The sequence below is a fragment of the Mesorhizobium sp. M0478 genome (assembly GCF_040321305.1).
Lineage (GTDB): Bacteria > Pseudomonadota > Alphaproteobacteria > Rhizobiales > Rhizobiaceae > Mesorhizobium.
The window spans coordinates 57,672-113,358 of sequence record NZ_JAMYRH010000017.1 but is presented as its reverse complement, the minus strand read 5'-3'; the positions used below and the strand labels follow the sequence as shown (position 1 = coordinate 113,358).

45 protein-coding genes, 8 pseudogenes and 1 other annotated feature (1 of these 54 running past the window's edge) are annotated in these 55,687 nt (G+C 60.0%); of the genes and pseudogenes, 34 read left to right on the top strand and 19 right to left on the bottom strand.

Annotated features, from left to right (window positions below; translation table 11 throughout):
* Together NKI64_RS28925 and NKI64_RS32235 are read right to left on the bottom strand one after the other, a co-directional pair.
* A partial coding sequence (locus NKI64_RS28925) for a KUP/HAK/KT family potassium transporter (protein WP_352671541.1) occupies nt 1-1,012 on the bottom strand: 1,012 nt, incomplete at its 3' end.
* Between the two features lie 59 nt (nt 1,013-1,071).
* A pseudogene (locus tag NKI64_RS32235) lies at nt 1,072-1,230 on the bottom strand (IS6 family transposase); the annotation flags it as partial.
* A 283-nt stretch (nt 1,231-1,513) separates the two neighbouring features.
* Between NKI64_RS32235 and NKI64_RS28920 the strand changes: the two are divergent.
* Nucleotides 1,514-2,413: pseudogene (locus NKI64_RS28920) on the top strand (IS3 family transposase); the annotation flags it as partial.
* Nucleotides 1,765-1,881 (top strand) — a sequence feature (AL1L pseudoknot). It overlaps the preceding pseudogene by 117 nt.
* Here the strand turns inward: NKI64_RS28920 and NKI64_RS28915 are convergent.
* Nucleotides 2,392-3,818: pseudogene (locus NKI64_RS28915) on the bottom strand (IS30 family transposase). The pseudogenes NKI64_RS28920 and NKI64_RS28915 sit on opposite strands and share 22 nt — an antisense overlap.
* A gap of 30 nt (nt 3,819-3,848) precedes the next feature.
* Between NKI64_RS28915 and NKI64_RS28910 the strand changes: the two are divergent.
* From NKI64_RS28910 to virD4, 3 genes and pseudogenes are all read left to right on the top strand, one after another.
* A pseudogene (locus tag NKI64_RS28910) lies at nt 3,849-4,151 on the top strand (transposase domain-containing protein); the annotation flags it as partial.
* Nucleotides 4,152-4,686: 535 nt separating this feature from the next.
* Nucleotides 4,687-5,229 carry a hypothetical protein gene (locus tag NKI64_RS28905; protein WP_352671538.1) on the top strand — a complete coding sequence of 181 codons (543 nt, stop codon included), beginning with the start codon at nt 4,687-4,689 and terminating at the stop codon, nt 5,227-5,229.
* Nucleotides 5,230-5,458: 229 nt separating this feature from the next.
* Entirely contained in the window at nt 5,459-7,204 is a 1,746-nt protein-coding gene (virD4, locus tag NKI64_RS28900) for a type IV secretion system ATPase VirD4 (protein ID WP_352463798.1), read from the top strand.
* Nucleotides 7,205-7,825: 621 nt separating this feature from the next.
* Here the strand turns inward: virD4 and virG are convergent.
* A complete protein-coding gene (gene virG, locus NKI64_RS28895; protein ID WP_023685159.1) occupies nt 7,826-8,551 on the bottom strand; it encodes a two-component system response regulator VirG in 726 nt (241 codons plus the stop codon).
* Between the two features lie 1,291 nt (nt 8,552-9,842).
* Here virG and NKI64_RS28890 point away from each other — a divergent pair.
* The 14 genes and pseudogenes from NKI64_RS28890 to NKI64_RS28825 form a co-directional block, all read left to right on the top strand.
* Nucleotides 9,843-10,628 carry a type IV secretion system lytic transglycosylase VirB1 gene (locus NKI64_RS28890; RefSeq protein ID WP_023673708.1) on the top strand — a complete coding sequence of 262 codons (786 nt, stop codon included), beginning with the start codon at nt 9,843-9,845 and terminating at the stop codon, nt 10,626-10,628.
* A 74-nt stretch (nt 10,629-10,702) separates the two neighbouring features.
* Nucleotides 10,703-11,008 carry a pilin major subunit VirB2 gene (gene virB2 / locus NKI64_RS28885; RefSeq protein ID WP_023673707.1) on the top strand — a complete coding sequence of 102 codons (306 nt, stop codon included), beginning with the start codon at nt 10,703-10,705 and terminating at the stop codon, nt 11,006-11,008.
* Nucleotides 11,008-11,334: a type IV secretion system protein VirB3 gene (locus tag NKI64_RS28880; RefSeq protein WP_023673706.1), complete on the top strand. Its 327-nt coding sequence runs from the start codon at nt 11,008-11,010 to the stop codon at nt 11,332-11,334. Before virB2 ends, NKI64_RS28880 begins: the two co-directional genes overlap by 1 nt.
* Nucleotides 11,334-13,703 carry a type IV secretion/conjugal transfer ATPase VirB4 gene (gene virB4, locus NKI64_RS28875; RefSeq protein WP_023685155.1) on the top strand — a complete coding sequence of 790 codons (2,370 nt, stop codon included), beginning with the start codon at nt 11,334-11,336 and terminating at the stop codon, nt 13,701-13,703. Before NKI64_RS28880 ends, virB4 begins: the two co-directional genes overlap by 1 nt.
* Before the next feature lie 13 nt (nt 13,704-13,716).
* Entirely contained in the window at nt 13,717-14,400 is a 684-nt protein-coding gene (locus tag NKI64_RS28870; protein WP_023673704.1) for a TrbJ/VirB5 family protein, read from the top strand.
* A 58-nt stretch (nt 14,401-14,458) separates the two neighbouring features.
* Nucleotides 14,459-15,346, top strand: coding sequence for a type IV secretion system protein (locus tag NKI64_RS28865; RefSeq protein WP_023673703.1), 888 nt, complete (start codon nt 14,459-14,461; stop codon nt 15,344-15,346).
* A 27-nt stretch (nt 15,347-15,373) separates the two neighbouring features.
* Nucleotides 15,374-15,532, top strand: coding sequence for a type IV secretion system lipoprotein VirB7 (locus NKI64_RS28860; RefSeq protein ID WP_081726271.1), 159 nt, complete (start codon nt 15,374-15,376; stop codon nt 15,530-15,532).
* Nucleotides 15,529-16,242 (top strand): type IV secretion system protein VirB8, encoded by a 714-nt coding sequence (locus NKI64_RS28855; RefSeq protein ID WP_023707035.1) that lies wholly within the window; start codon nt 15,529-15,531, stop codon nt 16,240-16,242. Before NKI64_RS28860 ends, NKI64_RS28855 begins: the two co-directional genes overlap by 4 nt.
* Nucleotides 16,239-17,123, top strand: coding sequence for a TrbG/VirB9 family P-type conjugative transfer protein (locus NKI64_RS28850; RefSeq protein WP_023690639.1), 885 nt, complete (start codon nt 16,239-16,241; stop codon nt 17,121-17,123). Before NKI64_RS28855 ends, NKI64_RS28850 begins: the two co-directional genes overlap by 4 nt.
* Nucleotides 17,116-18,255, top strand: coding sequence for a type IV secretion system protein VirB10 (gene virB10 / locus NKI64_RS28845; protein WP_352671534.1), 1,140 nt, complete (start codon nt 17,116-17,118; stop codon nt 18,253-18,255). The genes NKI64_RS28850 and virB10 overlap by 8 nt, the downstream gene beginning before the upstream one ends.
* Nucleotides 18,239-19,279 carry a P-type DNA transfer ATPase VirB11 gene (virB11, locus tag NKI64_RS28840; RefSeq protein ID WP_352671531.1) on the top strand — a complete coding sequence of 347 codons (1,041 nt, stop codon included), beginning with the start codon at nt 18,239-18,241 and terminating at the stop codon, nt 19,277-19,279. Before virB10 ends, virB11 begins: the two co-directional genes overlap by 17 nt.
* A gap of 717 nt (nt 19,280-19,996) precedes the next feature.
* The gene (locus NKI64_RS28835; protein ID WP_023679590.1) at nt 19,997-20,683 is read left to right on the top strand and encodes a response regulator; all 687 of its coding nucleotides are present in this window, start codon (nt 19,997-19,999) and stop codon (nt 20,681-20,683) included.
* A 306-nt stretch (nt 20,684-20,989) separates the two neighbouring features.
* A complete protein-coding gene (locus NKI64_RS28830) occupies nt 20,990-21,526 on the top strand; it encodes a DDE-type integrase/transposase/recombinase (RefSeq protein ID WP_198025870.1) in 537 nt (178 codons plus the stop codon).
* A gap of 172 nt (nt 21,527-21,698) precedes the next feature.
* Nucleotides 21,699-21,857: pseudogene (locus NKI64_RS28825) on the top strand (ATP-binding protein); the annotation flags it as partial.
* An 844-nt stretch (nt 21,858-22,701) separates the two neighbouring features.
* On the opposite strand, the gene groL reads toward NKI64_RS28825, so the two are convergent.
* The 11 genes from groL to NKI64_RS28765 all read right to left on the bottom strand — a co-directional run bounded on the left by groL (nt 22,702) and on the right by NKI64_RS28765 (nt 34,683).
* Nucleotides 22,702-24,357, bottom strand: coding sequence for a chaperonin GroEL (groL, locus tag NKI64_RS28815; RefSeq protein WP_352539073.1), 1,656 nt, complete (start codon nt 24,355-24,357; stop codon nt 22,702-22,704).
* Nucleotides 24,358-24,420: 63 nt separating this feature from the next.
* Nucleotides 24,421-24,717 (bottom strand): co-chaperone GroES, encoded by a 297-nt coding sequence (groES, locus tag NKI64_RS28810; protein WP_019863563.1) that lies wholly within the window; start codon nt 24,715-24,717, stop codon nt 24,421-24,423.
* Nucleotides 24,718-25,149: 432 nt separating this feature from the next.
* On the bottom strand, nt 25,150-26,133 hold the full coding sequence (gene bioZ, locus NKI64_RS28805; protein ID WP_352671526.1) for a 3-oxopimeloyl-[acyl-carrier-protein] synthase BioZ: 984 nt from the start codon (nt 26,131-26,133) through the stop codon (nt 25,150-25,152).
* Nucleotides 26,130-27,395, bottom strand: a complete 1,266-nt coding sequence (locus tag NKI64_RS28800; protein ID WP_023673641.1) for an adenosylmethionine--8-amino-7-oxononanoate transaminase — start codon at nt 27,393-27,395, stop codon at nt 26,130-26,132. The genes bioZ and NKI64_RS28800 overlap by 4 nt, the downstream gene beginning before the upstream one ends.
* The gene (gene bioD, locus NKI64_RS28795) at nt 27,395-28,030 is read right to left on the bottom strand and encodes a dethiobiotin synthase (RefSeq protein WP_023673640.1); all 636 of its coding nucleotides are present in this window, start codon (nt 28,028-28,030) and stop codon (nt 27,395-27,397) included. The genes NKI64_RS28800 and bioD overlap by 1 nt, the downstream gene beginning before the upstream one ends.
* Nucleotides 28,027-29,178 carry an 8-amino-7-oxononanoate synthase gene (locus NKI64_RS28790; RefSeq protein WP_023673639.1) on the bottom strand — a complete coding sequence of 384 codons (1,152 nt, stop codon included), beginning with the start codon at nt 29,176-29,178 and terminating at the stop codon, nt 28,027-28,029. Before NKI64_RS28790 ends, bioD begins: the two co-directional genes overlap by 4 nt.
* The gene (bioB, locus tag NKI64_RS28785; protein WP_031203143.1) at nt 29,175-30,188 is read right to left on the bottom strand and encodes a biotin synthase BioB; all 1,014 of its coding nucleotides are present in this window, start codon (nt 30,186-30,188) and stop codon (nt 29,175-29,177) included. The genes NKI64_RS28790 and bioB overlap by 4 nt, the downstream gene beginning before the upstream one ends.
* A gap of 92 nt (nt 30,189-30,280) precedes the next feature.
* Entirely contained in the window at nt 30,281-31,135 is an 855-nt protein-coding gene (gene nadC / locus NKI64_RS28780; protein WP_023673637.1) for a carboxylating nicotinate-nucleotide diphosphorylase, read from the bottom strand.
* The gene (locus NKI64_RS28775) at nt 31,132-32,676 is read right to left on the bottom strand and encodes an L-aspartate oxidase (RefSeq protein ID WP_023673636.1); all 1,545 of its coding nucleotides are present in this window, start codon (nt 32,674-32,676) and stop codon (nt 31,132-31,134) included. The genes nadC and NKI64_RS28775 overlap by 4 nt, the downstream gene beginning before the upstream one ends.
* The gene (gene nadA, locus NKI64_RS28770) at nt 32,673-33,647 is read right to left on the bottom strand and encodes a quinolinate synthase NadA (protein WP_023673635.1); all 975 of its coding nucleotides are present in this window, start codon (nt 33,645-33,647) and stop codon (nt 32,673-32,675) included. The genes NKI64_RS28775 and nadA overlap by 4 nt, the downstream gene beginning before the upstream one ends.
* A gap of 67 nt (nt 33,648-33,714) precedes the next feature.
* Complete coding sequence (locus NKI64_RS28765) at nt 33,715-34,683, bottom strand: NUDIX hydrolase (protein WP_023673634.1); 969 nt, start codon at nt 34,681-34,683, stop codon at nt 33,715-33,717.
* Between the two features lie 162 nt (nt 34,684-34,845).
* Here NKI64_RS28765 and panB point away from each other — a divergent pair, with 162 nt between their 5' ends.
* The 7 genes from panB to NKI64_RS28730 all read left to right on the top strand — a co-directional run bounded on the left by panB (nt 34,846) and on the right by NKI64_RS28730 (nt 40,121).
* Nucleotides 34,846-35,706, top strand: coding sequence for a 3-methyl-2-oxobutanoate hydroxymethyltransferase (gene panB, locus NKI64_RS28760; protein WP_023707031.1), 861 nt, complete (start codon nt 34,846-34,848; stop codon nt 35,704-35,706).
* On the top strand, nt 35,703-36,566 hold the full coding sequence (gene panC / locus NKI64_RS28755) for a pantoate--beta-alanine ligase (protein ID WP_023673632.1): 864 nt from the start codon (nt 35,703-35,705) through the stop codon (nt 36,564-36,566). The genes panB and panC overlap by 4 nt, the downstream gene beginning before the upstream one ends.
* 93 nt (nt 36,567-36,659) lie before the next feature.
* The gene (locus NKI64_RS28750) at nt 36,660-37,385 is read left to right on the top strand and encodes a LuxR family transcriptional regulator (RefSeq protein WP_023673631.1); all 726 of its coding nucleotides are present in this window, start codon (nt 36,660-36,662) and stop codon (nt 37,383-37,385) included.
* A 92-nt stretch (nt 37,386-37,477) separates the two neighbouring features.
* Nucleotides 37,478-38,110: an acyl-homoserine-lactone synthase gene (locus NKI64_RS28745; protein ID WP_023707030.1), complete on the top strand. Its 633-nt coding sequence runs from the start codon at nt 37,478-37,480 to the stop codon at nt 38,108-38,110.
* A gap of 22 nt (nt 38,111-38,132) precedes the next feature.
* Nucleotides 38,133-38,507, top strand: a complete 375-nt coding sequence (locus NKI64_RS28740; protein ID WP_352461172.1) for a transcriptional regulator domain-containing protein — start codon at nt 38,133-38,135, stop codon at nt 38,505-38,507.
* A gap of 58 nt (nt 38,508-38,565) precedes the next feature.
* Nucleotides 38,566-38,976 carry a DUF2285 domain-containing protein gene (locus NKI64_RS28735; protein ID WP_023673629.1) on the top strand — a complete coding sequence of 137 codons (411 nt, stop codon included), beginning with the start codon at nt 38,566-38,568 and terminating at the stop codon, nt 38,974-38,976.
* A 179-nt stretch (nt 38,977-39,155) separates the two neighbouring features.
* Nucleotides 39,156-40,121 (top strand): hypothetical protein, encoded by a 966-nt coding sequence (locus tag NKI64_RS28730; RefSeq protein ID WP_023820363.1) that lies wholly within the window; start codon nt 39,156-39,158, stop codon nt 40,119-40,121.
* A 538-nt stretch (nt 40,122-40,659) separates the two neighbouring features.
* Here NKI64_RS28730 and NKI64_RS28725 read toward each other — a convergent pair.
* Nucleotides 40,660-41,415, bottom strand: coding sequence for a Crp/Fnr family transcriptional regulator (locus NKI64_RS28725; protein ID WP_023731597.1), 756 nt, complete (start codon nt 41,413-41,415; stop codon nt 40,660-40,662).
* Nucleotides 41,416-43,873: 2,458 nt separating this feature from the next.
* Between NKI64_RS28725 and bluB the strand changes: the two genes are divergently transcribed.
* From bluB to NKI64_RS28705, 4 genes and pseudogenes are all read left to right on the top strand, one after another.
* Nucleotides 43,874-44,509: a 5,6-dimethylbenzimidazole synthase gene (bluB, locus tag NKI64_RS28720; protein ID WP_023713007.1), complete on the top strand. Its 636-nt coding sequence runs from the start codon at nt 43,874-43,876 to the stop codon at nt 44,507-44,509.
* Between the two features lie 881 nt (nt 44,510-45,390).
* Nucleotides 45,391-47,211 (top strand): glutamine--fructose-6-phosphate transaminase (isomerizing), encoded by a 1,821-nt coding sequence (gene glmS, locus NKI64_RS28715; RefSeq protein WP_352671519.1) that lies wholly within the window; start codon nt 45,391-45,393, stop codon nt 47,209-47,211.
* A 452-nt stretch (nt 47,212-47,663) separates the two neighbouring features.
* Entirely contained in the window at nt 47,664-47,918 is a 255-nt protein-coding gene (locus NKI64_RS28710; protein WP_031197535.1) for a helix-turn-helix domain-containing protein, read from the top strand.
* A gap of 701 nt (nt 47,919-48,619) precedes the next feature.
* Nucleotides 48,620-49,494, top strand: a pseudogene (locus NKI64_RS28705) (IS1380 family transposase); the annotation flags it as partial.
* Between the two features lie 318 nt (nt 49,495-49,812).
* Here the strand turns inward: NKI64_RS28705 and NKI64_RS28700 are convergent.
* Both NKI64_RS28700 and NKI64_RS28695 read right to left on the bottom strand, forming a co-directional pair.
* The gene (locus NKI64_RS28700) at nt 49,813-51,018 is read right to left on the bottom strand and encodes a beta-ketoacyl-[acyl-carrier-protein] synthase family protein (protein ID WP_352671516.1); all 1,206 of its coding nucleotides are present in this window, start codon (nt 51,016-51,018) and stop codon (nt 49,813-49,815) included.
* The gene (locus NKI64_RS28695) at nt 51,019-51,294 is read right to left on the bottom strand and encodes an acyl carrier protein (RefSeq protein ID WP_023673543.1); all 276 of its coding nucleotides are present in this window, start codon (nt 51,292-51,294) and stop codon (nt 51,019-51,021) included.
* A 562-nt stretch (nt 51,295-51,856) separates the two neighbouring features.
* Here NKI64_RS28695 and NKI64_RS28690 point away from each other — a divergent pair.
* Together NKI64_RS28690 and NKI64_RS28685 are read left to right on the top strand one after the other, a co-directional pair.
* Nucleotides 51,857-51,970, top strand: a pseudogene (locus tag NKI64_RS28690) (LysR family transcriptional regulator); the annotation flags it as partial.
* Between the two features lie 96 nt (nt 51,971-52,066).
* Nucleotides 52,067-53,019 (top strand): annotated as a pseudogene (locus NKI64_RS28685) (IS1380 family transposase); the annotation flags it as partial.
* 407 nt (nt 53,020-53,426) lie between these two features.
* On the opposite strand, the gene NKI64_RS28680 reads toward NKI64_RS28685, so the two are convergent.
* Nucleotides 53,427-53,816: a hypothetical protein gene (locus NKI64_RS28680; protein WP_023673549.1), complete on the bottom strand. Its 390-nt coding sequence runs from the start codon at nt 53,814-53,816 to the stop codon at nt 53,427-53,429.
* A gap of 561 nt (nt 53,817-54,377) precedes the next feature.
* Between NKI64_RS28680 and queC the strand changes: the two genes are divergently transcribed.
* The 3 genes in view from queC to queE are tightly spaced (each overlapping or abutting the next) and all read left to right on the top strand, a layout consistent with a single transcriptional unit that may run on beyond the window.
* Entirely contained in the window at nt 54,378-55,076 is a 699-nt protein-coding gene (queC, locus tag NKI64_RS28675) for a 7-cyano-7-deazaguanine synthase QueC (protein ID WP_023708066.1), read from the top strand.
* The gene (gene queD / locus NKI64_RS28670) at nt 55,076-55,432 is read left to right on the top strand and encodes a 6-carboxytetrahydropterin synthase QueD (RefSeq protein ID WP_023673552.1); all 357 of its coding nucleotides are present in this window, start codon (nt 55,076-55,078) and stop codon (nt 55,430-55,432) included. Before queC ends, queD begins: the two co-directional genes overlap by 1 nt.
* A protein-coding gene (gene queE, locus NKI64_RS28665; protein WP_023708064.1) for a 7-carboxy-7-deazaguanine synthase QueE crosses the window boundary here: on the top strand, nt 55,429-55,687 show its 5' portion. 476 nt of this gene lie beyond the right edge of the window; 259 of the gene's 735 nt are visible here — the first part of the coding sequence; it begins with the start codon at nt 55,429-55,431; its stop codon lies beyond the right edge, outside the window. Before queD ends, queE begins: the two co-directional genes overlap by 4 nt.

Below are 55,687 nucleotides of genomic sequence, written 5' to 3'. Positions count from 1 at the left end.
GCATATTGAGCTGCACCGCCTGCCGGGTCAGCGAGAAGGCGCCGGAGATGACCGCCTGGCTGGCGATAACCGTCGCCGCGGTTGCCAATACCACCATCGGGATTAGCGTCCAGCCTTCGTTCATCTCGAAGAATGGATGGCCGACGACGCCGTTCTTGGCCAGCACGAAGGCGCCTTGCCCGGCATAATTGAGCAGCAGGCAAGGAAACACGATCGCCAGCCAGGCCAGCACGATCGGCTTGCAGCCGAAATGGCCGAGATCGGCATAGAGTGCTTCGGCGCCGGTGACGGCGAGGAAGATGGCGCCGATGGTCACGAAAGCGACGTCGGGCGAATTGATCAGGAAGGCGACGATGTAGTGCGGGCTCACCGCCCACAGGATTTCTGGATCGGCGATGATGTGGTTGAGACCGGAAAGGCCAATTGCCAGGAACCATACGGCGGTCACCGGGCCGAACACCAATCCCACCCCGCCGGTGCCAAAGCGCTGCACCGCGAACACCATGGCCAGGATGACCAGTGTCAGCGGCACCACATAGGGCTGGAAGGTCGGCGTGACGACGTTCATACCCTCGACCGCCGACAGCACCGAAATCGCGGGCGTGATGACCGCGTCGCCGAAAAACAGCGAGGCGCCGACGATGCCGATGCCCAGGATCACCGCCGACCGCTTGGGGAAACTGCCGCGCGCTAGCGCCATCAGCGACAGCACGCCGCCCTCGCCGCCGTTATCGGCGCGCAGCACGAACATGATGTACTTGATGGTGACGATGATAGTCAGCGACCAGATGATCAGCGACAGCACGCCGAGGATATCGCCGCGCTCGGCGACATTGCCGCCCGACGACGCCACCAGCGCCTCACGGAACGCGTAGATCGGGCTGGTGCCAATATCGCCATAGACAACGCCGAGCGCGCCTAGCATCAGCACCTTGGTGCTGTCCTGTTCGATTTCGGGATGGCTCGATTGTTCGACGGGTTCTGCCTCGCTACCAGCATTGGTAAGGGCCATGGACGACACTCCGATAAGGGGCCGCCCTCTACCTTTGCTGCACTGCAATATCAAGTGCCGCGACGTAATGGCTCCGTATGCGGACCGCATTTGTTGCCGCACCGGCGGATTGTCTCATACGAAACCACGATCCCGCTCCCGGGCCATTTCCTCGACGAGACACAGGCTCAAGGGGACCTGAAGCAGGGCCAGACCGGATGGGCGATGATCTGCGGCAGGAAACGATGGCGCTGCTTGTAGCTGACGGCATATCTTTCTCCTTTGTGTGTCTGCCAGACGAGCGGGCGGGCACGGAAGTGGTCGCGCTCTGGCTGCCAGACATACTCGTCCAACCTGATGAAAACCTGACTTGTACACCCAGCCCAAACAGGTGCGAGGGGTCGGTCTATTACCAAAGGCTCTGAGGTGATTCTCTAGGGTTCCCGCCCAGATTGATCCGTGACCCTTGTTGTGTGCCGCCCCGGGTTGATCGGAGGCTCCAACTCCTGAGAAGGTGGAACCATGACAAGCAAGGCGACCAACAAGTTCTCTCCCGAGGTCCGGACCCCCCGCGGTGCGGCTGGTTCTGGATCACGAACGCGAGCATACGTCGCGGTGGGCGGCGGTTTCATCGATCGCCGCCAAGCTCGGCTGCAAGAAAGCCGAGCGTGACGGCGGCGTGCGCGCCGGAGTTCCCACGGATGCTGCGACGAAACTGAAGGCTCTGGAACGCGAGAGCCGCGAGCTTCGCAGGCCAACGAGAGCAAGGCTTCCGCGTATTTTGCCCAGGCGAAGCTCGACCGCCGGTTCAGGCCACGATCGCGTTCATCGACGATCACCGCAAGGCGCATGGGGTTGAGCCGATCTGCAAGGTGCTGCCGATCGCCCCGTCGACCTACCACGACCATGTCGTCAAGCGCGTCGACCCCTGCCGGCTGTCGGCTCGGGCAAGATGGGATACAGCCTCGAAGGATGAGGTCCGACGGGTTTGAGGCGAACTTCCGCGTCTGCGGCATTCGCAAGGTCTGGCGGCGGTTGCGTCGCGAGGGCTTCGAGGTCGCCCGCTGCACGGTTGCCCGCTTGATGAAGGCCATGGGCCTCGAAGGCATCGTCCGCGGCAAGCCGATCCGCACTACGGTGAGCGACAAGGCCGCACCTTGCCCTCTCGACCACGTCAACCGCCAGTTCCATGCTCCGGCGCCGAACATGCTGCGGGTCTCCGACTTCACCTGCGTCGCGACCTGGACGGGCTTCGTCTATGTCGCCTTTGTCATCGACACCTATGCCCGTCGGATCGTCGGCTGGCGGGTGAGCCGGACGGCGCATGCAGCCTTCGTTCTCGATGCCCTGGAACAGGCTCTCCATGATCGGCGGCCCGCGCGGGGAGGCGGGCTCATCCATCACAGCGATAGAGGCAGCCAAGGCGGATTCAACCGGATCGTCGCAACACCGGCATCATACTGTCCCCCAAGGAGCTGGTCGAGGAGTTCGGCAGGTGTTTTCCAGCCGAGCGTTTTGCGCGGTCTTGTGTTGATAGCATGGGCAACTGCGTCCAGTTCCCGGGCTGTGTGCCGACTGAGATCCGTGCCCTTTGGAAAGTACTGTCTCAGCAAGCCATTGGTGTTTTCGTTGGAGTCTCGCTGCCACGGGCTTGGGGATCGCAGAAGTAAATCTCGAGCCCGGTGTCGATGCGCAGGTCGGCTGCTGCGCCATTTCCGCTGCATGGTCCCAAGTCAGCGACTGACGCAGCTGCTCGGGAAATTTGCCCATGGATCGGGCTATGGCTCTGCGGACTGCTTCAGCGCCGTGGCCGGCAAGTGGTGGACCGTTCTTGATGCGCAGGCTCTGCTGATAGCCATGCATGCGCGGCAGGTGAAGCACGCATTGTGAAGCGTGAACTTCGTTCCACGAGCGTACCGATCGCCTAGCTTCCGAGGCCAAGGACGAGGTCGCCTTCCCAATGTCCGGGGACAGCCCGATCGGCAATTTCGGCCGGACGGTCGCTTATTATAAGGGCGTCTCCAATGAAGGACTTGCTGCGAACTCGGGCCCGTTCGCGCGGTACGCGCAACGCTCGGCCTGAACGCAGACATGCGGTCAGTCCTCGGCGCAATGCTCCGCGTCCTTGAATGTACAAGGACTGATAGATCGTCTCGTGGCTGATCCGCATGGTTTGATCCTCTGGGTAATCGATCTGAAGCCGATTTAGCGATCTGCTCGGGGCTCCAGGCTGCCGACCACCTCCGGCTCTGTCGTTTTTTCCATACCCACCTTGGGGCCCTCGAATGAGGCGCCATTGGGATTGGTGACTTTGCCGGCCAAGCGCTCCTCAACATTCACGCAGAGCCGGATTGACCGCCAGCTTGCCAGGAGGCCGCCGGGACTCACGATCGGCGTGCCATTGGGCGGCACTGGCCGGTAATCCAGATTGCCGCTGCGCGTCGCGGCATTGCGCCTGACCTCCCGCGAGATTGTGCTCGGCGGCCGACCTAGCTTACGAGCAATGGCCCGGATGCCGATTCCCTTGGCAAGCTCAAGCGCAATATCCTCGCGCTACCGAAAGAAAGATATCGCCCCGAAGGCGGCTTCGCCCACGGCGCTAAATGCGTTGGCGGCATCCCTCCTGCACTCCGAACCAGCGCGGACCAAGAGGCGTTGATATACTGGCATCCAGTGCGGCCTCCTCGCTCGAACGTCCCAAGGCAATAGCTTGCCAGAACCGGAAGCGATTCTCACGCTGCCAGGCAGGCGGACGCCCGGGCGAATCTAGCTTCTTTCGAGTGCACCGATCTAAGCGCGTTGGTGAACCGTCATTGCAACCTCCAATCCCTTGGTGTTGCGACGACCGGTTGAATCCGCCCAACACGTCAGCATTCAATACACCGAGCGCTTGGCGGAGGCCGGCGTCGAACCCGCGGTGGGCAGTGTCGGCGACTCTTTCGATAATGCTCTCGCCGAAACGATCAACGGTCTTTGCAAGGCCGAGGTGATCCATCGACGCGGACCCTGGCGCTCATTCGAGGCCGTCGAGTTCGCCACGCTCGAATGGGTCGACTGCTTCAACAATCGCTGGCTGCTGGAGCCCATCGGCAACATCCCGCCGGCCGAAGCCGAGGAACGCTACTACGCCATGTTGGATGAACCAGCCATAGCCGCGTGACTCAAACGAAACGGCCACCGGAATGCCCGGGGCAGTTCACATCGCATTTGATGCCAGCTTCATCGTATTTTCTTCGGCTTGGACGGGCACTTGGCAGACCCACAGAGCTGGGAACCCTTTGCCATACTACAACTGTAACATCATATCGGTTTAGCAGGTCAAGCTTCGGTGGTAACCTCATTGGGTAGAATAACTACTTTGGAGGCTAGCAATGGATCGCGATAACAAACGGGCACGTGCAGCTGCAAGATCATCTCAAGGCGTGGGGAGCAGTAGCCTCCGTGACGTTCCAGAGGGGCCATTGAGCGATGTTGCAGAACGGCTGGTAACCGCTAACCCGCGCGATACAGCGCGAAATCTCGGGGGCTTCAAAGGCCTCGGGACGCACGAGCGAACAGCCGTTCGGGGCACTCAACCCGGGCCAGAAACTGACCTCGCGAGATTTGAGAGGCGGACCAATCGGCTTGGACGATCAGCCATCAATCTGGCCGCGACATTAACAGCCGAATTGGGGTACAGCACGGATGACATAGCATTGCAGAAAGTCGGAGCGGCCAGTAATCTAGGCGATTACCTAACGCCAGGGCTGCAAGATGCTATTGTTAATCGCATTGGCAACATGGATCCGCCGTCGCAAGCTCTCGGAGGTTATTACGTTGCGCCACACTTCAGTAAGTTTACTGACGAAAACAAATCTCGCATTCTTGATCAAGCCATTGGATTGGCTTCTTCTGATCCGGATGGCAATGTCAGGATGATGGCATCCAATGCTATTCTCAACATGTATCAACAGTTAGACGCAAATCAACAGGCCCAAGCTCACTCAGTTTTTCCCGGCATGCAACACATCTTGCCGCACATGCCGCCGCCGCAGCATGCAGCAGAGGAACGGAGTGCGAATCTGGACGGCCACATAGCAGGTATTGAGGCTGCAGTCCGTGATACAGTAGGCCCGCAAACCTCCTATGAACAGCTGCAGCGGGGTGCTCAAGTCGGGCGGTCCATAAGCCAAGCCTACAATCACGCCCGAGAGGACCTAATGGAGGCCACCCGAAGCAGAGATCGCTCCGGCCGTTGAGGTCTCGGCCATGGTACAGTGACGCTTTCTCTCCCGAATTCCGTCTACGGCCTTGCCGTTTCCAATTCGCTGGCCGTTGACGTACAAAAACCACGTCTGCCGGGTGATGCGCTGCAAGCATCGCACCACCCACTGCGGCATCGATCTGTCGAGCGGCGACATCGCGCGACGCCGGTTCGGTCTCTGAAGCACGCGCAGCATTAGCTACGGCTAATCCGGCAATGGAACAATGCTTTCAACAAAAACGACGCCCCCCAACATAGCCATTAGCATCGCGTGCTCACTCGCCGTGGGCTTCTGTGCGGCAAGTCTTTACGCAACCTTCCGTCACGGCGGCAGCGGCGAGGCTCTGATGGCGTTTGATGTCCGTGCCTTTTGGTTTGAGACGCCCTTCTATTTGGGTTTCGCAACCCCCGTTTTCTATCGGGGCGCGGCTATCGTGCTCTCGACGTCCGCGGTCGTCTTGCTGATTCAGCAGATCGTATTGCGCCGCAAGCTCGAACACCACGGGACGGCTCGTTGGGCTCGAGTGGATGAAATGCGACGCACGGGATATCTGCGACGATACCGTGGCGTGACAGGGCCGGTGTTTGGGAAGACAAGTGGCCCTTTCTGGCCTGGCTACTACCTGACCAATGGCGAGCAGCCTCACAGCCTCATCGTTGCACCGACCCGCGCTGGCAAGGGCGTCGGCATAGTCATTCCAACGCTACTTACATTCAAAGGCTCGGTGATAGCTCTGGACGTCAAGGGGGAGCTCTTTGAGCTCACCTCGAGGGCGCGCAAAGCCGCAGGTGACGACGTGTTTAAATTCGCGCCGCTGGATTCGGAGCGGCGCACAAACTGCTACAATCCGCTGTTGGATCTTATAGCGCTGCCTCCACAGCAGCAATTCACCGAAGCCCGCCGCTTGGCCGCAAACCTGATTACGGCCAAGGGGGAGGGCGCGGAAGGTTTCGTCAGCGGCGCGCGAGATATCTTTGTCGCGGGAATCCTTGCCTGCATCGAGCGGGGCACGCCAACAATCGGCGCCGTCTATGACCTCTTCGCCCAGCCGGGGGAGAAGTTTAAGCTCTTCGCGCGACTCGCCATGGAGACTCAGAACAAAGAGGCACAACGCATCTTCGACGACATGGCGGGGAACGATACGAAAATCCTAACCTCCTACACTTCCGTGCTCGGCGATGGCGGGCTCAACCTGTGGGCGGATCCCGCTGTAAAGGCGGCCACAAGTCGCTCGGACTTTTCGGTCTATGATCTTCGCCGTCGCAGAACGTGCATCTATCTTTGCGTTGGTCCGAACGACCTTGAGGTGATCGCGCCTTTGATACGCTTGTTTTTTCAGCAAATCGTTTCAATTCTGCAGCGGTCGCTGGCCGGCCGGGATGAAAAGCACGAGGTTCTCTTCCTGCTCGATGAGTTCAAGCACCTGGGTAAGCTGGAGGCGATCGAGACCGCAATCACGACTATCGCGGGCTACAAGGGGCGTTTCATGCTCATCATCCAAAGCCTTTCGGCACTGACGGGGGCTTATGGAGAGGCTGGCAAGCAGAATTTTCTCAGCAATACCGGACTGCAAGTGTTCATGGCCACGGCTGATGACGAGACTCCGAACTACATTTCCAAGGCCATCGGTGAATACACGTTTGAAGCCAAATCGATTTCCCACAGCCAGGCGCGAACGTTCGACTGGACCATTCAGAATTCACATCAAGGTGCACCGCTATTGCGTCCCGAACAGGTTCGGCTGCTCGATGACGACTACGAGATTGTTCTCATCAAAGGTCTGCCACCATTAAAATTGAGGAAGGTGCGTTATTTCTCGGATCGCATTCTGAAACGCATCTTTGAACGCCAGACAGGCGCCCTCCCGGAGCCGGCGCCCTTGACGGGAGCAGAGGAGGCGCTCTCCGCCGAATCTCAACTCGATGACCCGCTGTGTGAATTGGCGCAGGACTTTGACGATACAGTTTGATGTGAGGCTGTGTGGACCCCGCGAGAAAATCCATCCCGTGTAGCAGCTTTGTGGCAGGTGCAGGACGCCGGCTTGGAAGAGGGGCAAGCGGGCCAAGCCCGGCAACTTGAGCAGCACGTGTCCGAGGCGCTCCGGCCGCTGTTCGATGGTCGAGCTGACGAGCCGCCAACCAATCCAGAGGAGCTTCTGCGACTGGAACAGGGGGTTTCGCGAGGTGCTTCAGCGAGGGCAGGATCATCAAGCCGCCTCGTCTTTTTTCAGCAACCCAGGGATGCCCGATGGACGGGATGACCTCAACAGAAGCGTGTCGGAGGCTTTCGCAAGCTCTGGGACGCCGGAGTTCGGGCCGCCGCCCCCAGTCTTGGCTGCCAGCCAACAGCAGATCCGCCCTTCGCCGGATGAGCTTGACCATGCAACCACCTGCCACCCGAGTGAGTCGTCCCAACAATGAACATTCACCAGCGCTGTTGTGGTCAGCGCAGACGCAGAGGGCCCTGAATGCGCCGCAAGCCGTCGCCATTCAGCAGCAGCTGAGCGAAATCGGCAATTCAGGCGGCCGCGTGCATATGCAGAGAGGGGCTTGATCAGCCTCGTCACCCCAATCTCCAGCATAGCTCACTGTCACGCGGCCAACGTGCCTCCGTAGCTAACATCCACGTCAGCGTTGAAGAAGTACCCTGCGCCACGGGATGTTTTGACCAGGCGAGGGTTGGCCGCATCAGCCTCCAGCTTTCGGCGCAAGCGCATGATTAGGACATCGATACTTCGATCGTACACCTCTTCTCCACGCACACGGCTCGCGAGCAAAAGCCGTTCTCTGGATAGCACGTTGCGGGGGTTCTCCAGAAATGCGATCAAGAGATTGAACTCACATGCGGTAAGCTTGACCTCGCCACGCTCCGCACAGATCAGTCGCCGCTGCTTCACGCTGAGCTTCCAGGCCCCAAAGCGAAATGAGCGCTGCTCTCTGGTTCGCGGACTAGAAATGCGCTGGCGTAGCGCTACTCGAATGCGGGCCAGGAATTCGCGCATCCCGAAAGGCTTGGGAATGAAATCGGTTGCGCCGAGCTCCAGTGCAACCACTTTTTCCGCCTCATCAAGCCGGTCGCCGCTGATCACTATGATAGGAACATCCGATTTTGTCGCCAGATTGCGGACGATCGCAAGTCCATCCTCCCGGCCTAGGTTAAGGTCAACAACCACGAGATCGACTGGCTCACGTGAAAGAACATAGTCAAACTGCTTGCTATCGTGGACTGCGGTTACCTTCAGGGCATGCATCGTGAGATACTCGGCGATGAGGCGCCGCATTGCGGCATCATCGTCAATGACAAGAACATGTTTCAACGGCACACCTTCAATCTTGAATCCCCTTGTCTAAACCTGTTGCCGAGCAACCCTGGGGCACCGACCCAGAACAGCTGCTCCTTGATACCACTCGCCGTTGCGTGCGGCCAATGTGAGGCCGTGCTCGTCCTGTTCTTTTCATCCCCACCGAATTGACCGCACCAAGGCAGCCCGTGGCCACCAGACAGATCCCAGCGCCGACATGACCCTGCCGTGTGGTCCTTCGCTTTTTCGCTTCGAGCTCCCCCGTTGGTGCAGGCCTGCCAATATCACTCAAGTTCGACCTCATGGATGCCAAGTTTCCTGCTATGCCCTTGCATCCTGGTCATCCTGCAGTTTGCGGACCTGGATCATCTCGATATCATCCGGCTCGTGGATCCAGCTCGGACATGGTTGAGCAGCGCGGCGTTTGGCTTGATCGGAGAGGCGGTCGGCGGAAGAAGACCGTGATTCGCTGCAGCGGCCTTGTGCAAAATAGTGTGTCTCCTGCCAAGCCGGCTTCGTCCAAGGTGGCCGGCGGCCTCAAATGCTGTTCGGCGACCGGCAGGTCGCCGGTTGCGGTGAACGTCCGGGCTAACATTTCTCAGTTACTGCAACTCCTCCATCTTGAGCGTGTCACTATGCTTGTCCATTGCGCCGTCGGACTGCGTCAATGACGTGCGGTTATCTGCCGATGGGACTGTGCATGATCCACCCTTTGGCGGCGGCGGCCGAACAGCTGAACGAGGCTCGCACCAGGATGGGCTGCGCCGCCACGTCTTCCCAGTTGACCCTCGCCGCCGCGGATTTGCGCCTTCGAGCCAGCTTCGCGGACGAGCTCGCGTCTCAAGCAATGATCTGAGTATGCAGGGCCGCGCATGGCTGCTCTTTAAGGACCGGCAGCATACCGGCAAAGTTGGGCCGCTTTATCGCCTTAGTCGATTCCCCACGGTGATCCCGAGCCTGAACAAGCCCGCCAAGCTCCCCATTTTGTCCTTGGCTTGGCGCTGACAGAAGTACCGTCCATGACGCCAAAGTCGCGGCCCACACTCCAGGAGCAACGGACGGCCGGGACGAGCAATCCTGTAAAGGAGTCATTGTACCAAGATGCTCCGGATGTCGCTGGCTGATCGGGCCCGCGCCACCCACGCATGCGCAAGATGCTCACCCACGCTGATACGAACACGGTCTTTGCTTCAATTGAAACCGAAAAGCTGAACTTGAACATCACACAGTAACAAACCTCCCCGATAAGCGCGTGCCGGACAGGGCCAGAACCCGTCCGGCGGCTTGGAAAGGTAGGTGATAGGGAATGTTTATTGCAGCTTGGCCGCTGGCCATCGTCCTGATGACATCCATGTCACTCCCAGCCGAGCCCGCGCCACTTTCTCCGCGTGAGTTCCGCAGCCTGTCGCGCAAATGCGCCCCCTGGGTTGCGCCGTCCACCCTGGCCGCGATTGCCAAGATTGAAAGTGGCTTTGAAACGCTGGTGGCTCATGACAACACCACAGGTGAGCAGCTTCGCTGGATAGACCACCTGGAAGCCACGCGGGGCATCAAGGAACGCCTCGAAGCACAACATTCTGTCGATGTTGGATTGATGCAGATAAACAGCAAGAACTTTGCCATGCTCAATCTCACGCCGGAAAGGGCTTTCGAGCCCTGCGCCTCGCTTTCGGCTGCCGCCCACCTGCTTGAAAGCCGGTATGCCGGCGGCACCACTGCTGTGGCACAGCAACTGGCGCTTCGCCGTGCCATCTCGGCCTATAACACGGGCGACGTCACGCATGGCTTCGCCAACGGTTATGTACGCAAGGTCGAGTCGGCCGCAAAGGACATCTCAAGTCTCCTTGAGAGAACGCTGGAGCCGACTGCTCGAGATGTGCCGCACCTTGAGGCACCCGGTCGGAAAGCCGTGCCGCCTCTGCTCCAGCAGAGCCAACAGGCCAATAGAAAGAAGCAGCCCAACCAAGATTCTTGGGACATCTGGGGCTCGTATCAGCCAGACCGCTCCGGGGCCGATCCCTCCGATCCGACAGGCAGCCAGGCTGCGAAAGCACGGGAACCCTCGAACCCGAACAAACTCGTATTCGATTGAAACATGGAGATGCAATGATGACGCCACTCAAGATACTTCGTGCGCTTAAAACGCGTGTTCCTTCGCCTTTTTCCATGCTGCGCATGGCGGCTGAATATGTACCGGCCGCTGCTGCAGGCGCGGCGTGGACGGTCTTCTACAGCGGGCCAGCCGCGGCTCAGGTGACCGGAGGGACGGATCCTGCCAAGATGGTCCAGAATATCTGCACGTTCATACTTGGCCCCTTTGGACAATCACTGGCCGTGCTCGGGCTCGTAGCCATCGGTATCTCTTGGATGTTCGGTCGTGCTTCACTTGGCCTGGTTGCGGGTGTCGTTGGAGGGATCGTCATCATGTTCGGGGCCAGCTTCCTGGGCAAGGCGCTCATAGGCGGCGGCTGATGAGCGACCGGTTGGAAGTGAGCACCCTCTATGTGGCGGCGACGCGCCCCGCACTGTTTCTGGGGGTGCCGCTGACGCTGGCCGGATTGCTCATGATGTTGGCTGGGCTTGTTATCATTATCCTTCAGAACCCGCTCTACGAAATCGTTCTCGTGCCACTCTGGTTCGGAGCACGGCTGGTTGTTGAGCGTGACTATAACGCGGCAAGCGTCGTGCTGCTCTATTTGCAGACGGCCGGCAGAAGCGTGGACGGGCCGGTCTGGGGAGGCGCAAGCGTCAGCGCCAATCCGATCAGAGTGCCGAAACGCGGAAGAGGAATGGTGTAATGTTCGGCGCCAGCGGCCGGACCGAGAGGTCTGGCGAGATCTACCTTCCGTATGTTGGTCACGTAAGCGATCAGGTTGTCCTTCTGGAAGACGGATCGATCATGGCCATGGCACATGTGAACGGTGTGCCCTTTGATTTGGAAGACGCTGAGATGCGCAACTCGCGCTGCCGCGCGTTCAACACTCTCTTGCGCAACATCGCCGATGACAATGTCTCGATATACGCTCATCTTGTGAGACACAACGATGTGCCGGCGCCGGCGCCGCGCCAGTTTCAAAGTGCATTCGCTGGCAGTCTGAGCGAGGCCTACGAGCGTCGTGTGCTGTCGGGAAAGCTCTTTCGCAACGATCACTTCCTCACTTTGATCGTGTCCCCCCGCACCGCAATCGGCAAGATCGGCTTGCGGATTGCCAAGTCCCGCAGACGGAATGAGCACGATCTAGCCACCCAAATGCGGAGCCTGGAAGACCTCTGGCACATCACTGCTGGCGCACTCGGCGGTTACGGTCTGCGCCGGTTGGGCATTCGTGAGAAAGGCAACGTGCTCTTCACGGAAATCGGCGAGGCGCTTCGGCTCATGATGACTTGCCGGTTTCTTCCGGTTCCGATGGTTACCGGCTCACTTGGCGCCTCGATCTACACTGACCAGGTCATCTGCGGGAAGCGGGCGCTTGAGATTCGAAGGCCCGGGGATAGCTCCGTCGGATCATTGTTTTCGTTCCGTGAATATCCGGCGACGACGCGGCCGGGCATGCTAAATTCCTTGCTGTCCGCCAACTTCCCGCTTGTCCTGAGCCAGAGCTTTTCCTTCCTCACTCGCCCACAAGCTCATGCCAAACTAAGCCTTAAGTCCAGCCAGATGACGAGTGCCGGCGACAAGGCTCTCACCCAGATCAATGAACTTGCCGAGGCAGAGGACGCACTGGCAAGCAACGAATTCGTGATGGGTTCGCATCATCTGAGCCTGTGCGTCTATGCCGACAGCCTCAATAGCCTTGCAGATCGCGCAGCAAGTGCCCGCGCACGGCTGGCCGACGCGGGCGCCGTTATCGTCCAAGAGGGCATCGGCATGGAGGCCGCATATTGGTCCCAACTTCCGGGGAACAACAGGTGGCGCACGCGCCCGGGGGCGATCACCTCACACAATTTTGCCGGGCTCGTCTCATTTGAGAACTTCCCAAGCGGTTCCAGTTCCGGCCACTGGGGCAATGCTGTTGCGCGCTTTCGCACAAACGGTGGAACTTCTTTCGACTACATCCCCCATGAGAATGACGTCGGCATGACGGCAATATTCGGGCCCGTTGGCAAAGGCAAGACGACGCTGATGACCTTTGTCCTCGCGATGCTTGAGCAAAGCTTGGTCGATCGCAATGGTGCGATCGTCTTCTTCGACAAGGATCGGGGTGGTGAACTGCTGGTGCGAGCCACGGGAGGGACATATCTTGCGTTGCGCAGAGGCGCTCCGAGCGGCTTGGCCCCTCTGCGTGGACTGGACAACACCTCCGCCTCCCGGGACTTTCTGCGCGAGTGGTTGATGGCCCTGATCGAGAGTGACGGCCGTGGTCCGATCTCGCCGGAGGAAAGCCGTCGGCTGGAACGCGGCATTGTTCGTCAGCTTTCGTTCGAACCCCCTATGCGCTCACTTGCGGGCCTGCGCGAGTTCCTATTGCACAGCCCCTCCGAGGGCGCAGGAGCACGGCTGCAGCGGTGGTGTAGAGGGGGGGCGCTTGGATGGGCCTTTGACGGCGACGTGGACGAAGTAAGGCTGGATGCCTCCATTACGGGCTTCGACATGACGCAGCTCCTGGAATATGAGGAGGTCTGTGCACCGGCCGCCGCATACCTTCTGCATCGAGTGGGCGCTATCGTCGATGGTCGTCGGTTCGTCATGAGCTGCGACGAATTTCGATTCTATCTACTCAACCCCCAATTCTCGGCCGTTATCGACAAGTTCTTGCTCACGGTCCGCAAAAACAACGGCATGTTGATACTCGCAACGCAGCAGCCTGAACACGTTCTGGAATCGCCTCTCGGAGCTAGTCTCGTTGCGCAATGTATGACGAAAATTTTCTACCCATCACCGACGGCGGACCGCTCTGCGTATGTCGATGGCTTGAAGTGCACTGCGCAGGAGTTCGAGGCAATCCGCCAGGGAATGGCAATCGGCAGCCGCAAGTTTTTGCTCAAGCGCGATAGCGGGAGTATTGTTTGCGAATTCGATCTTGGGCAGATGCGCGAGTACGTAGCCGTACTCTCGGGGCGGGCCAACACAGTGCGCTTTGCCGACCAGCTTCGTAACCAGCACGGAGACGCCCCAAGTGGGTGGCTCGACAAGTTCATGGCCCGGTACCACGAAGTTCAAGACTGACGGAGGAATATTTATGAAATTTGCCAAACTTGCAGTAACGACCCTTGCTGCTTCCCTTCTGCTTCACGGACAGGCCCGTTCGCAATTTATCGTCAGCGACCCTGTAACAGAAACACAAGCGACCTTAACAGCGCTTTCCAATGCGGCGATCCTTGAGAGGTCAATCGAGACGCTCGCTACCACGATTGAAATGGTGACAATTCTAACGTCGTCATTCGCTGTCACGGGACTGCTAAGCTCACTTAACCAAGGAAATCACTACCCGTCGAGCAATAAGCTGGAGGAGCAGATGTTTGATGCTCGGGCGCCAGCTTCGATTATGGCCCGTAACATTGCGAAGGACCCAAATCGGATAGTCAACGGCACCGATTCAGAAGCGAAACTGTTACAGGGACAAATCGCCGGGGCCGCCAATGCCGCAGCTATTGCAGCCGACACTTTGGGCATGATGGACAAGCGCCTTAAGGATAACGCCGGCACGCTTGGTCAGCTTTCCCGCTCGGGAAATATTATGCAGGCCACCGTGACCAACGGTCTGGTCCTCAAGCAGATTCACGATGCGATGATCCAAAATGTCCAGGCCACAAGTCTGCTGACAATGGCCACTGCACAAGGGAGCCTTCACGCCGTGGAGGAGGCCGCCACGCAGCGTCGCGAACATCAGGACACCGCTAATATGTTTAGCATCCTCCCGTAAACCACACAGAGTTCATCAGGCTCAGCTGCGCTGATCAGGGACACATCAGGCTCACGCCATGAATTTCAAAATTCCCGCGCCATTCACGACTATACACACGATCTTTCATGGGGCCTTCACGTCCGGGCTGCACAAAGTGCTTGAAAACGTCCAAGCGGCGGTCAGTGCGCCTCTGGTTGCGTGTGTCACGCTCTGGATAATAATCCAAGGCTGTCTGGTCATGCGTGGTCAAGTCGATGCGCGCGGGGGTATCTCGCGCGTAATCATGGTGTCGATTGTCGTCGCCCTTATCTTAGGGCAGGCCAACTATCAGCAGTACATTGAAGCGCTCTTCGACGACACGATTCCGAGGTTGGCTCACGACATCAGTGGCAGCGACTTGCCCTTCATCGGAATCCCCCAGAAGCTCGATCTCATGTTTGCTTCAAGCCAGTATGTCTTTCAGCTGATTGCTTCCGAAATTGGGCCTATGAACGGCCAGGACATACTTGCTTTCGAGGGAGCGCAATGGATTTTCTACGGCGCGCTGTGGACAGCGTTCGAGATCTACGATGCCGTTGGAATTCTGACGAAGGTGCTCTTGACGATCGGCCCCCTGGTCCTTGTAGGCTACCTTTTTGATCACACTCGAGACATAGCCACCAGATGGATCGGCCAACTGCTCTCGTACGGGCTGCTGCTTCTCCTCCTCAACATCGTTGCAACGATAGTAATCGCTGCCGAAGCAGTCTCGCTGGCAGCCATGCTTTTGATGATCAAATTCTCGGGCACGACAGCAGCCAAGATCATCGGGCTTTACGAGCTCGACATGCTTTTCCTAGCTGGTGACGCTCTGATCGTCGCGCTTCCGACGATCGCCAGCAGCATCGCCGGCGGCTCTTGGGGAGGTGCGAACCGACCTCTTAACAGCCTCAATCGCCACTTTGCCAAAACGGCGGGTGCTTAATCAATCGACAAGCTCGGTGCCAAAAACATGAAATATTGCCTACTTCTGTCAATCCTCGCTTTGGCCGCCTGCAAGACGAGCCATGGGCTTGCGACATGCGCGGGTGCCCCATTCCAACTGAACGTGGGACAATGGGAAACCACCCCTGAGGATCTTCGGGTCGAATGCGCGGAAGAGCCAAAGTGAAAGTTCCTGAACATGCCCTTCTGGTGGAGAGAGAAACGCTAGCCGCCCACTATAAGAAGGTGGAAGCGTTTCAAACTTCACGAGCGAAGTCTGCGCGGCGCCTGTCAAAGGCCCTGATAGCCTTTGCCGCAGCGGCGGTCCTAGGAAATGTTGCACAGGCATTTACCATTGCTGCCATGGTCCCGTTGGCCAAGCTCGTACCTGTGTTCCTCTGGGTCCGGCCGGATGGGACCGTCGACAGCGAAGTGTCAGTCTCTCGACTGCCGGCAACCCAAGACCGAGCCGTCATAAATGCTTCGCTGTGGGAATATGTTCGCCTGCGCGAGGGGTACACAGCAGATACAGCCCAATACGCCTATGACCTCGTATCCAGTTTCAGCGCGCCGGCTGTGCGACAGCAATATCAAGATTTCTTCAACTATCCGAATCCCACCTCGCCGCAAGTCACGGTCGGCAAACGCGGCAAGCTCGAGGTCGGGCATATTTCTTCAAACGACATCAGTCCGGACGTTCAACAGATCCGTTACAAACGTACGCTTGTTGTCGATGGGCAGATGCCGATAGTGACCACCTGGACAGCTACCATCCGCTACGAGCGCTTGACGGGTCTGCCTGGGCAATCGAGGCTCACCAATCCGGGAGGTCTACTCGTCGCTTCCTATCAAAGCTCGGAAGATAGCGTATCGAACCTGGGCTATGTGCAGCCATGACAAAAAGAGCGTTTCTCGCGCTGGTCTGTTCACTCTTCTTAACGATGGAAGCGTCCGCGGAAGACACACCACTTGCCGGCAAGCATGATGCGCGCATGCGCTACCTGGCTTACCGTCCTGACGAAGTGGTGCGCCTGTCTACCGCAGTGGGGGCAACGCTGGTTGTCACATTCGCGGCCAACGAGACAGTCGCAGCCGTGGCCGTTTCCAATAGCAAAGACCTGGCTGCGCTCCCGCGCGCCAACTATCTCTTTTTTAAGGCTAGCCGGATGCTCCCGCCGCAGCCCGTCATTGTGCTGGCCGAGAGTGAGTCCGGTACACGGAGATACGTCTTCAGTATTTCAACGAGAGCGATGCCAAAACTCGATGAGAAGCAACCTGACCTATACTACAGTGTGCAGTTCACCTATCCTGCTGATGACGCTGCTGCTCAGAGAAAGGACGCAGAAAGGCGCTCGATTCTTGGTCAGGCCCGGGCGAAAGTGCTGCGCGACGAGAGAGTTCAGGATTTGTTGAATCGGCCCGCCGCAACTACCAGTCCGGACGAAAGCAATTTTCACTACGTCGCAAAGGGCGATCGATCGCTGGCGCCGCTGGAAGTTTTCGATAATGGCTTTACCACCGTATTTGGCTTCGCAAGCAATTCCCGCATACCCTCCCTCTACATTATCAATCCCGACGGCAAGGAAGCCGCTGCCAATTACACGGTCAAAGGAGACTATGTTGAAGTATCCGCAGTCGCCCGGGAATGGCGTCTGAGAGATGGCAATACGGTCTTGTCCATTTTCAACAGGGCTTATGACCCTGTGGGACGAGCGCCAGGGACCGGTACAGTGACACCCGACGTGTGGCGCGTTTTGAAAGGCCCGGCCGATGAATGAAACCGGCCCACAGTCGGGACATGATGTCCATGCCTCAGGATCGATGGTCTCGGAGCCGGCCCGCCGGCATGTTTCGGGATTGCAGAAGTTGGCCATCGCTGCACTTGTTCTCATCTCATCTCTATCGCTCATCTGGCTCGGCGGTCGTCCCAGCACACAAGACGAGCCAACTCAGCCAAAACCTGCAATTGTCGCCGACGCCGAGCCATTCCGCCCCGTGCCGATTGAGATTGCTCCCGAAGCTCCAGCACCCGTACAGGCGGCGCAGACAGGAGATCCTGCGCCATCCATGTCGCCTCCGGCGCCAGCTGATCCGCCGCCGGAGGAAACACCAATTTTCGCCTACAGTGGCAGCGGTCAAATGCCCAACGACGGTCAGCGGAGCGAAGACAACCATAGGGATGCTCCCGCGACCTCGCATGAGATTTCAGAGGCTGGCGATCTGACGAGGCGATTGAAGCCAGAAATACAGGAGCCAAGCCGGGCCACACTTTTGCCGCACCCTGATCTCGTGATTACCCAAGGAACGATAATACCCTGCATTTTGCAAACGGCAGTCGACACAAATTTACCGGGTTATGTGAAGTGCGTCTTACCTAAAGACGTCCGCGGCGCCACCAACAACGTGGTGCTTTTGGATCGCGGGACGACCGTGATTGGCGAGATCCAGCGTGGTCTCCAACAGGGGGATGCGCGTGTCTTCGTGCTGTGGACGCGCATCGAAACGCCTGACCATGCCCTCGTTTCGCTAGCGTCGCCGGGCGCTGACGAGCTCGGCCGCTCCGGAATGCCTGGCACGGTGGATAATCACTTCTGGCAGCGCTTTGGCGGAGCAATGCTCATGAGCGTCATTCAAGGCGCGTTTCAGGCCGCCGGTCAATACGCTGGCAGCTCAGGTGGAGGAAGCGGCATCAACAGCTTCCAGAGCAACGCCGGACAAGCCGTTGACACGACCCTTAGAGCAACGATCAACGTTCCGCCAACTCTGAAGAAAAACCAGGGAGATGCTGTATCGATCTTTGTGGCTCGGGACCTCGATTTCTCAGATGTATACGATCTTAGACCGATCGCCGTGGCGCCAGCCCCCCAACATCGCCAACGCCGGAGAGACAACAATGCGACCGGAGGCTGACCCTCAATTGCGTTTGCTTCTCAACCCTGTTTTGAAATGGCTTGAGGAGCCAAGGACCGAAGAGGTCGCTATCAACCGGCCTGGGGAAGCCTTTGTCCGACAGGCCGGCGTTTTCACGAAACATCCGCTGCCGCTATCTTATGACGATCTGGAGGACATCGCGATCCTCGCTGGAGCGCTGCGCAAGCAAGATGTCGGACCGCAAAGCCCCCTCTGTGCGACTGAGCTGCCGAACGGAGAGCGGCTGCAGATCTGTTTGCCGCCCGCTGTTCCCTCAGGAACAATAAGCCTGACGATACGGCGTCCCTCAAGTCGTGTGACCGAACTCAAGGAAGTTTCTTCTCGCTACGAATACTCGCGTTGGAATCAATGGCGGTCACGAAAGGAGCGCCAAGAGCGGCAGGACGAAACGATTCTTCGGCACTACGACCATGGTGACTTGGAGCAATTTTTGCGAGCATGCGTTTGCGGGCGGCTCACGATGCTGCTTTGCGGACCTACTGGAAGCGGCAAAACGACAATGAGCAAGACTTTGATCAACGCTATACCCCCGCAAGAGAGGCTGATAAGTATCGAGGACACGCTCGAACTTGCAATCCCGCACGAGAACCATGTCCGGTTACTTTATCCGAAGGACCGAGCAAGCGTAGGTGCGGTGACAGCCGAGCAACTGTTGCAAGCCAGCTTGCGCATGCGCCCTGATCGAATATTGCTTGGCGAGATGCGCGATGATGCTGCTTGGGCCTACCTTAGCGAAGTCGTCTCCGGCCATGCGGGATCAATATCAACGATTCATGGGGCGGATCCGGTCCAAGGCTTTAAAAAGCTCTTTTCACTCGTCAAGAGCAGCCCGCAAGGAGCTGCTGTGGAAGACCACACGCTTCTTGACCTGCTGTCGGCTGCCATTGACGTCATTGTGCCGTTCAGTACCCACGGCGACGTGTATGAGGTGGGGGAGGTGTGGCTCGCCGCCGATGCCCGGCGACGCGGAGAGACAGTAGCCGACCTTCTTAACAAGCACTAAGGCTAGAGCACGTCGGGGATCGGTAAGTCGTTTGTGATACGATGGCGTAATTTGTTCAGATTGAACGTCCACTTTGATTTGAGGGAGGTGGATAATGGGAGGAGGACTGGGCGTAGACCTTCGGTCACAAGTCTGAAGTCTTCGGGCGCCCTGTCGGCGCGGCAAGTTGCGGCACGATTCGACTGGGTGTATCGAGCGCGTCCGCTGAATTGCGCGGGCGACGCTCACCGAGCTGGTGCCGATGCCTGCTTCAAAAGCGGCATCGACACCCGGCAGTCGTACCCTTGATTTACCTAGCCGCGCTCAATGAGTGTCTTCAAAGCCGCCGAACGTGGTTCGGAATGACCGGTGGTAAATCGGGAAGTGCCATATAGGGAATCCTCCTGGTATTGCCTCCAGGGGGTCCTCTCAATGAACAAAGCCGCAACCTGCCCTTGCGACCTCAGCTGGATGTTGCGACGCAACCCATAGGAGGATCGATGCGCAGAGAAATCGCAGGCAGAGTCGGTGGCATTGTGGGCCCGCCGACCGACGGTTTCAGCCCGTCAACAGGTCTTCACGTGTTCCATCCCCGACTATTGCAGGCGTGCGGCTTGCATGCTCCCGCGATCACCCATCGGAAAGAGCGTTACGAACACTACGAAGAGTTGCGCGACTTCCGCTGTCGCCCCGGTCTTACAGCGGACGGTGACCTGTCCGACCTTGATAGGACGTGAAATGCGAACGCTGCTCATTGATCATCATGTGGATCTTACGCGCGCTGTGCGAGTTGCGCTCGGGGATAGCGGTTTTGCCGTTGATGTAGTTGGCAACCTGGAACAGGCGTCGAGGGCATTTTGTTGCGCAACCTATGAAATTCTCCTGCTGGAGTTGGCTCTGCCAGATGGCGATGGCTTGGGCTGGCTGAGACAGCTAAGGAGCAACGGGCATTCAGTTCCAACCCTCATTATGAGTAGCATCAACGATCTCGAGAAGCGGATTGCAATTTTCAACGGTGGCGCGGACGACTTTCTGCTCAAGCCCGTCTCTTTCGATGAGCTCATCGCCAGAATGAGAGCCATTCTGCGCCGGTCGACACAGGTGACCGACCCCATCGTTGTATTTGGCAATCTCAATTTCGATCCGATCGGCCGACAGGTTTCCGTCTCGGGTCATCCTCTGAAGATCGCACGCCGCGAACTATGTATTTTAGAGCATCTGCTTATCCGTGCAGGCCGCATCGTGCCTCGTGCGCAGTTGGAAGATCACCTCTATTCGTTCAACGACGAGGTATCTGCCAACGCGCTTGAAGTCGGAATCTATCGCTTACGTGGACACCTGAGTAGGTCAGGTGCAACGCCACGTATCACGACCATGCGCGGCATTGGTTACATTCTTGAATTGACTGAGGCGGCATCCGCATAGTTGGTCTAAATTGAAAGAACAGACTGCCTGCCGTCGTCAGGTTGAGCTTGTGGCCATAATGGACACCGCGGCCGCCCTTGACGATGGTGTCGGCATGCGGTTCGAACGGCTCTGTCGCAAACCTTTTTGTAAGCGAGCATGGCAAGAAAAACGCCTCAGCTGTGGAGGAGCACGTGATGTTCAAGGGCCGCCATTTCGACCAGTCGGTGATCCTGCTGTGCGTGCGCTGGTACCTGGCCTACACTCTGAGCCTGCGCGATCTGGAAGAGATGATGGCCGAACGCGTTGGAGGTCGACCACTCCACTGTGCATCGCTGGGTCGCCCACTTCTCGCCGCAGCTGCTGGAGCGCTTCAACCGGCGCAAGCGTGTGGTCGGCAGCAAACGTGACGTACATCAAGGTCCGCGGCGGTATCTCTACCGCGCTATCGACATCCTCCGCGATACGGTCGAGTTCTTCTTTAGCGAAAACCGTAACCAGGTGGCGGCCCAACGCTTCCTCCGCAAGGCGCTGACGCGCCATGGCCGGCCGGAGCGCATCGTCATCGACGGCAGCCAGACCAATTACGAAGCAATCCTTTCCTGCGACGCTGAAAGCCGGCTGCGGCAGCGATCGCGGCGACCGCTGAAGCCGATCCGCTCCGCAATAGCCGGCATCTCAACAATCGGATCGAACAGGATCACCGGCGTATCAAGCCGCATTCGATCCATGCTCGGCTTCAAGTCGCATGCGAACGACGTGGTTATCCTCTCCGGCATCGAGATGATCCACATGATGGGCAAGCGACAGGCGAGGTATGCCTACAAGTCTGTCGATCGCTGTTTCGATCTCCTCGCTGCCTGACGGACAGGCCGAAATGGCCGTTCACAACCCCATTTCCAGGTTTGCGACAGAGCCTTTTGTCGGCGTTGCCGGCTTCGAAGGGCCGGTGCGCGCCGAGCGGATCAAGATCACCCCCGGCCACCTTGCTGCGGCCACTCGCCGAGTACGGAGCGGTGGCCGGAGGGAGCTGGTGATGACGACCCTAGATCATGACCTGCTGATCGCAATCCTGGATCGGCTGAAGTTGACGGCGATCCGCGACCAGCTCGACACGCTCATGTCGAGCAAGATCGCGCAGTTCCCGTTTGTCCGCGAACTCGACGGCTTCGGCTTCGACGCGCAGCCATCGGTCTGCTTCAGCCAAACGTATTTATAGGTATGGGACAGGCTGCTATGTCCGCCACCCACGCCTGCTCCGAGGCCCTCCAGGGCAATGGTCTTCGGCGAGGAGGATGAGACGCCGCTGGAGCTCGGGTGCAAGCGCTGCCACGCCCGCTCCGAGGCCCCACAAGGCCGAAGCGCAGTCGTCGGGGTCACGAGGCCCCTCGGCCACGACGACGAGACGTTGCTGGAGCCCGGTGCAAGGGCTGCCACAGATGGCCTGAACCTGAATCCGCCTTTCTTGAGGCGTTGCGACTATCATCGCGGCGACACCGCAGCTCTTGATTTGTGTGCGAAATCCTCAGCAGATCCATCGGGCTGAGCCGCTCAGCAATATCAACGAGAATGTCCAGCGGCAGATCAAGGATACTCAGAGGAGGAAACGCTCTTGAGGCTCAGAGCGCGTCTGCTCCAGTATAGATCAGGATGATTCACCGGGTCCTTCAACGCCAGCCGCCGGTTCCGATGAGAGAATTGTCCCTGATATCACGCTCGATGGAGTTAAATGCCGAGATGGGCGCCTTGCCACGCTCCTCAATGCCCCTCATGATTCACCGCCTATAGCTACCAACTGAATGAATCATCGTGATTGTCGCGCAGCGGAATCCTCAAGGATCGGGCAGTTCGTAGGGGGCGCCGGTTTGACCAGGTTGAGCCCGCGAATTGCTCGATCAGACAAGATCCTAATTCTCGACCATGCGGTGAGGCTCGAACGAGATCCTCGGGACGCACTCCAAGGTTTCGATCATGTTCGGCACACAAGGAAAGGGCGGCATTGCTGCCGCCCTGTCCGCTGTAAGTTGATAGGGGCTGGATTAAAAATCCATACCGCCCATGCCGCCCATGCCGCCGCCGCCCATGCCGCCAGGCATGCCGCCGCCGGCCGACTCCTTCTTGGGAGCCTCCGCGATCATGGCTTCGGTGGTGACGAGCAGGCCGGCGACCGAGGCCGCGTCCTGGAGAGCGGTGCGAACGACCTTGACCGGGTCGACGATGCCCATGGCGATCATGTCGCCATACTCGCCGGTCTGGGCGTTGTAGCCGTAGGTCGCGCCCTTGTTGTCGAGGATCTTGCCGGCAACGATCGAAGCTTCAGCACCTGCGTTCGAAGCGATCTGACGGGCCGGAGCCTGCAGTGCACGGCGAACGATGTTGATTCCGGCAGCCTGGTCGGCATTGACGCCGGTGACCTTGATGTTGGCCGAAGCGCGCAGGAGAGCGACGCCGCCGCCTGCAACGATGCCTTCTTCCACGGCCGCGCGGGTCGCGTTGAGGGCGTCGTCGACGCGGTCCTTCTTTTCCTTGACTTCGACTTCCGTCGCGCCGCCGACACGGATCACCGCGACGCCGCCCGCGAGCTTCGCCAGACGTTCCTGCAGCTTCTCCTTGTCGTAGTCCGACGTGGTCTCTTCGATCTGCTGCTTGATCTGGGCAACGCGGCCCTGGATCTCGTCCTTCTTGCCGGCGCCGTCGACAATGGTGGTGTTCTCCTTGGAGATCGACACCTTCTTGGCGCGGCCGAGCATGTTGAGGCCGACATTCTCGAGCTTGATGCCGAGGTCTTCCGAAATGACCTGGCCACCGGTGAGGATGGCGATGTCTTCCAGCATGGCCTTGCGGCGATCACCGAAGCCCGGCGCCTTGACGGCGGCGATCTTCAGGCCACCGCGCAGCTTGTTGACGACCAGCGTGGCCAGAGCCTCGCCTTCGACGTCTTCCGAGATGATGAGCAGCGGCTTGGAGGTCTGCACGACGGCTTCGAGAACCGGCAGCATGGCCTGGAGGTTGGACAGCTTCTTCTCGTGCAGGAGGATGTAGACGTCCTCGAGCTCGGCAACCATCTTGTCGGCGTTGGTGACGAAGTAGGGCGAGAGATAGCCGCGGTCGAACTGCATGCCTTCGACGACTTCCAGCTCGGTCTCGGCGGTCTTGGCTTCTTCAACCGTGATGACGCCTTCATTGCCGACCTTCTGCATCGCTTCGGCGATCATCTTGCCGACCGACTCGTCGCCATTGCCGGCGATCGTGCCGACCTGGGCAACTTCCTCGGAGGTCTTGATCTTCTTGGCAGCGTTGCCGAGAGCCGCGACCACTTCGGTCACGGCCAGGTCGATGCCGCGCTTCAGGTCCATCGGGTTCATGCCGGCGGCAACGGCCTTGTTACCTTCCTGGACGATCGACTGCGCCAGGACGGTCGCGGTCGTGGTGCCATCACCGGCGATGTCGTTGGTCTTCGAAGCAACTTCGCGGATCATCTGCGCGCCCATGTTTTCGAACTTGTCGGAAAGTTCGATTTCCTTGGCGACGGTGACGCCGTCCTTGGTGATGCGCGGTGCGCCGAACGACTTGTCGATGACGACATTGCGGCCCTTGGGACCGAGGGTCACCTTCACCGCGTCGGCGAGGATGTTGATGCCGTGAAGCATGCGCTCGCGGGCGTCGCGGGAGAATTTTACGTCTTTGGCAGCCATTTTTTAGCTCCTGGCAGGGGCTTGCGATCAAGCCCGAAATTCAGTTGACGGTGAGGCCGATGATCAGCCGATGATGCCCATAATGTCGGATTCCTTCATGATCAGAAGGTCTTCGCCATTGAGCTTGACTTCGGTGCCCGACCACTTGCCGAACAGGATGCGGTCGCCGGCCTTGACGTCCAGCGGGACCAGCTTGCCGGCTTCGTCGCGAGCGCCGGAGCCGACGGCGATGATCTCGCCTTCCTGCGGCTTTTCCTTCGCCGTATCCGGGATGATGATCCCGCCGGCGGTCTTGGATTCGGATTCGACCCGGCGTACGACCACGCGGTCATGCAGCGGCCGGAAATTCGACTTTGCCATTTTTGGATTTCCTTGGTGCGGATGTTGAACGGTGCTCCGTTGCCGGAGCATGCCTAGCACTCAGCCGAAGCGAGTGCTAACGCGGCAATGAGATAAGCCGCAGGCTCCTGCTAGTCAAGACCGAAGAGCAAAGAGCAAAGAGAAAAGAGAAGACAGCAAAGAGCAGCCAGCAAAGAGCGTGTAAGCATCGAGCCTTTTATGTGAACAATGTCGGGTATCCGACATATATGGGGCGGCTCACCCTTTGTAATTGAGCTTTATTCAGATGGTACGATTGGTGCAACGGGTGTTGCATTTGAACTCATCCAGAGGCTCGCACGGGTCGTGCTGCGTCAGCTTGGTCATGTCGAGCTTCAGAAGGCCATTTTTTGGCATTGGTTCTGTTGCTCCTATTGCCATTCATGACCAATCCTGCGCGCGTGAGCCGGCCGGCTAGATTCCAACCACGAGAGCGCCGCCGCTGAGACCCGCACCCGCCGCCGCCAGAAGGATTTTCTCTCCTGGCTGGAATGGCTTCATCTGGTTGGCGAGCGAGAGCGACAGCGGGACCGTCGCGGCCGAAGAGTTGCCGTATTCGGCAATCGTCTTGACAATTGCTTGGTCCGCAATGCCGAGGTTTCTTCCGACCGCGCCGAAAATCCGAGTATTGGCCTGATGCGGCACAAACCGGCCGACATTGTGTGGCCGCACTCCCGCAGTGGCTAGCGCGGCTGTCGAGCAATCGGTCATCATCTCGACGGCCTTTGCGAACACTTCGGGCCCGTCGGTCATCGTCATCCGGGTCTGCCCGAGGTCGAGGTCGCCATGGAACGGCGTGTTGCTTCCTCCTGCGGGAATCTGGATCAGCCCGTAGCGCGAGCCGTCCGAAGCCACCGAGGCACCGAGAATGCCCCGATCAGCATCATCGCACTGACCGATCACCAGGGCGCCGGCGGCATCGGCGAACAAGACTGAGCTCGCGCGCTCGGCTGGATTGATGCGGCGGCTGAGGATGTTGGCGGCGATGACCAGCGCTGGTTTGCCATGCAGGCGGGTGAACCCGTCCGCAAACATGAGCGCATAGATGAAGCCGGCGCCGGCGCCGGTGAGATCGACGGCGCCGGCGCGGCCAAGGCCAAGCTTGTGTGCGACCAGCGGCGCGCTTGGCGGCAGAAGATGGTCGGGCGTCGAGGTGGCAAGCAACAGCAGACCGATGTCGTGGCGCGCAATACCGGCGTTCACCAGCGCCATGTCGCCAGCCCGGGTGGCAAGACCCGACAGCGTGTCTTCGTCCGTTGCCCAGAAGCGCGAACGGATTCCGGTACGCCTTTCGATCCAGCCCGGCTCGAGGCCGAGATTGCTCTCGATCTCGCCATTAGCCACCTTGCGCCCAGGCACGCGATGGCCAAGTCCGAGAATGCGCGACGACTTGCTCATGGCCTTGACCCGAAGCGTTCCCCGGCCTCCTCGATGGCGTCATATAGTCGTTCGAGCTCGTCGCCTGCGATGCAATAGGGTGGCAGAAGGTAGAGGACATTGCCGAGCGGGCGCACAAGTAGGCCGCGCTCGAGGAAGAAAGCGCGCAGCTTCGGACCAATCTCGGCGAGATAACCTGCTGAACCGGTTCGCAGGTCGAGCGCCGCGATCGTTCCCGTGGCTCGACAGTCGGCAAAATATGGATTGTCCCGAAAGCGTTGCAGCCCGACGGCCTGCATCACGCTCAAGGCCGTGATCCGCCCGGCCACTGGCTCGTCGCGCCAGATCTCGACATTGGCGAGTGCTGCCGCACAGGCAATCGGATTGGCGGTGTAGGAGCTCGAATGGAAAAACGTCTTCTTCCGGTCCTCGGAATAGTGCGCCCGGAAGATGGCATCGGTGACAAGCGTTACGGCCAGCGGGATGGTGCCGCCGGTCAAGCCTTTGGAGGTGCACAGGATATCTGGAGAAATCGATGCCTGCTCGCAGGCGAACATGGTTCCGGTGCGTCCCCAGCCGGTCATCACCTCGTCGGCGATCAGCAGCGAGCCGGAGGCCTCAGTGATCTTCTTCAATTCGGCCAGAACCGATGCTGGATACATCAGCATGCCGCCGGCGCCCAGCACCAGCGGCTCGACGATCAAGGCTGCGGCTCGTCGATCGCGGGTCACAGCCTCGAAACGATCCAGCGTCTCCTGCTCGTGCCCCGCGGCCGGAAAGGGGATGATGTCGACCTCGAACAGCAAGGGTTCATAGGCGGCGTTGAACACGCCACGCGCACCGACGCTCATCGTTCCAATCGTGTCACCATGATAGCTGTGCTCCATGACGACGATGCGCGAGCGCGGCGCGCCGATGTTGCGGAAATAACCGAGCGCCATCTTCAGCGCGACTTCGACTGAGGTCGAGCCACTGTCGGAATAGAACACCCAGTCGAGTCCAGCGGGAGCGAGGCCGACAAGCGCCTTGGCCAAGCGCTCTGCCGGCTCGTGCGTGAAGCCCGCAAAGATAATCTGGTCGAGGCTCGACGCGGTTGTCTCGATTGCCTTCATGATGCGGGGATGGCGGTGGCCATGTGTGACGACCCACCAGGAGGAGATGGCGTCCAGGATGCGGGCGCCGTCGGCCCTGTGGAGATAGGCGCCCTCAGTCAGGACGATTTCTGGGATCGCAGGCTCGAGTGCGTGCTGGGTGAAGGGATGCCACACATGAGACTGCGACATCAGTCACCTCCAGTAATCGAGGCGAAGGCGAAGCCGGCAACCATTGCGTCCCTCAGTGTTTTCCCCGTCAGCACATCGAGGTGCGGCAGCCTGCCGAGCTGCGGGGCACCGCTGAATTCCACGATGGTCCGTTGCGTATCGGCCATCTCATCGCCGATGAAAGCGATGCCCGCCAACGGGATGGAGCGGGCGCGGAGCGCCTCGACCGATAGCAAGGTGTGGTTGATGGTGCCGAGTGTGGTGCGGGCGCACAGAATAACGGGCAGCCGCCATTCAGCGAAGATGTCGATTAACCTTGTGCGCCGGTTGAGCGGCACCATTAGGCCGCCGGAGCCTTCGATGACGAGCGGCGTCGGTAGGACGGGAAAAGCAAGATCGGCAGCCTTGATCGCCACGCCGTCGATCTCGGCCGAACGATGCGGCGACAGCGGGCTCCGCAAGCGGTAGGCTTCCGGCAGCACGCGCTCTGAGGGCAAGCCGGCAAGCCGCGCGACAACCTCGCTGTCGGTCTCGCCGTCGAGGCCCGATTGCACCGGTTTCCAGTAAAAGCCGTCCAGCAAACCGGCGAGCCCAGCCGCAAACACGGTCTTGCCAACTCCGGTATCCGTTCCGGTGATGACGATGCGTTGGGTCATATCGCCTCCGGTGATGTTTCGGCCAACACCTCGACCAGCGCCTCGACCATGGCGGAAATGTCGGCTTCGCCAATATTGAGCGTCAGTGAGATGCGCAGCCGCGACGTGCCCTCGGGCACGGTCGGAGGACGAACGCCGCGTATGTCGAAGCCGCGGGCCTGCAGGCGCGCCGCCACTGCCATGGTGCGCCTGACATCGCCGATTACTAAGGGCTGGATCTGAGAGCCACTTGGTGTCACACCCCAGCGATTGACCAACCGGCCGGCGCTGGCGACGCGTTCATGCAGCTGAACACGCCGCATAGGCTCGTCGGCGAGCATTGCGAGTGCCTCGCGCGCCACGACCGCCATCAGTGGCGATGGCGCGGTTGCGTAGATGAATGGCCGGCAACGGTTGATCAGATATTCGCACAGTGCCCTCGGCCCGGTGACGAGCCCACCAGATGCGCCGAGCGCCTTGCCGCAGGTGTGGAGCGCTATGATGTTGTCGCGGCCCTCGAAAGCGGCGGCAAGCCCCCGGCCATCCGGTCCCCAGACGCCGGTGGCATGCGCCTCATCAATGACGATGAATGCGCCGTGCCGATCGGCAAGTGCGACCAGGCTCTCCAAAGGCGCGCAGTCGCCATCCATGCTGTAAAGGCTTTCCACCGCGATCCAGACGCATCCCATGCCGCCTGCGACGCGCCAACGTGTAATCGCATCCTCGACAGCGGTGGCGTCGTTGTGCGCGGCCAGCACGAACTGTGCGCGCCCGGCCTGCGCACCCTCATGCATGCTGGCATGGGCGAGCTCATCGACAACCAAAAGATCGCCCTTCTGCGGCAGGGCGCTCAGCAGAGCGAAGTTGGCGATGTAGCCGCTGCCGAAGAACAGCGCGCGGTCGGCTCCAAAGAATGCCGCCGCGTCTGCCTCGAGCTGCTCGTGTTCCGGTGCATTGCCGCGCAACAGCCGCGACCCGGTGGCGCCAACCGGCGTGCCCCGCGCAATCGCCGCCACAACCGCATCGCCAAGTCTTCTGGACGCGGCCAGCCCGAGATAGTCGTTCGACGAGAAGTCCAGCCCGGCGCGGGGCGAAAGCGTCCGCAGCCGGTCCTTGCGCGCTAGCCCCTGCAAGGTCGCATCATAACGGGCAAGCGGCGCCCCGTTCATTGCGCCTCGAGTTCCATCGGATCGATGCCAAGGCGCCGGAACAGCAGGGTATCCTTGTCCTCACCGGGATTGTCCGCCGTCAGCAGCGTGTCGCCGAAGAAGATCGAGTTGGCGCCGGCAAAAAAGCACAGCGCCTGCATCTCGTCAGTCATCGCGGTGCGGCCGGCGGACAGACGGACATGCGATTTCGGCATCATGATGCGCGCCAGCGCGATCACGCGCACGAATTCGATCGGCTCAATGGGCTTGGCGTCTGCAAGCGGCGTACCGGCGATCGGGATCAGCATGTTGATCGGAACGCTTTGCGGATGTTCCGGCAGATTGGCCAGCGTCACCAGCATGTCGATCCGGTCCACCGGCTCCTCGCCCATGCCGACAATGCCTCCACAGCAGACCTTGATGCCGGATTTGCGAACGTGGTCAAGCGTCTCGAGCCGCTCGGCAAAGCTCCGCGTACCGATGATCTCGCTATAGTAGCGTTCTGACGTATCGATGTTGTGGTTGTAGTAGTCGAGGCCCGCCTGCTTCAGTCGAGCGGCTTGCTCAAGATCGAGCATGCCGAGTGTCATGCAGGTCTCCAGGCCCAGCGCCTTGACGCCTTCGACCATCGCCACCACCGCATCCATGTCGCGCGCCTTGGGGTTTCGCCAGGCCGCGCCCATGCAATAACGGGTGGCGCCGGCATCACGCGCCTTGGTCGCTTCGGCGATGACGCGCCTGACATCCATCAGCTTGGACGCCTCCAACCCGGTTTCGTGACGCGCCGACTGGCTGCAATAGCCACAATCCTCCGGGCATCCTCCGGTCTTGATGCTGAGCAGCCGGCTGAGCTGGACCTTGTTTGGATCGAAATTCTGGCGGTGCACCGTTTGCGCCAGGAAGAGGAGATTGTTGAAGGGGGCATGGTAAAGTGCCTGAGCCTTCTCCAAGGTCCACGCTCCAGGGTCAGGGGGGTCAAGAGATTTGGCCTGTGGCGGTGTCTGCGTTGAACTTGCCGTTTGCATCTCCATGCTGTTCCTCCGGTCTGTCTTGCGGGTCTTTGCTATCTGACTATGATGATCGGAAAGGACAGTTGACCCAATCCTGTTCGTTACTCAGACAATCATGAGCCCCGATGGTCGAGGCCGATATCCAGGATCGGCGCGCTGTGGATGAGTCGGCCGACCGAAATCAGATCAACGCCGGTCGCGGCAACCGCTCGCGCTGTATGCGACGTGATCCCGCCAGAAGCCTCGGTGATAGCGCGGCCACCGACCATTGCGACGGCGCGGCGAAGATCGGGGAGGGACATGTTGTCGAGCAGAACCGCATCGGGAGCGAAGCCAAGTACCTCCTCCAACTGGGCCAGAGTATCGACCTCGACTTCGATCTTGACGAGATGACCGGCCGCTCTTCGTGCTCGCTCGAGCGCTGGCCGGACGCCGCCTGCGATGGCGATGTGGTTGTCCTTGATCAAAATTGCATCGTCCAGGCCGAAGCGGTGATTGGACCCGCCACCTGCGCGCACGGCATACTTTTCGACTGCCCGCAATCCGGGCGTCGTCTTGCGGGTGCAGACGATCTTCGCGCCATATCCACGAACCGCAGCGACCATCGATGCCGTTGCTGTGGCGATGCCGCTCAGATGGCACAAAAAATTGAGTGCCGTCCTTTCGGCTGTGAGAATGGCCCGGGCCGGGCCAACCACTGATGCAATGACCTCTCCATCCACGACATTGCAGCCGTCTGCCCGCTCCACGGAGATTTCGACACCAGGATCAATCAAGCCGAAAGCGAGCATCGCCAGATCGATGCCGGCGACAACTCCGGACTGTCGCGCCACCAACACGGTTCCCGCTTGGCATTCCTTCGGGACGATGGCGTCCGTGGTCAAGTCGCCGGCTCTGCCAAGGTCTTCAAGAAGAGATGCCCGTACAAGCGGCTCAAGCAGGACCGTGGGGAGCGGTGAGAGCATCATCCCTTTGCACCTTCGGAGCTTGGCGAGTGTCCGAGTTCCCGCGCAGCCGCCAAGGCGGCTTCGAGCGTGATTTCGGACCGTCGGGCGGCAGTCGCATGATGAGGAAAATCTGTCCGGTAATGAGCGCCGCGGCTTTCTTCGCGCAACAAGGCGGCAACAGCAATCATTAGCCCGACAGCCGCCGGATCCGAGACCGCATCCTTGCTTTCGGCGAGCGGCAATAAGGCACGCGCGGCTGCTTTCAACGCTTGACCATCCCGGACGATGCCGAGTGCGCGCGACAGAAAAACGCGCACGGCTATCGGAGCGGGCGGTGGGTAAACGTTCGCAAACGCAGGCCTTGTTCTGCGCGCAGGCGTTCCGGCGACGCTTTCAGCGACCCAGCGGGCGCACACGATTGCCTCCGTCAAGGAATTGCTGGCGAGCCTGTTGGCGCCATGCAGTCCTGTCGAAGCGACTTCGCCGCAGGCCCACAGCCCCTTGACGGAGGTCCTGCCCGAGCTGTCCACGGCAACGCCACCCATGTGGTAGTGTTGGGCCGGACGAATGGGGATGAGATCGCGCGCGGGATTGATGCCCGCTCCAAGGCAGGCTGATGCGATTGTCGGGAAATGTCGAGCGAATGCCGGGCCTGGCCGTTGTCGGGCATCGAGAAAAACATGGTGGCCGTCCGCAAGATGGTTCCACACGGCGCGGGCCAAGACATCGCGAGGCGCAAGTTCCGCCCCGGGCACGCTCTGGAGAAAAGCCTGGCCGGTTTCATCGATCAGGGCAGCACCTTCGCCTCGCACAGCCTCGCTGACCAGCGCCATAGGGCGTTCTGGGCCGTCAAGCGCGGTCGGGTGGAACTGAATGAATTCGAGGTCGGCTAGGACAGCTCCAGCGCGGGCCGCAAGCGCAAGGCCTTGTCCGCAACTGCCCCAAGGGTTCGTGGTGTCGAGAAACAGTCCCCCGATGCCACCGGTGGCGAGAACCACCCGCCGTGAGCCGAAGAAGAAAGGTGCGATCGAACAGCTCGCCCAGACGCCTCGGATCGCATTCTCTCGCACTGCGAGCCGGCGCGCTTCCACGCCCTCCACGACAACTATCGACGGAGTGGAACGCACAGCCGCGATCAGCGCACGCATGATCTCACGCCCGGTGCCGTCCCCATGCGCATGAACGATGCGACGTCGGCTGTGTGCGGCCTCCAATCCGAGGCACAGTGATCCTTCCGGCCTGCGGTCAAAGCGAACCCCAAAGCCCGCAAGCCCCTCTATGGCCTTGGGCGCGGCTTGGAGTATGCGGCTCGCCACGTCTCTGTCGCAGAGACCATCCCCGGCGGCAATCGTATCGGCCAGGTGCATTGCCGGATCGTCGTCTTCGCCGAAACTTGCAGCCAGGCCCCCCTGGGCCCAGGTGCTCGAGTTGTCAGCTCCCAGCAGCGACCTTGACAGAAGAAGCACCGGCTCCGGCGACAGTTGAAGCGCGGTCATCAGTCCGGCGATGCCGCCGCCGATGATGATGGGCCGCCCGAAGAAGCTGCGGAGGTCGGCGCTCAAACTGCCAGCATCCGTTCGACCGCTAGCCGCGCGCGCCCGGCGATCCCGGGTTCGACGGTTACGACATGGTGGTTCTGCTCGAGCGCCGTGCGGATGTTGGCAAGCGTGATCCGCTTCATATGCGGGCACAAATTGCAGGGCCGGATGAACTCGACCTCTGGGTGCGCTAACGCGACGTTGTCGCTCATTGAGCATTCCGTCATCAGCACGACACGTGGCGGCCTTTGCCTTTCGACATAGTCGGACATGGCAGCCGTCGAGCCGGAAAAATCTGCTTCAGCCACGACGTCGGGCGGGCATTCGGGATGGGCGAGCACGACCACGCCGGGATGGCTTTCGCGCAACTCGCGGATGTCGGCCGGTGTAAAGCGCTCATGCACCTCGCAACGCCCTTTCCAGGCGATGATCTGCACATCTGTCTGAGCGGCGATATTCTGGGCCAGATATTCGTCCGGCAACATGATCACCCGGAGAACCCCAAGGGATTCGACGACCGCCTTGGCGTTGCCGGATGTACAGCAGATATCCGACTCGGCCTTCACTTCGGCGGACGTATTTACATAAGTGATGATCGGAACGCCGGGATAACGCTGGCGCATCAAGCGCACGTCTTCTGCCGTGATTGAGTCCGCCAACGAGCAACCGGCGCTGAGATCCGGAATGAGCACGGTCTTGCCCGGATTGAGGAGCTTGGCCGTTTCGGCCATGAAATGGACGCCGGCCAGCACGATGACTTGCGCCTCGACCGTCGCAGCCGTGCGGGCTAGTGCCAAGCTGTCGCCGACGATGTCGGCCACGCAGTGGAAGATCTCGGGCGTCTGATAATTGTGCGCCAGGATGATCGCGTTGCGCTCGCGCTTCAGCGCAAGGATCGCCTCGATATCCTCGGCGAAAGCCGGCCATTCAATCGGCGGGATCACTCGTCGGACGCGCTCGTAGAGCAACGCGGCCGTAGGCAGCATGGCGCCCATCGACCCCCTCCCGCTTATACTCTAACTGAAAATAACCAGCATATACTTGCTGTGAGTATAAGGGATGTCAACCCCGCGCCAGCGGCAATTTTGTCCCGGCGATGAGCCTATCGTCGAGAACGGCGTGGCGGAAACGGAAAAGCTTCGCTGGCCGGCCGCCGGTCTCAGTGGTGGCCTCTCCGGTCTCCTCGACCAGCTCCTGCTGTTCGATCAGTCGGCGAAAGTTCGGCTTGTGGATGAGCCTGCCGGCGAGCGCCTCCACGGTTCGCTGCAGCTGCAAAAGCGTGAAGACCGGCGGCATCAGCTCAAAGACGACTGGGCGGTATTTGATCTTGGAGCGCAGCCGCGCAATGCCGGTCGCCACGATGCGGCGATGATCGGCGACCATGGACTTGCTGGGCACCAGCGGCGGGGGTCCTGCGTCCCGCCCTCTTACGGCCTCTTGGACCAGGCCTGCTTCGTAGACTAACTCATAGCGTTGAAGCGTGAGTTCCTCGTTCCAAAGGCGGTCGTCGAAGCCAAAGGCTATCGTCGCCCGCTGCCAGCGTTCACGTCGCGTGGCCGAATCGCCAACCCCGTTTGCCCATTCGATCAGGCGCGGCCGCAGAACGTCCAGCACGACCGCAGGCGTGCCGGAGCGGTGGTCCTCCCATGGAAAATATTCATACCAACTCTGCCATCCGCACTTGGGCGAGCCCGCTGCCTGTTCCTTGCGCGTCAATGCGAGATAGCTGATGGAGATGACGCGCTGCTGGCGCTCGGCGCCGATGCGATCCCGATCCGCGAACGTGTAGAGTTGCTCAATGTACCCCAGCCGATGGCCGGTTTGCTGCTCGACCCACCCCCTCAAGCCGGATTGCAGCGATCGGTGCTCAAGCGCAAAGGGACCGGAGGGCAAGGTGTCCGCCTGGCCGATGGTGAGGACACAGGGTTGACTGCCGTTTACGGCGACCACAAAGGCGATCAAGTCCACTTTGACGTTGTCGGCCTTGCCGGCGGCTCTGTCTTTCCTGAGTCCTATTGCCTGATCGTCCATTATTTGGCCAACTCGGGGGCACCTTAATCGATTTAGTGTAAGCGTGCCAATTGGCACGTCAACACCCCGCAGCTGCATGGCCATTTTTTTGCTCTTCGCACCTGCACAAAAATGTGCCAAAGGCGACAGCCGCAGCTGGTAACGTAGGGGAAGGAGGGTCCCATGAGCGCTTATGGTGACACCAGGGCGATCACACCGCCGGATATTCGTTCGCGCAAAGGTGGGACGCCGCTCGTCTGCCTTACCGCCTACACCACCCCAGTCGCCCGGCTTGTCGATCCCCATTGTGATGTGGTGCTCGTCGGCGACAGCGTCGGCATGGTTCTCCACGGCCTGCCCTCGACGCTCGGTGTCACGCTGGAGATGATGATCACGCACGGCCAGGCGGTGCGCCGTGGCATCAAGCAGGCGCTGATGGTGGTCGACCTGCCGTTCGGTTCCTACGAGGAAAGCCCAGAGCAGGCTTTCCGCAATGCCGCGCGCGTCATGGCCGAGACCGGCTGCACGGCCGTCAAGCTCGAAGGCGGCGAAGCGATGGCAGAGACGATCGGCTTCCTCGCCGCACGCGGCGTGCCCGTCATGGCCCATGTCGGATTGACGCCGCAGGCCATCAACACCATCGGTGGCTACCGCGTACAGGGCAGGGGCGGGGATGCCGAGCGCATCAGGCGCGACGCAATTGCGGTGGGCGAAGCGGGCGCCTTTGCGGTCGTCCTGGAGAAGGTTCCTGAGGCGCTCGCCCGCCGGATCACCAAGGAGGTGGCGACCCCGACCATTGGCATCGGTGCCTCGGCAGCCTGTGACGGCCAGATTCTCGTCGTCGACGACATGCTGGGCCTCTTCGGCGACTTCCGGCCCAAGTTCGTCAAGCGCTATGCTGAACTCCGGGAGGCGGCTGCGGCTGCGATCGCTTCCTATGCGCGCGAGGTGAAGGAGCGCCAGTTTCCCGCCGCAGAGCACGTGTTTGCCGATGCGCCCAAGCCCGCCGACACGGACGCCACCAAGAGCGGAGAAGCAGCGTGAGCGTGCCGATCGTCAGGAGCGTTGACCAGCTTCGCGAAAGCGTCGCCGCATGGCGCTGCGAAGGTGTGAGGATAGCCCTGGTGCCAACGATGGGCGTCCTGCATGAGGGCCATCTCAGCCTGGTGCGCGCTGCACTCGAGAAGGCAGACCGTGTGATAGTGACGCTCTTCGTCAACCCGAAGCAATTCAACAGCCAGGCCGATCTTGCCGCGTATCCCCGCACCGAGGACGAGGATGCCGCCAAACTGGCACCGGTTGGCGCGCACCTGCTTTATGCGCCAGATGCAGAGGAGATGTATCCGGCGGGCTTCGCCACCACCGTTTCGGTTTGCGGTGTCAGCGAAGGCCTGTGCGGTACATTCCGGCCGGGGCATTTCGACGGCGTGGCGACCGTCGTCGCCAAGCTCTTCCTGCAGACCAGCGCTGACTTCGGCTTCTTTGGCGAAAAGGACTTTCAGCAAATTCACCTGGTCAGGCGCATGGCCCGGGATCTGGATATTCCAATCACCATTGTTGCCTGTCCGACAGTCCGCGAAGCCGACGGTCTTGCGTTATCATCGCGCAATGTGCGGCTCTCGCCAGCGGAACGCGCTGTTGCTCCCAAGCTATCATCGGTCCTGCTCAAGACGGCTGAGCGGCTTCAGCGCGGCTCACCCATCCTGCCAACGCTTGCAGAATCTCGCGCAGCAATTCTGGCTGCAGGCTATCGCGAGGTCGAATACCTGGAACTTCGCGATGAGGCAGATCTGCACCCGATAACAAGCCTCGATCGACCGGCACGGTTGCTTGCCGCCGCCTGGCTCGGCGGCACACGGCTCATAGACAACGTCAGACTATTTCGGATTGGTTCAACAGATTAGCCACGTTCTCGGCACGCGCCGTATTCGTCCGGGATCATCTAAAACAAGGTCTCTGCCTAGCATTGAGCGTTACGGAGGTTACGCACAGGACACATGCATCGCGTGTTTGAGAACTTCGTCGAGCAACTGTCTGCAAGTGTTGATGCTGCCGATCTCTGTGAGGCAATGGCCTCCGCTGCAGCCGGCTTCGACTTCCCGCTATTCGCCTATTTCACCTACCCGTCAGCCTCCGGCGACGCCCCCCAATTGATTTCAAACTATCCTTCATCCTGGACGTCACGTTATCTGCAACAGCGGTACCACAGTCTCGATCCGGTCATCCTGCGCGGGCTGCAAGGCTGGGATACATTCGATTGGGGTGTGGATCGCGCTCGGCACGGTCTGCCGAATTCGCAGCAACAAATTCTAGAGAGTGCGGCTGAGTTTGGCATCTGCGGCGGCCTGACGATGTCCATGCATGATCATCTCGGCCGGTTTGCTGCCCTGACCTTTGCTTCCGACGAGTCCCGTCCGCCTCTGTTGCGGTCACTGGCACGTTACGAAAAAGCATTGCAGCTGGTGGCCATCAACTTTCATATCCATGTCCGGCGAAGGCTCGCCGATCATCGCGTGGTGGATGGTGTAACGCTCACCCCGCGGGAGTTCGAGTGTCTGAAATGGGCGGCGCGCGGCAAGTCGGCTTGGGATACTAGCCAGCTTCTCGGCGTCTCAAAGCGCACCGTGACCTTTCATCTGGAAAACGCCAAGGCAAAGTTTGGCGTTCGAACGATCAACCAAGCCGTTGCACGAATGGCTGCCTCCGGCCTGACGAGATCCTGATTCTCAGCCAGGATACCTGTAAACCTCTACAGGCTGCATCGCTGTCAGCTTTGCCCTTCGATGGCGGGAACACATCCCACATGGAGGCGACCATGATGCAACTGATAGCACCAGACTTTTACAGTGATTTTGCAGGCGAGCTCAAAGAGATGCACGGGCTCAGGTTTCGGGTGTTCAAGGAAAGGCTCGATTGGGAAGTTGATACCGAAGACCAGATGGAATCCGATCCGTTTGATGCTCTCAAGCCTGTCTATCTGCTCCTCAAAGGATCCGACTGGCGAATTCGCGGTTGCGTGCGTCTTTTGCCCAGCACCGGACCCACAATGTTGCGCGACACCTTCCCGGTGCTGCTGGGTGCTGACGTCGTGCCCTCGACCACCGACATATGGGAGAGCAGTCGTTTCGCGCTCGATCTTCCTCCGTCGGCGCCCAAGGCAGCGGGCGGGCTGGCTCAGGCGACCTACGAGCTCTTCGCGGGCATGATCGAGTTCGGCTTGGCCAAGGATCTGACCCGGATCGTAACGGTGACGGACACGCGCATGGAGCGGATCCTCCGCCTTGCTACGTGGCCATTGTCGCGCATCGGAGAACCCAAGTGCGTCGGCAAAACGGAGGCGGTGGCTGGGTTTCTCGAGATTTCCCACGCGAGCCTTTTGCGCATCCGCAGCAGGGGACGTCTGAGCGGACCGGTACTGTGGCAACCGGTTCTAGGCCCGTCAGCATAGCGCCATTGTGGACACCTGTGCCATGAAGGATGCTGGTTTGCCCAAGGAAGCGACGGTCGGCCTTGTATGCTGGCCGGACTGGCGTCGCCAGGACGCTTACCACTACGCCAGACGATTGCCACGCACTGGCTGGGCCTGGGAGTTTCTTCGGCGCAATCCACAATTCCAGCGCGACCACGCCAAAATGGCACCGTCCGCCTGCTTCGTCGGAACCCAGGCCGACATGAAGATAATCGAGTTGACGACAGAATCAGCTTTCCTAAGACAATGGAGCCTCCTTTTTCGCGGACGCGCCACAGTCGGACGCTACATCGGCGAGGGTCTTTTGGGATCCGCGCGATTGCGCCTGTATTCTACGAGCGGCCGCGGAGCCGCTGGGGCTCGACCACGATTTTGAACCGCTTCACCTTTCTTCGCTCTCATGCTGCAAGGACATCCTGCTGACAGCTGCGGGCATGCAGCACGTGCTGCTGAGGGAGAACTGCCGGAGTCTGCAGATCGCCGTTTCCGGTGCGTCCGTCCTCCGCCCGTTGCGGCTATATGTCGACGCAATCCTTCAGCCGCAGCACCTCAAGTTCCATGTCGCTGCCCTTCAGTTCCTGAACGACATCAATGATTGCCGCCGCGTGTCAGCTGCTTGCTTTCCGCCGGAACACCGCGGAGCGCGTCTGCGTATTGTACTGCAGGCTTTGGATGGCTCGCTGGCGGGAGCATCTCATCAGGAGGTCGCCATTGCCTTGTTCGGGAGACGCCGTGTCGAAGAAGATTGGCGTCATCCAGGCGGCCATCTTCGCGATCAGGTACGTCGCGCCATCCAACGCGGCCGCTACCTGATGGGCGGCGGCTACAGACAGTTCCTGAGGTAATTGGAGTGGTTGCGATTGTCTTATACGAACGCGCAACCTCCATTTTCTCACTGCAATGGTGCGTTGCACAAAACGTGGCAAGCGCCTAGTTCTTCCGCGGCGAATCGGGTTTCGGCGAAACACCGGGACCCAACTTCGTCGATAAGTGCATTCATGACCTGAGGACCCCGATGACCGTTATGAACTCCGACAAAGCCGGCGCTGCAAGCCTTGAGACAATCGCGCGAAACGGCAGCATGCTGCGTCGCATAGCCGTACGCATTCCGACCTACCTGTCGGATATTCGCGAGAACCCGGCGTGGCTGCCCATGTTCATGTTAGCGCGCACCATGCCGGCACGGAGAATGCACTGGCGTGGTGCAAAGCCGGTCCGAAGGCCGCAAAGAGCCCAGGACACGATGTTTGCCGGTGTCAATTGCCACGACGTTGTCGACGCGCTGCGGATGGATGGGCTTTTTCCCGGCCTTGTCCTGCCTGCAATGGTGGCTGAAGATGTAGCCGCATTCGCCAGGTGCACACCTTGTTTCGGCAATTTCGATCGCCGACTCGAGTTCATGCCGGCGGAGCATGCGGAGGCTGAGGCGCGATTTGGCCGTCCGTTGCTCAGCGGCCATTATTTCGAGCGCATTCTGGGCTGTAAGTCGGCCGTTGCCATCCAAAACGATCCGCTGCTCATGGATATCGCGGCGCACTATCTCGGCGGCCAGGCGACGCTGATCACGACGCGCGTCTGGTGGAGCTTCCCGACCGGCCAGGCGTCTGACGCGGACAAGAACCTGGCTTCGCTCGGCAAATACCACTTCGACCTGGACGACTGGCGGATGCTGAAGTTCTTTTTCTATCTGGTGCCCGTCGACGAGGGGACCGGCCCGCATATCTATGTTCGCGGCAGCCATGATCGCCGTGCCCTCAAGCACCAATTTACGCTTGTCGTCGGCCATCCAGCGCAAGAGATTCTGGACGTCTACGGCAAGCAGAGTCCGGTCACGCTGACCGGCATGGCCGGTTTCGGTTTCGTCGAGGATCCGTTCGGGTTCCATATGGGCACCGTGCCGTCGCACAGGCCACGGCTGATGATGGAAGTTGGCTTCGGCGTTTCTCCTCCATCGCGCCGCCGCTTCCATGGCGAGCCTGTGATCCGCTGATTTCGAAAAGTCCCGAAACAGCCTTCCCGTTGTGAGGGAAAGATAAGGCTATGCCGCCAATCGATCTGTTCCGGGCCAAAAGCGGTTGTCTGCACATGCCCTGAACTTGGCTGGTGCAATGAGTCTCGCCATTGCTCCAGCCAGCGCATCAGTGCCTGTTTAATCGAGGTTAGATGGCAGTGCGCCCAAGAGATCCTCCTCGATATCGCCTGCCGCGCGAAGCCTCAGATGCTCTTCGAAAACCTCCTTTACGGACCAAGTCGTCTCGGGTCTCCTTTGAGTGGCCGGAAGGTGGTGCACAGCCGTATCGTGCTTCGGAATCCTGAACGAAGGCGAGGGGCGGTTTGTTCCTCGCGGGGCGCATGCAGCGGTGCCGGCATGACAGCTTCGTCTTGGATCCCGATGCTCGGCAACGTCGGCGGTGAAGGCTCTGTCTAGGCGGCTTACGTGACTCCAATGCAGGAGATCGACCATCTCCTGTCGAGCACATTCGTTGGCGATCACCGTCGCGGCGCTACGGACGCCGCGGCGCCTGCGATCAATGCAGTTTGCCGACTAGCCGAGCGTATTCGGCTTCAGCCCTGCCATATGACCCATCTGCCAGCGCAATTAGACGCGCGCGATCAAGAATGACTACCTCTCCTCGCATTGAGCGTATCAGACCTTGGCCCTCCAAGGTTTGCAGCGCTATGGTGACGCCGGGCCGCCTGACACCGAGCATAACTGATAAGAACTCGTGCGTAATCGCAAAGCTGTTCCCGTCGACGCGATCATCACACATCACCAGCCATCTTGAGAGCCTGTCGACTATGTTCATCCGGGCATTGCTGAGCGCGGTGAAGCTTGCCTGGAGGTGAAAGTAGTGAACGTAGCGGAGCAGAAAGGTTCGCAAGGTTGGGCTTGTCAGAAGCGCCTTGGTGAAGAGGCCCGCGTCGATAACAAAGGCTCGGGCTTCTAATTGGACGTAACAATCGTGCGTTGACCGGTCATCGCCCATGATAAGCGCTGAGCCGGTCATGCCCTCACAACCAATGATTCCGATCTCAGCTTCGATACCAGGCCGCAGCTCGCCCACCACTGACCCGAGACCGCTCTCGAAGAAGTACACGGTGCTGATTGGTGACCCCGCCACTTCGAGATGCGTCTTCAGCCCAAGGGAGACGCTTTCGAAATGAGGTTGCAGCAATGCCAAATCTGCCGAGCACATTCGTAGCAGCAGCGAATTGCGATAGATCGAATTTTGGCCGGTGTCGCGTTGCGCGGCAGTGTGAGTTTGTGAACTGGAGTCTGTCATAGCTCCCTCTCCCTATTGGGGCGGAAGCATGTTGATCGCTCACAGCCGACGGACGCCCTTAGAGTTGCCGTCGATGGCACACTGTATGCCTGCCGACCGCGGATGTCCCATTTTTTAATCAATTACGTTAATCGGCCCGAGCCAAGCTTTGGCGCACCCGCTCTAACGCGGCATTCAGATGCTCCAGAAATTCGTCATCGCTTTTGGTCGCCAAGCCGACTTGTCGAGCGCGAGTTACAATGCGCTCCTGGAGTGAAACCGCTGTCTCATAGTGGTCCACGATCATCTGAAATGAAGCGCTCATTGGGGCGGATTGAAAGGGCTGTGCCATAGCACAACCCTAGCTCCACGAGGATGAGAGTTCCATGCCGGCCGCCGCTTGGGTAACAATCGTACAATATACCCAAGACTGACCGCGCTCTTTGGTTATCCTCCCAGAAATCCGGTAGCCTTGCGTGGCGCAGCTTCTCTTCGCTCTTCGACCTCCTGACCCGGCCGACCAGTCCCGGCTTCAGCCATTCCGCCTTGTCCTTCTTATGCTCATTCGGGACCGGGACGCCGACCTCGCCCTGCACACGATCCCACAGCGTTTGCCTTTTGTCGGCCTTGACGGCTAACATCGCCCGCCCTTGTAGGACCGCTTTCAGCCATGATCACCTCGGGGGCTGAACGAAGCGCGTGGTTGTCGACTCTGTCGGTCGTCGCAGACGCTTACGGAGGCCTCACCGCAGAGGGAGATGCGCACTCCGGCTCGACGACGGCTGTCGAAAATCAGACTGATGTGGATGCACTACCATCGATCGGCACTAAGATTCTCGACCTCGGCAATAAGCTCCTCTGTACAGCAAGCGACCTTCCTGCCTCGCAATATCAAAAGTCAAACCCCGCCGCAGATGCATATGCCTGGCAGCACGCGTCGGTCTTTGGCCGCGCATCTGCCAAACCGAAATCAAGTAGCCCGCCATCGCGCGACCCTCAACGCGATCTTGATCATTGCAGTGGGGCAATAACTTATCTCTTTGGAGCTTGGTGGTGATATATAGGCGCCCAAGCCAGCGCTAATATTGCATGGAGCTAAAATGCCCGCTAAGATTTCTTGGGTGTTGGCTGGCGGGTGTTTGATGCGGTTTCATCGTCTAGGCGCGGTCGCTCTGGGTCTGGCGTCCTTCATCAGCAGCGCTCATGGCCAAGAATCCTGCGACCCTAACTACACAGGCGCCTGTGTTCCAATCGCCAGCGATGTCGACTGTTCCTCCGGAAAGGGCAATGGTCCCGCATACGTACACGGGCCGGTCTCCGTCGTAGGCACCGATATCTATGATCTTGACCGAGACGGCGACGGAATAGGTTGCGAAAACGGCTAGAGGAGGAAAGTCGCCCTCCAACTTCATGACGGCACCAGCCCATCCGCTGTTGATGGTAACGGTCACCTCCGAGTTGAGGGTGAGCAACGTTCCCAGCCATTTGCATCAAATATCAGCTGCGACTTATGGCGACTCTGCGGTACGACGGTCGAACACCTTCCACGTCTCAACCGTCTCCTGCCTTACGTTTTGTCAATTGGTAGCTGATTGTAGAATGTGCCAGTAACTGGGATGCTCATCTCGTTCCACATGCGCGAGCCCTGATGCGCGTCAGTTATTTTTACTCTCCGGTCACGATTGAGACCACTGGCCCGGGCGATGTTCCCCGAGAAGAACAAAGAGGTAGATGGTGCCGGCATGGTCCCACCAATGCTCTCCCCTTGTGAACGGCATCCAAACTTTTCGGCGGGCTTGAACAGCGGCCACCTTTGGCGGCTGTCGAGGGCTGATGATAGATTCCATTCCAGCTCTTTCTAATGTGCCGTCCGAACAGTGAACGAAAGTAGAACATATAGTTCAAGCGCGAATCGACTGTGAGAGGGATGAGCTCCAATTTGGGTCATGCCTGACGCTGGTGGAAGACGAAATTGCGGTGGCGACTGGAAGCTCAGCGATGCACCAAATGGAACTGGGCAGCTGGTGCTGTCCGCTGCGGCGCTATGACGTCAGACGATGGTATCTGCCGAATGACCTGGGGAATCTTCGGGGACGTCGAGGCCGACGTGGTCGGAAGCAAACTGAGTTGCGGGCGATGCGGCAGGAACGAGTATATGCAAGCTGAGATGCCTGTCGCTGTCTCCGCGTTCCAGGCCGACGTTCTCTGCATTCGGAGGCCTGGTGAGCGATACGGGTGCGCCTGAGTGTCAATGGCGCATTTAGCAACGGCCTGGTACACGATTCACCGCGGTGCGAGCTGATCGAAACTGGCTTGGTCGATTGCATCGTAATAGCGCCGCCCACGAGGAAAGATTTTTCTATCGTTTGCGGTCGGGGTCGCATGACGCGATTGTCGGACGCAACAAGCCAGCTTGGCAATAGGCAGAGGCTGTCCACACTGTACTCCCTAATGCCAATCCATACCTAACGAGACCGCCATGCCGTCACCTCCAGATTTCACCGACGATTTTCGCGCCGAGCTGATCACGCTGCTGCGCTGGCGCAGGGATGTGCGGCGCTTCGAGCCGACGGCTCTGCCAGAGGGTACGCTGGAACGCCTGCTCGAGCTCGCCAGCATTGCGCCCTCCGTTGGCCTCAGCCAGCCCTGGCGCTTCGTAGTCGTCGAGAGCCTCAAGCGGCGCACTGCCGTGAGAGACTGCTTCGAGCGCTGCAATGCTGAGGCGCTCACGCGCTTTTCGGGAGAGCGCGCCGCACTCTATGCCCGGCTGAAGCTTGCCGGGCTCGACGAGGCGCCCTGTCAATTCGCGGTCTTCGCCGACCGCACGACCCGACAAGGCCATGGGCTCGGTCGCATGACCATGGCGGCGACCATCGACTATTCGGCCGTCATGGCAGTGCACACACTGTGGGTGGCGGCGCGGGCGGAGGGCATCGGCATGGGCTGGGTGTCGATCCTCGATGCGACCGAGATGGCCGAAATTCTCGACACGCCGCCCGAATGGACGCTGATCGGCTATTTCTGCCTTGGCTATGCCAGCGAGGAGCACGACATGCCGACCTTGGAACGCGAATGCTGGGAACATCGGCGGCCGCCGGTGGTGATCAGGCGATAGTGGGGCTGCTCATCATTCGCCTCTTCCCTGGCGATGAGCTTGACGCAGATCGGGTCGCCCTTCGCCACATTGCCATTCCAACCGAAGCCGAGGTTCGTGTTCTTGCAAAGGCCAGGAAAGAGCAGCATGACAAGCGCGACCGCAGCGAAGATGGCGCTTGCGACAACCGGGCTGAAGCCGGGCATGGAGGTGGTCGACCTCTGTTGCGGGGCGGCTGTGCCGATCGCCACGATCACCCGCCATGTCGTCGCACTACGCCGACCAGCTGGAGGCCGCGCAGCGCCGGCTGACCGGCGCCGGCGCGACCAATTGCGAATTCGTCGCCGGCTACGCGCTACGAACTCGCTACTCTGGTGTCACGCCCCGTGAGTCTTCACGGCCAACGCCTTCGACGGCGTCCCGGACCGACCGCGGCTGGCACGTGCCGTGCGCGAGGCGCTCGCCCCCGGCGGACATTTGTTATCGTCAACTGACACCGGCAGCCGCGCGAGACGACGACGGTCCTGAAGCGAACTCAGGCTGTCGCCAAGACAGACCATCGCCGATGCCCAAGTCGGCGGCACCATGCTCCTAGATGCCGACTGCCTGACAAGGGGCCGCAGGCCCGTCGTCCGTCCACTGTCCAAGGCCTCCTGGCCTTTCCGAGGCCGTGATCCTGCCGCGGGTGTGAGTCTGCGATCCTCATAAGAGCGTCAGGCGCGAATAGAAGTTTGGGTCGTGGCTCCACAGCGGCCGACCTATCCATCGGGTGGATGGTAGTTATCACAACAATCAATTTTACCAATATTATGGAATTCTACTACAAGGCCGCCACTTAAAGCGGCCGGACGGGTATCCGTCTCGCGTGGGCTGGTGCTGCCCGCAAAGATGCGGAGACGAACATGTGCGGGATTGTTGGCATCGTTGGGCAACAGCCGGCGTCGGATCGGTTGATCGGCGCGTTGAAGGGTTTGGAATATCGCGGCTATGATTCCGCCGGCGTTGCGACGATCATCGAGGGTGCCTTGCACCGCCGGCGCGCCGAGGGCAAGCTCGTCAATCTCCAGACGCGACTGAAGGAAGAGCCGCTGAGCGGCAACGTCGGCATCGGCCACACGCGTTGGGCAACCCACGGGGCCTCGACCGAACGCAATGCGCACCCGCACTTTAGCGACGGTGTCGCCGTAGTCCATAACGGCATCATCGAGAATTTCACCGAGCTGAAGGACGAATTGGCGGCGGATGGCGCCGAGTTCCAGACCGACACCGACACCGAGGTCGTTGGGCATCTCTTGGCCAGATACCGCCGAGAGGGCATGAGGCCGCAAGAGGCCACGCGTGCCATGCTGAAACGCGTCAAGGGCGCTTATGCGCTTGCCATCCTCTTCGAAGATGAACCGTCGACCATCACGGCGGCGCGCAACGGACCACCGCTCGCGATCGGTCACGGCGACGGCGAGATGTTCCTGGGCTCCGACGCGATCGCCCTTGCTCCCTTCACCAATGAAATTACCTATCTCATCGACGGCGACTGGGCCGTTGTCGGCAATTCGGGCGCCCATATCTTCGATGTCGACGGCCGTCCCGTCGAGCGTCCGCGCCATATCTCCACGGCCGCGGCCGATCTCGCCAACAAGGGCAACCATCGCCACTTCATGGAGAAGGAGATTTACGAGCAGCCCGAGGTCATCGCCCATGCTCTCCGTCATTACATTAACATCATAGACAGTCGCGACATGGTTCCTGGCATTGATTTCGCCAAGGTCCCGAGCTTGGCGATCTCTGCCTGCGGGACCGCCTATTTCGCCGGACTGATCGGAAAATACTGGTTCGAGCGCTATGCGCGCCTGACGGTTGAAATCGACGTTGCGTCCGAATTCCGTTACCGCGAGATCCCGTTGCCGCCGCAGTCGGCGGCTCTTTTCATCTCGCAGTCCGGCGAAACCGCCGATACGCTTGCGTCATTGAGGTACTGCAAGGAGCGTGGGCTGAAAATTGGCGCTATCGTCAATGCCTGCGAATCGACCATCGCTCGGGAGGCCGATACGGTTTTCCCGATCCTTGCCGGACCGGAGATCGGCGTCGCCTCTACCAAGGCTTTTACCTGCCAGCTTGCCGTTCTAGCAGCACTCGCCATTGGCGCCGCCAGAGCCCGCGGGACGGTCCCCGAAGACGAGCTGCAGGAGCTCGTCAGGAGCCTCGCCGAATTGCCGCGCGTGATGGGCCACGTACTCGAGAGCATCCAGCCGGAAATCGAGTTCTTGTCGCGCGAACTGTCAAAGTGTCGTGACGTCCTGTATCTCGGCCGTGGCACCAGTTTCCCGCTAGCGATGGAAGGTGCGCTGAAGCTCAAGGAGATTTCCTACATCCATGCCGAGGGCTATGCAGCGGGTGAATTGAAGCACGGGCCGATCGCCTTGATAGACGAGAACATGCCGGTGATCGTCATCGCGCCCCATGACCGTCTTTTCGACAAGACCGTTTCCAACATGCAGGAAGTGGCTGCCCGTGGAGGGCGGATTATCCTCATCACCGATGAAAAAGGGGCAGCCGTATCGAAACTCGAAACCATGCACACGCTCGTGCTGCCGGTTGTCGACGAGATTATCGCGCCAATGATCTTCTCGCTCCCGATACAGCTTCTAGCCTACCACACGGCGCTCTTCATGGGGACGGATGTAGACCAGCCGCGCAATCTCGCAAAATCGGTCACGGTCGAATGATTGTGAACCTGTACAGGTGGCGATGCGCCTCCAGGAAAGCGGTACCCCTTGTCTGGATCCGAAGCCCGGATGAAACCAGATGACCATTGTTTGCTGCAATTGCGAAACTCGGTAGCGGTTACGAGCGGGTCTTTCGCTGCCTCGCCGGTGGAGATTGCCGAAGGAAGCAGTGTCCGTGCCGAAAGTTCGAGTTGCTGTTCAAGAAAGCCATCGGCGAGAATGGTCCACGAAGGATCGCAGGTCGCATGCGCTACGCCGACCAGGCTCTCAGCACGGGCAGTCTTGATACTTGATCAGAAGCAGGTGAGCCGCCATATTCCGGCCCGGCCAATTCAGCGGCCCATCCCATGCATGAGGCCGGTTCGGCCGAATGGACGACCATTTTTTTTATTTGCTAAGTGTGCGCCTCGGGGAGGAATCTCCGAGGGAGCTCCCAGTTCTTGGAGATGTTTATGAAGGATTCGCGCATTCCCGAACCAGTCTTGACGGCTATGTCCCAGGGAACCCACATCGTCCGCGCTTATCGCGAGCACCTTGGATATTCGATCGACGACCTGGCGGTCGCGTGCGGGCTGGCCGCTGAGGAAATCCAAAACATCGAGCGAGGTCTGAGGTACAGCAAGGGCTATCGGGATCGGATAGCGAAATCGCTTTCCATACCTGTGGGAATTCTTGAGTCGGAGTTGGACATTTCGGACGCCGCCTGAACAGATCGGATGATCTGCAATGGGTGGACTAGCTGTTGTGATGTGAAGCTTGCGGCTGATGTCGACGCTTGATTCGATTGATGCGATGCCTTCTGGCGCAGCTCACCGAACAACAAAGCGATATAGCCGCCCGGAGTGCTACGAAACGTGCACGACGGCATCGGCTCGCGACGAAGGACTAACGGCGAACTCTTCCTAGTTCGGCAAGGCGATGCTGGCTTGAGCATCAACTCGGCCTACGAGAGTGGCTACTCCTAGGCTGAATCGTCCACCATGGCGAAGTCGCGCCGCTCTGAAAGTAACATGGCGGGCATCCTGACGTTTCCGGGTTGACTATGGGCGTTCGAACCAGGAAAAGGGGCCGCTCTTCGTGAGTGGCGTGCGCCGGCAGTCTGACCCCCAAGCCCCCCGCCCAGGCTGCCGGCGCGCTTCTAGAAAGATCGAAGTAGGGACTCGCTTGCGCTCTGCCCGCTGACACCTTGTGGTTCCTCCTGCGGGTCCAGCGGACCACCTTGGGTGTCGCCAGTTCTGGTGGTCACGCGCCTCCATTTGCGATCTCGTGTCAGTGAGTGCACCGCAAGCACCCTCTCTGCCAGCCTGAAAAATTCATGGGGGTTGGTGGATGTGGCGCAAGCCCGTTGAAATGACGTAGGATTTGGTTGCTTAAGCCGATCCGAAATTTCCCGGAGACCACACCCACCATGAACGATCTTGCGCTGCCGCTGAGCGGTTTGTCATCAGTCGGCGGCTAGTCCGTCGTCGCCCGTTTCGACGGCGGCATGCTGTCGTCCAACAGCGGCGTTCTGGCCTTGGCCGAGGTGGAAAAGCGGTTGCGGGTGGCCGAGCGTCTGGCGCGTTGCATCGACGATCCGCGCTGCCCGGACCAGGTCGTCCACAGCCTGGCGGACATTATCGACTTTCGCATGAAGATGATCGGCGCCGGCTACGAGGACGGCAACGACGCCAACCGGCTGCGCCGCGATCCGGTCTTCAAGATGGCCCAGGATGCGCTGCCGTCGGGTCGGGATCTGGCGTCGCAATCGACGCTGTGCCGGCTGGAGAACCTACCCGGGGTGCGGGAGCTGGTCGCGATGGGACGGGCGATGGTCGATCTCTATTGCGCCTCGTTCCGGCAAGTGCCGAAGCGGATCGTACTCGACATTGACGACACCTTCGACGCTGTGCACGGAGGCCAACAGCTTCGCCTGTTCAATGCCCACCATACGAGTACGGCTTCCAGCCGATCGTCGTGTTCGATGGTGCGGGACGGTTCGTCAGCGCGATCCTGCGACCGGCCAAGCGGCCGAGTGGGGCTGAGATCCGCCCCCACCTGCGCCGTCTGGTGCGGGCGATCCGGATCAACTGGCCCAACATTCGAATCCTGCTCCGCGGGGATAGCCATTATTGCAACCCAGGTCATCGACTGGTGCTGCGCGTCGACTTCATCTTTGGCCTCGCGCCCACCACGACCCTGCGCAAGCATGTGGCGGATCTGGAGGCCAGCACGACAGCACGCCTGGAAGCGTCGGCCAAGAGAGGCAAGGTCCGCATTTTCAAGGAGCTCATTGACGGCGCCCGCGGCGCGGCCGGGCCGGCAGCACTCAGGCGACTATAACGGGCGCAGAGCCGACCCTGCGGCTTCCAGACATTGTCGTGTACAGCTTCAGACCCTCAAGCCGAGCCCGCATGGCCTCGCTTACCTTTTACGGGGCGGCGGTACGTCCAAGCCGGTTCAACAGTTAAGAATTTCGCAAAGACGATACCCCCGGATCCTCGATCTTCCGCTGCCACTTCCCGCATTCGCCGAGGCGGTCAATGACCCGCCCTTCACAAGGTTATCCGGCAAGCATCTGGATGCGAGAGATAATGTTGCCGGAAGCATCTTTCATGGCTTCTACACCTGCCTGAACGCCAGAACCGCGTTCGTGCCGCCAAAGGCGAAGGAGTTGCTCAGTGCCACGCGCACCTTGCGCTCGCGTGCCACATTGGGCGTGACGTCGAGATTGCAATCGGGGTCCAGCTCACGATAATTGGCAGTCGGCGGGACGACGCTCTCGCGGATAGCCATCACGCAGGCGATCAACTCGAGCGCGCCGGACGCGCCGAGGCAATGCGCGTGCATGGACTTGGTAGAAGAAATGGACATTGAGAAGGCGTGCTGACCGAAGACGCGCTTGATCGCCGCCGTCTCGATCTGGTCGTTGGCCTTGGTGCCGGTGCCGTGCGCGTTGAGATAGTCGACATCCTCGGCGTCCAGCCTGGCATCGGCAAGGCAGGCCCGCATTGCTGCCTCCGGCCCCTCGACAGTCGGCGCGACGATGCCGGACGCATCGGCGGAAAGGCCGACACCGGCAATTTCGGCAAGGATGGTGGCGCCCCGAGCCAAGGCATGCTCGTAGCTTTCCAGCACCGCCATGCCGGCGCCTTCACCAAGCGACAGGCCCTGGCGATCGGCCGAGAATGGCCGGCAAGTATCGGGCGAAAGCACGCGGATCGCTTCCCATGCCTTCAGCACACCCCATATGAGCGGCGCTTCGCTGCCGCCGGCAAGCATCACGTCGGCCCGGCCGAGCCTGATCTGGTCCACCGCGCAGGCAATCGCATGGTTTGCCGAGGAACAGGCGGACGTGACGCCGAAGACCGGCCCGCGCAGGCCGAGACTCATGCTGACCTGGCCGGCAGCGGCACCCGGCATTGCCTTGGGTACAGTCAAGAGAGCGGCACGCTTACCGCCCAGAAGGATGGCGCGGTAGGTTTGCTCGATCGCATCCCACCCGCAGCCGCCAACGCCCACCGTCGCACCGAAGCGATAGCTATTTCCCTCTTTGGAGGAAAGTCCGGCCTGACGCATGGCTTCGCGCGCCGCAAGCACAGCGAGCAGGCTGAAGCGGTCCATGGAGATGAGTTGCTTGCTGTCGATGTCATGCTCCGGCAGGGCCTTGATCTCGGCACCGATCCTGACCCTCAATTCATGGAACTCGGAGTTGACGATTGGGCCGATGGCGGAGCGGCCTTCTCGCATCTCTGTCCAAATGGCGGCGGCGTTGGTTCCAAGCCCGCAAATCCCGCCAATCCCAGTAATCACGACGCGCCTGTCCATTCACACCCCCGTAGGGAGCAAGCTGCGCACGGCTTCCACCATGCCCCCAACATTCTGGAGATCCGACCATGCCTCGGCCGTATTCATCTCGATCTCGATGCCGTAGGCCTGCTCCAGGTCCCAGAGAACGTCCGCCAATCCCAGTGAATCGATACCGAGCGAAGTCAGTCCCGTGGCAGCCGTTATTTCGCCGCCCGTGGCAGGCGCTATGCCGCCCTCCGACGCGGCGCGCTTCTTGATCATTGCGATTATTTCGTTGGCGAGTTGATCTGCCATCTTGTTCCTTTCCAGCTTGCGTTTTCGGCGTCGTTCAAAACCCGAGTCGCGTCGCGTTGCCAAAATTGCCCCTCATAGAGCCTGTGCGCCGACCAAGCCCAATGCCCATAGGAACCGGACGAGTTCCGGCTTCTGCGGCGTCAGCCCGATGACGAAGAAAAGTCGCCGGCCTCCCGCTTTTGCGCCAGCACATCAAGAATCTGCGTGTAAATGGATAGGAACCGTCGTCAAACGTCAGCTAAACGCTGCGACGGTGGGTGCTGTCAGCGTATTCACTCGGCAACTCATATGTAATCGAGATGTTTCATAGCTCCGGACCAGTTGCGATCAACTATGTACCGGTCGCCATTCGTCGGAGAGTTCGACATGATTTGGAGCGCTGCCTCTCATTCCCAGTACAATCTCCACCGCACGCGACAGATTTCCTCTTTCGGGCTCTTCTCAAGGGACTCGCCACGCGATAGAGGCAGTGATCGGCGCACGTGAGGTCCTGCCAGGTCCATGCGACATTCCGGAAAATTGGTAAAATCGTTTGTTTCAATCAAATTCATCCACGCTATGGATAGCTAAGACATGCGTTTTCAAAGGGCTCGATCTGAATCTTCTCGTCGTTCTCGACGCGCTGCTTAGCGAGCGCGGCCTCACGGCGGCGGCACGCAGCATCAACCTAACCAAATTCATGGAGGTTGGTGGATGTGGCGCAAGCCCGTTGAAATGACGTAGGATTTGGTTGCTTAAGCCGATCCGAAATTTCCCGGAGACCACACCTACCATGAACGATCTTGCGCTGCCGCTGAGCGGTTTTAGTCGGCGGCAAGTCCGTCGTCGCCCGTTTCGACGGCGGCATGCTGTCGTCCACAGCGGCGTTCTGGCCTAGGCCGAGGTGGAAAAGCGGTTGCGGGTGGCCGAGCGTCTGGCGCGTTGCATCGACGATCCGCGCTGCCCGGACCAGGTCGTCCACAGCCTGGCGGACATGATCGACTTTCGCATGAAGATGATCGGCGCCGCTACGAGGACGGCAACGACGCCAACCGGCTGCGCCGCGATCCGGTCTTCAAGATGGCCCAGGATGCGCTGCCGTCGGGTCGGGATCTGGCGTCGCAATCGACGCTGTGCCGGCTGGAGAACCTACCCGGGGTGCGGGAGCTGGTCGCGATGGGGCGGGCGATGGTCGATCTCTATTGCGCCTCGTTCCGGCAAGTGCCGAAGCGGATCGTACTCGACATTGACGACACCTTCGACGCTGTGCACGGAGGCCAACAGCTTCGCCTGTTCAATGCCCACCATGACGAGTACGGCTTCCAGCCGATCGTCGTGTTCGATGGTGCGGGACGGTTCGTCAGCGCGATCCTGCGACCGGCCAAGCGGCCGAGTGGGGCTGAGATCCGCCCCCACCTGCGCCGTCTGGTGCGGGCGATCCAGATCAACTGGCCGAACATTCGAATCCTGCTCCGCGGCGATAGCCCTTATTGCAACCCGCAGGTCATCGACTGGTGCCGCGCCAACGACGTCGACTTCATCTTTGGCCTCGCGCCCACCCCGACCCTGCGCAAGCATGTCGCGGATCTGGAGGCCAGCACGACCGCGCGCTTCGAAGCGTCGGCCAAGACAGGCAAGGTCCGCAGGTTCAAGAAGTTCGTTGACGGCGCCGCTAGTTGGAGCCGCGTCGAGCGCATCATCGCGCGGGTCGAGGTCGGCGCCCACGGTGGCGATATCCGCTTCGTCCCCCGCCTGCCATCACGCCGGAGCAATCCCGGCGCCTGACGAGGCGCGTGGAAAAGCACCGCAACGGCGACCACAGCGTCGCTTCAGGCCGTCAAAAGCTTATCGCCGTGCATCAAGGCGGCTAGATGGCAACGAGGCTTATGCCGCCCGAGCATCGCAGCTAAGTATGCATGAGGGGTCGTCCCTTCAAAATACTTGATACATTTGCGCTTGCGTAGCTCCTTGCATACGCTCGATGCCAGGAGGAGACCTCTGTTCTAAACGCTCGCATCGATGCAACGCCGTTGACACCATCATCGCGGCGACCCCTATGCCGCGGCCGCCGCAGCCCTTTTCGAGCATGACGATCATGCCGGCGCCATCGCAGTGATGCACTTGCAAATTCAGAGATGCACTCTGGCCAAATGCTAGGTGCCCAGCATATGTCCGGCATCCCGCAACGCCGCTACGAAGAGACGGGCATTGCCGTTGGCATCCATCTTGGCCTGCATCGACAGGGGCATCCTGTGCCAGCTCTCCAAGGCCGCAATGTAATGTGAGAACATACCGTTAACGATGCAATAGTGGGTAACTAGGCCGTGTCCGTCTAACGCCAGCACGCCGAATTGGCCGCCGTGATATCGGATGGCTGCGACCCTCTGGACCTGCGCGTCACCGTCGATCCGCACGTTGAAAAGCAGGCTGCCGCGGCTCCTGGTGGCTATCTCGGCGGCTTTTTCAGCGAAGCTCAACGAGAGCGAGCGGACGCTTTCGACTGCCATCTGTAAAACCATCAAGTTCAGTTCATCCACTGCCATAAGGTACCTGTGCGCAAGACATGGGTGATTGCAATCGACCACACCGCTTGTTCACAGATGTCGGCTCACGACCGGTTATTCAGGGTTCGCCGGTTATCCATTGAGGGCGTGCTCATCAAAATGATCCTGACGTGGAATGCGCTGCATCTACGAAGCGCGAGGAGCAGGCCAGCCAAAGCTGTCGCGACAATTGATCTCATAATCCACCCCGATATCTGGATTTCGGCATCGCTGAACATCCCTGGTAAGTGAGCTGTTTGCGGCAAGCCCATCTCAGCTTTGTACTCCGAAACCGTTGCAATGGCGTCGCTCGGCGCTCGGGACCGACAGGCTCTGCTCGTCGAGAACTTTGTCCCCGAGAAGCGTTCGACTTTGAGCATTCCGCTGAAGGGTGACGTCTCGCCAGTCAGTGTCCTTGCAGCTCACCGCGATGGCTTTTTGCGCATCGCACGCAAGCGCACGAATTGGTCTCCGTTCACTTCACAAAATGGTTTTCCTGAAGTAATGGAGCGCAGAGAAATCTCCGGTCGCAGCCTACCCGGTTAAAACAAGGACCCAACGATGAAGACTCTCGTCGTCTGCTCCGGCGGATTGGATTCCGTTACTCTTGCCCACAAGGTGGCAGCGGAGCACCAGCTGACCGGCCTGCTATCGTTCGATTACGGCCAACGGCATAGGAAGGAATTGGGCTTCGCCACCCTTTGCGCGGAGCGCCTGAGTGTCCCGCAGCGAATCATCGATATCCACGAGATCGGCGGCGACCTTTCCGGCTCCGCGCTGACCGACAATGTGGACGTGCCCGACGGGCACTATGCCGAAGACACGATGAAGATAACGGTGGTGCCCAACCGGAACGCCATCATGTTGGCCATTGCCTTCGGCCTCGCCGCAGCGCAAGACGCTGACGCAGTGGCGACGGCCGTGCATGGTGGGGATCACGTTGTCTATCCCGATTGCCGTCCGGCCTTCATCGACGCTTTCCAGATGATGCAGGACCACGCGCTCGACGGCTACGCGCAGATTCGCCTTTATGCACCCTATGTGAACCTGACGAAGGCGGACATTGTTATGGATGGAGCCACATACGGCACGCCGTTTGCGCAGACCTGGTCCTGTTACAAGGGCGCCGAGCGTCATTGCGGGAGGTGCGGGACCTGCGTCGAGCGGCGTGAGGCGTTTCACATCGCTGGGCACCCGGACCCAACCGAGTATGAGGACTCCGACTTCTGGCTCGGAGCGCTGCGAAGGACCACCGCGTAATGTTCCGCATCACCAAGGAATTCCACTTCTCAGCCTCGCATCAGCTCACCTCATTGCCACCCGATCACCAATGCGCGCGCCTGCACGGACATAACTACATCGTCGAAGTGGAGCTTTCAGCGGATGGACTGGACGATCACGGCTTCGTGCGCGACTACCACGACTTGGCGCCATTCAAACGCTACATCGACGAGAGCTTCGACCACCGGCATCTCAACGACGTGCTGGGACACGAGCAAGTCACGGCGGAATATCTGGCCAGACATTTCTACGACTGGTGCAAGGCACGCCTGAGCGAAACCGCGGCCGTGCGGGTGAGCGAAACGCCGAAAACCTGGGCGGAATACCGGCCATGACGAATACTCATCCCGCAATCCGCGTTAGCGAGATTTTCGGGCCGACGATCCAGGGCGAGGGCGTGCTCATAGGTTTGCCGACGATCTTCGTCAGAACCGGCGGGTGTGACTATCGCTGTTCCTGGTGCGACAGCCTCCATGCTGTGGACAATCAATTCCGGCATGAATGGGAGATGATGTCCGTTGGGGCGGTGTGGAAAAATGTGCTTGCCCTTTCCGGTGGCCGCCCGGTGATGGTGTCGCTATCAGGCGGCA

Bases quoted from the DNA above. Each gene is read 5' to 3' on its own strand.
- NKI64_RS28860 (WP_081726271.1), top strand. From the start codon at position 15,374: ATGAAATATTGCCTACTTCTGTCAATCCTCGCTTTGGCCGCCTGCAAG.
- NKI64_RS28790 (WP_023673639.1), bottom strand. From the start codon at position 29,178: ATGAACGGGGCGCCGCTTGCCCGTTATGATGCGACCTTGCAGGGGCTA.
- groES (WP_019863563.1), bottom strand. From the start codon at position 24,717: ATGGCAAAGTCGAATTTCCGGCCGCTGCATGACCGCGTGGTCGTACGC.
- virB2 (WP_023673707.1), top strand. From the start codon at position 10,703: ATGCTGCGCATGGCGGCTGAATATGTACCGGCCGCTGCTGCAGGCGCG.
- queC (WP_023708066.1), top strand. From the start codon at position 54,378: ATGAAGACTCTCGTCGTCTGCTCCGGCGGATTGGATTCCGTTACTCTT.
- NKI64_RS28865 (WP_023673703.1), top strand. From the start codon at position 14,459: ATGAATTTCAAAATTCCCGCGCCATTCACGACTATACACACGATCTTT.
- NKI64_RS28890 (WP_023673708.1), top strand. From the start codon at position 9,843: ATGTTTATTGCAGCTTGGCCGCTGGCCATCGTCCTGATGACATCCATG.
- NKI64_RS28680 (WP_023673549.1), bottom strand. From the start codon at position 53,816: ATGGCAGTGGATGAACTGAACTTGATGGTTTTACAGATGGCAGTCGAA.
- panB (WP_023707031.1), top strand. From the start codon at position 34,846: ATGAGCGCTTATGGTGACACCAGGGCGATCACACCGCCGGATATTCGT.
- nadA (WP_023673635.1), bottom strand. From the start codon at position 33,647: ATGGGCGCCATGCTGCCTACGGCCGCGTTGCTCTACGAGCGCGTCCGA.
- NKI64_RS28725 (WP_023731597.1), bottom strand. From the start codon at position 41,415: ATGACAGACTCCAGTTCACAAACTCACACTGCCGCGCAACGCGACACC.
- bioB (WP_031203143.1), bottom strand. From the start codon at position 30,188: ATGGAGATGCAAACGGCAAGTTCAACGCAGACACCGCCACAGGCCAAA.
- virB11 (WP_352671531.1), top strand. From the start codon at position 18,239: ATGCGACCGGAGGCTGACCCTCAATTGCGTTTGCTTCTCAACCCTGTT.
- bioZ (WP_352671526.1), bottom strand. From the start codon at position 26,133: ATGAGCAAGTCGTCGCGCATTCTCGGACTTGGCCATCGCGTGCCTGGG.
- queD (WP_023673552.1), top strand. From the start codon at position 55,076: ATGTTCCGCATCACCAAGGAATTCCACTTCTCAGCCTCGCATCAGCTC.
- nadC (WP_023673637.1), bottom strand. From the start codon at position 31,135: ATGATGCTCTCACCGCTCCCCACGGTCCTGCTTGAGCCGCTTGTACGG.
- NKI64_RS28710 (WP_031197535.1), top strand. From the start codon at position 47,664: ATGAAGGATTCGCGCATTCCCGAACCAGTCTTGACGGCTATGTCCCAG.
- bioD (WP_023673640.1), bottom strand. From the start codon at position 28,030: ATGACCCAACGCATCGTCATCACCGGAACGGATACCGGAGTTGGCAAG.
- NKI64_RS28880 (WP_023673706.1), top strand. From the start codon at position 11,008: ATGAGCGACCGGTTGGAAGTGAGCACCCTCTATGTGGCGGCGACGCGC.
- NKI64_RS28765 (WP_023673634.1), bottom strand. From the start codon at position 34,683: ATGGACGATCAGGCAATAGGACTCAGGAAAGACAGAGCCGCCGGCAAG.
- NKI64_RS28835 (WP_023679590.1), top strand. From the start codon at position 19,997: ATGCGAACGCTGCTCATTGATCATCATGTGGATCTTACGCGCGCTGTG.
- NKI64_RS28700 (WP_352671516.1), bottom strand. From the start codon at position 51,018: ATGGACAGGCGCGTCGTGATTACTGGGATTGGCGGGATTTGCGGGCTT.
- glmS (WP_352671519.1), top strand. From the start codon at position 45,391: ATGTGCGGGATTGTTGGCATCGTTGGGCAACAGCCGGCGTCGGATCGG.
- NKI64_RS28800 (WP_023673641.1), bottom strand. From the start codon at position 27,395: ATGTCGCAGTCTCATGTGTGGCATCCCTTCACCCAGCACGCACTCGAG.
- virB4 (WP_023685155.1), top strand. From the start codon at position 11,334: ATGTTCGGCGCCAGCGGCCGGACCGAGAGGTCTGGCGAGATCTACCTT.
- bluB (WP_023713007.1), top strand. From the start codon at position 43,874: ATGCCGTCACCTCCAGATTTCACCGACGATTTTCGCGCCGAGCTGATC.
- virB10 (WP_352671534.1), top strand. From the start codon at position 17,116: ATGAATGAAACCGGCCCACAGTCGGGACATGATGTCCATGCCTCAGGA.
- NKI64_RS28695 (WP_023673543.1), bottom strand. From the start codon at position 51,294: ATGGCAGATCAACTCGCCAACGAAATAATCGCAATGATCAAGAAGCGC.
- NKI64_RS28850 (WP_023690639.1), top strand. From the start codon at position 16,239: ATGACAAAAAGAGCGTTTCTCGCGCTGGTCTGTTCACTCTTCTTAACG.
- groL (WP_352539073.1), bottom strand. From the start codon at position 24,357: ATGGCTGCCAAAGACGTAAAATTCTCCCGCGACGCCCGCGAGCGCATG.
- NKI64_RS28745 (WP_023707030.1), top strand. From the start codon at position 37,478: ATGATGCAACTGATAGCACCAGACTTTTACAGTGATTTTGCAGGCGAG.
- NKI64_RS28740 (WP_352461172.1), top strand. From the start codon at position 38,133: ATGAAGGATGCTGGTTTGCCCAAGGAAGCGACGGTCGGCCTTGTATGC.
- virD4 (WP_352463798.1), top strand. From the start codon at position 5,459: ATGCTTTCAACAAAAACGACGCCCCCCAACATAGCCATTAGCATCGCG.
- NKI64_RS28735 (WP_023673629.1), top strand. From the start codon at position 38,566: ATGCAGCACGTGCTGCTGAGGGAGAACTGCCGGAGTCTGCAGATCGCC.
- NKI64_RS28750 (WP_023673631.1), top strand. From the start codon at position 36,660: ATGCATCGCGTGTTTGAGAACTTCGTCGAGCAACTGTCTGCAAGTGTT.
- NKI64_RS28870 (WP_023673704.1), top strand. From the start codon at position 13,717: ATGAAATTTGCCAAACTTGCAGTAACGACCCTTGCTGCTTCCCTTCTG.
- NKI64_RS28730 (WP_023820363.1), top strand. From the start codon at position 39,156: ATGAACTCCGACAAAGCCGGCGCTGCAAGCCTTGAGACAATCGCGCGA.